51 protein-coding genes and 1 riboswitch are annotated in these 57,671 nt (G+C 45.9%); of the genes, 28 read left to right on the top strand and 23 right to left on the bottom strand.

All coding sequences use genetic code 11. The features are described 5' to 3' along the window. The first annotated feature begins 115 nt into the window (after positions 1-115). Together QUB14_RS15320 and QUB14_RS15315 are read left to right on the top strand one after the other, a co-directional pair. The gene (locus tag QUB14_RS15320) at positions 116-760 is read left to right on the top strand and encodes a hypothetical protein (protein WP_190661578.1); all 645 of its coding nucleotides are present in this window, start codon (positions 116-118) and stop codon (positions 758-760) included. Positions 761-780: 20 nt separating this feature from the next. Beyond that, positions 781-1,527, top strand: coding sequence for a pentapeptide repeat-containing protein (locus QUB14_RS15315; RefSeq protein WP_333217732.1), 747 nt, complete (start codon positions 781-783; stop codon positions 1,525-1,527). Positions 1,528-1,705: 178 nt separating this feature from the next. Here QUB14_RS15315 and QUB14_RS15310 read toward each other — a convergent pair whose 3' ends face one another. Then, entirely contained in the window at positions 1,706-2,233 is a 528-nt protein-coding gene (locus tag QUB14_RS15310; protein WP_333217731.1) for a hypothetical protein, read from the bottom strand. A 509-nt stretch (positions 2,234-2,742) separates the two neighbouring features. Here QUB14_RS15310 and pyrE point away from each other — a divergent pair. The 3 genes from pyrE to QUB14_RS15295 all read left to right on the top strand — a co-directional run bounded on the left by pyrE (position 2,743) and on the right by QUB14_RS15295 (position 4,635). Further along, on the top strand, positions 2,743-3,330 hold the full coding sequence (pyrE, locus tag QUB14_RS15305; RefSeq protein ID WP_333217730.1) for an orotate phosphoribosyltransferase: 588 nt from the start codon (positions 2,743-2,745) through the stop codon (positions 3,328-3,330). Positions 3,331-3,694: 364 nt separating this feature from the next. Beyond that, entirely contained in the window at positions 3,695-4,312 is a 618-nt protein-coding gene (locus QUB14_RS15300) for a hypothetical protein (protein WP_190735951.1), read from the top strand. 185 nt (positions 4,313-4,497) lie between these two features. Continuing rightward, positions 4,498-4,635 carry a DNA cytosine methyltransferase gene (locus tag QUB14_RS15295; protein ID WP_445251844.1) on the top strand — a complete coding sequence of 46 codons (138 nt, stop codon included), beginning with the start codon at positions 4,498-4,500 and terminating at the stop codon, positions 4,633-4,635. A gap of 411 nt (positions 4,636-5,046) precedes the next feature. Here QUB14_RS15295 and thiC read toward each other — a convergent pair whose 3' ends face one another. From thiC to QUB14_RS15265, 6 genes are all read right to left on the bottom strand, one after another. Further along, positions 5,047-6,420, bottom strand: coding sequence for a phosphomethylpyrimidine synthase ThiC (gene thiC, locus QUB14_RS15290; protein ID WP_333217728.1), 1,374 nt, complete (start codon positions 6,418-6,420; stop codon positions 5,047-5,049). Between the two features lie 7 nt (positions 6,421-6,427). Further along, positions 6,428-6,524, bottom strand: a riboswitch (TPP riboswitch). A gap of 266 nt (positions 6,525-6,790) precedes the next feature. Beyond that, positions 6,791-7,474 carry a hypothetical protein gene (locus QUB14_RS15285; RefSeq protein ID WP_333217727.1) on the bottom strand — a complete coding sequence of 228 codons (684 nt, stop codon included), beginning with the start codon at positions 7,472-7,474 and terminating at the stop codon, positions 6,791-6,793. Between the two features lie 12 nt (positions 7,475-7,486). Then, a complete protein-coding gene (locus tag QUB14_RS15280; RefSeq protein WP_333217726.1) occupies positions 7,487-7,732 on the bottom strand; it encodes an HNH endonuclease in 246 nt (81 codons plus the stop codon). A gap of 88 nt (positions 7,733-7,820) precedes the next feature. Beyond that, on the bottom strand, positions 7,821-10,751 hold the full coding sequence (locus QUB14_RS15275) for a dynamin family protein (protein ID WP_333217725.1): 2,931 nt from the start codon (positions 10,749-10,751) through the stop codon (positions 7,821-7,823). Between the two features lie 306 nt (positions 10,752-11,057). Then, positions 11,058-11,618: a Uma2 family endonuclease gene (locus QUB14_RS15270; protein WP_333217724.1), complete on the bottom strand. Its 561-nt coding sequence runs from the start codon at positions 11,616-11,618 to the stop codon at positions 11,058-11,060. A gap of 325 nt (positions 11,619-11,943) precedes the next feature. Next, entirely contained in the window at positions 11,944-14,130 is a 2,187-nt protein-coding gene (locus tag QUB14_RS15265) for a tetratricopeptide repeat protein (protein WP_333217723.1), read from the bottom strand. A 31-nt stretch (positions 14,131-14,161) separates the two neighbouring features. Between QUB14_RS15265 and QUB14_RS15260 the strand changes: the two genes are divergently transcribed. Beyond that, a complete protein-coding gene (locus tag QUB14_RS15260; RefSeq protein WP_333217722.1) occupies positions 14,162-14,287 on the top strand; it encodes a hypothetical protein in 126 nt (41 codons plus the stop codon). A gap of 149 nt (positions 14,288-14,436) precedes the next feature. On the opposite strand, the gene QUB14_RS15255 is transcribed toward QUB14_RS15260, so the two are convergent. Next, entirely contained in the window at positions 14,437-15,309 is an 873-nt protein-coding gene (locus QUB14_RS15255; protein WP_333217721.1) for a 6-carboxytetrahydropterin synthase, read from the bottom strand. Positions 15,310-15,411: 102 nt separating this feature from the next. Here QUB14_RS15255 and QUB14_RS15250 point away from each other — a divergent pair, with 102 nt between their 5' ends. Next, complete coding sequence (locus tag QUB14_RS15250) at positions 15,412-15,543, top strand: hypothetical protein (protein WP_333217720.1); 132 nt, start codon at positions 15,412-15,414, stop codon at positions 15,541-15,543. Positions 15,544-15,761: 218 nt separating this feature from the next. Further along, the gene (locus QUB14_RS15245) at positions 15,762-17,261 is read left to right on the top strand and encodes a cyclic nucleotide-binding domain-containing protein (RefSeq protein WP_333217719.1); all 1,500 of its coding nucleotides are present in this window, start codon (positions 15,762-15,764) and stop codon (positions 17,259-17,261) included. A gap of 156 nt (positions 17,262-17,417) precedes the next feature. On the opposite strand, the gene QUB14_RS15240 is transcribed toward QUB14_RS15245, so the two are convergent. The 6 genes from QUB14_RS15240 to QUB14_RS15215 form a co-directional block, all read right to left on the bottom strand. Beyond that, complete coding sequence (locus QUB14_RS15240; RefSeq protein ID WP_333217718.1) at positions 17,418-18,098, bottom strand: J domain-containing protein; 681 nt, start codon at positions 18,096-18,098, stop codon at positions 17,418-17,420. A gap of 544 nt (positions 18,099-18,642) precedes the next feature. Then, entirely contained in the window at positions 18,643-19,605 is a 963-nt protein-coding gene (cysK, locus tag QUB14_RS15235) for a cysteine synthase A (RefSeq protein WP_333217717.1), read from the bottom strand. A gap of 58 nt (positions 19,606-19,663) precedes the next feature. Then, entirely contained in the window at positions 19,664-20,104 is a 441-nt protein-coding gene (locus QUB14_RS15230) for an Rrf2 family transcriptional regulator (RefSeq protein WP_242716025.1), read from the bottom strand. A gap of 393 nt (positions 20,105-20,497) precedes the next feature. Further along, positions 20,498-22,699, bottom strand: coding sequence for an iron uptake porin (locus QUB14_RS15225; protein ID WP_333217716.1), 2,202 nt, complete (start codon positions 22,697-22,699; stop codon positions 20,498-20,500). Positions 22,700-22,991: 292 nt separating this feature from the next. Further along, the gene (locus QUB14_RS15220; RefSeq protein WP_333217715.1) at positions 22,992-24,641 is read right to left on the bottom strand and encodes an HD domain-containing phosphohydrolase; all 1,650 of its coding nucleotides are present in this window, start codon (positions 24,639-24,641) and stop codon (positions 22,992-22,994) included. A 159-nt stretch (positions 24,642-24,800) separates the two neighbouring features. Beyond that, positions 24,801-25,082 (bottom strand): 4a-hydroxytetrahydrobiopterin dehydratase, encoded by a 282-nt coding sequence (locus tag QUB14_RS15215; RefSeq protein ID WP_190736199.1) that lies wholly within the window; start codon positions 25,080-25,082, stop codon positions 24,801-24,803. 517 nt (positions 25,083-25,599) lie between these two features. Here QUB14_RS15215 and QUB14_RS15210 point away from each other — a divergent pair. Beyond that, on the top strand, positions 25,600-25,788 hold the full coding sequence (locus QUB14_RS15210; RefSeq protein WP_333217714.1) for a hypothetical protein: 189 nt from the start codon (positions 25,600-25,602) through the stop codon (positions 25,786-25,788). Between the two features lie 196 nt (positions 25,789-25,984). On the opposite strand, the gene psbD is transcribed toward QUB14_RS15210, so the two are convergent. Next, positions 25,985-27,043 carry a photosystem II D2 protein (photosystem q(a) protein) gene (gene psbD / locus QUB14_RS15205; RefSeq protein WP_006633757.1) on the bottom strand — a complete coding sequence of 353 codons (1,059 nt, stop codon included), beginning with the start codon at positions 27,041-27,043 and terminating at the stop codon, positions 25,985-25,987. A 417-nt stretch (positions 27,044-27,460) separates the two neighbouring features. Here psbD and QUB14_RS15200 point away from each other — a divergent pair, with 417 nt between their 5' ends. Both QUB14_RS15200 and QUB14_RS15195 read left to right on the top strand, forming a co-directional pair. Beyond that, positions 27,461-27,730: a hypothetical protein gene (locus QUB14_RS15200; protein WP_190663726.1), complete on the top strand. Its 270-nt coding sequence runs from the start codon at positions 27,461-27,463 to the stop codon at positions 27,728-27,730. A 23-nt stretch (positions 27,731-27,753) separates the two neighbouring features. After that, positions 27,754-28,425 (top strand): energy-coupling factor ABC transporter ATP-binding protein, encoded by a 672-nt coding sequence (locus QUB14_RS15195; protein WP_281363590.1) that lies wholly within the window; start codon positions 27,754-27,756, stop codon positions 28,423-28,425. A gap of 122 nt (positions 28,426-28,547) precedes the next feature. On the opposite strand, the gene QUB14_RS15190 is transcribed toward QUB14_RS15195, so the two are convergent. Together QUB14_RS15190 and QUB14_RS15185 are read right to left on the bottom strand one after the other, a co-directional pair. Beyond that, positions 28,548-29,339, bottom strand: coding sequence for a DUF4058 family protein (locus tag QUB14_RS15190; RefSeq protein ID WP_333217713.1), 792 nt, complete (start codon positions 29,337-29,339; stop codon positions 28,548-28,550). A 129-nt stretch (positions 29,340-29,468) separates the two neighbouring features. After that, positions 29,469-29,711 carry a hypothetical protein gene (locus QUB14_RS15185; RefSeq protein WP_333217712.1) on the bottom strand — a complete coding sequence of 81 codons (243 nt, stop codon included), beginning with the start codon at positions 29,709-29,711 and terminating at the stop codon, positions 29,469-29,471. Positions 29,712-29,838: 127 nt separating this feature from the next. Here QUB14_RS15185 and QUB14_RS15180 point away from each other — a divergent pair, with 127 nt between their 5' ends. From QUB14_RS15180 to QUB14_RS15160, 5 genes are all read left to right on the top strand, one after another. Then, a complete protein-coding gene (locus QUB14_RS15180) occupies positions 29,839-30,051 on the top strand; it encodes a helix-turn-helix domain-containing protein (protein WP_333093481.1) in 213 nt (70 codons plus the stop codon). 20 nt (positions 30,052-30,071) lie between these two features. Then, positions 30,072-30,284: a helix-turn-helix domain-containing protein gene (locus QUB14_RS15175; RefSeq protein ID WP_333102249.1), complete on the top strand. Its 213-nt coding sequence runs from the start codon at positions 30,072-30,074 to the stop codon at positions 30,282-30,284. Between the two features lie 20 nt (positions 30,285-30,304). Beyond that, a complete protein-coding gene (locus tag QUB14_RS15170) occupies positions 30,305-30,517 on the top strand; it encodes a helix-turn-helix transcriptional regulator (protein ID WP_333217711.1) in 213 nt (70 codons plus the stop codon). A gap of 85 nt (positions 30,518-30,602) precedes the next feature. Further along, on the top strand, positions 30,603-31,664 hold the full coding sequence (locus tag QUB14_RS15165; RefSeq protein ID WP_333217710.1) for an AAA family ATPase: 1,062 nt from the start codon (positions 30,603-30,605) through the stop codon (positions 31,662-31,664). Positions 31,665-31,666: 2 nt separating this feature from the next. Further along, positions 31,667-32,548: a DUF4435 domain-containing protein gene (locus QUB14_RS15160; protein ID WP_333217709.1), complete on the top strand. Its 882-nt coding sequence runs from the start codon at positions 31,667-31,669 to the stop codon at positions 32,546-32,548. A gap of 109 nt (positions 32,549-32,657) precedes the next feature. Here QUB14_RS15160 and QUB14_RS15155 read toward each other — a convergent pair whose 3' ends face one another. Then, positions 32,658-34,166, bottom strand: a complete 1,509-nt coding sequence (locus QUB14_RS15155) for a UbiD family decarboxylase (protein WP_333217708.1) — start codon at positions 34,164-34,166, stop codon at positions 32,658-32,660. A gap of 184 nt (positions 34,167-34,350) precedes the next feature. Between QUB14_RS15155 and QUB14_RS15145 the strand changes: the two genes are divergently transcribed. From QUB14_RS15145 to hppD, 9 genes are all read left to right on the top strand, one after another. Beyond that, complete coding sequence (locus tag QUB14_RS15145) at positions 34,351-35,784, top strand: IS1/IS1595 family N-terminal zinc-binding domain-containing protein (protein WP_445251843.1); 1,434 nt, start codon at positions 34,351-34,353, stop codon at positions 35,782-35,784. Between the two features lie 356 nt (positions 35,785-36,140). After that, a complete protein-coding gene (gene pstS, locus QUB14_RS15140) occupies positions 36,141-37,169 on the top strand; it encodes a phosphate ABC transporter substrate-binding protein PstS (protein ID WP_333217707.1) in 1,029 nt (342 codons plus the stop codon). A 202-nt stretch (positions 37,170-37,371) separates the two neighbouring features. Next, positions 37,372-38,373 carry a phosphate ABC transporter permease subunit PstC gene (gene pstC, locus QUB14_RS15135; RefSeq protein WP_333217706.1) on the top strand — a complete coding sequence of 334 codons (1,002 nt, stop codon included), beginning with the start codon at positions 37,372-37,374 and terminating at the stop codon, positions 38,371-38,373. Between the two features lie 2 nt (positions 38,374-38,375). Beyond that, positions 38,376-39,356: a phosphate ABC transporter permease PstA gene (gene pstA, locus QUB14_RS15130; protein WP_333217705.1), complete on the top strand. Its 981-nt coding sequence runs from the start codon at positions 38,376-38,378 to the stop codon at positions 39,354-39,356. Between the two features lie 55 nt (positions 39,357-39,411). Continuing rightward, positions 39,412-40,263: a phosphate ABC transporter ATP-binding protein PstB gene (pstB, locus tag QUB14_RS15125; RefSeq protein WP_333217704.1), complete on the top strand. Its 852-nt coding sequence runs from the start codon at positions 39,412-39,414 to the stop codon at positions 40,261-40,263. 276 nt (positions 40,264-40,539) lie between these two features. Further along, positions 40,540-41,811: an APC family permease gene (locus QUB14_RS15120; RefSeq protein ID WP_333217703.1), complete on the top strand. Its 1,272-nt coding sequence runs from the start codon at positions 40,540-40,542 to the stop codon at positions 41,809-41,811. Between the two features lie 42 nt (positions 41,812-41,853). Next, positions 41,854-43,263 carry an NYN domain-containing protein gene (locus tag QUB14_RS15115; RefSeq protein WP_333217702.1) on the top strand — a complete coding sequence of 470 codons (1,410 nt, stop codon included), beginning with the start codon at positions 41,854-41,856 and terminating at the stop codon, positions 43,261-43,263. Positions 43,264-43,346: 83 nt separating this feature from the next. Then, a complete protein-coding gene (locus QUB14_RS15110; RefSeq protein ID WP_190663739.1) occupies positions 43,347-44,054 on the top strand; it encodes an SDR family oxidoreductase in 708 nt (235 codons plus the stop codon). 401 nt (positions 44,055-44,455) lie between these two features. Continuing rightward, positions 44,456-45,517, top strand: coding sequence for a 4-hydroxyphenylpyruvate dioxygenase (hppD, locus tag QUB14_RS15105; RefSeq protein ID WP_333217701.1), 1,062 nt, complete (start codon positions 44,456-44,458; stop codon positions 45,515-45,517). A 20-nt stretch (positions 45,518-45,537) separates the two neighbouring features. Here hppD and QUB14_RS15100 read toward each other — a convergent pair whose 3' ends face one another. Together QUB14_RS15100 and QUB14_RS15095 are read right to left on the bottom strand one after the other, a co-directional pair. Continuing rightward, on the bottom strand, positions 45,538-46,071 hold the full coding sequence (locus tag QUB14_RS15100) for a GNAT family N-acetyltransferase (RefSeq protein WP_333217700.1): 534 nt from the start codon (positions 46,069-46,071) through the stop codon (positions 45,538-45,540). Next, positions 46,052-48,199, bottom strand: coding sequence for a diguanylate cyclase domain-containing protein (locus tag QUB14_RS15095; RefSeq protein WP_333297230.1), 2,148 nt, complete (start codon positions 48,197-48,199; stop codon positions 46,052-46,054). Before QUB14_RS15095 ends, QUB14_RS15100 begins: the two co-directional genes overlap by 20 nt. A gap of 478 nt (positions 48,200-48,677) precedes the next feature. Here QUB14_RS15095 and QUB14_RS15090 point away from each other — a divergent pair, with 478 nt between their 5' ends. After that, a complete protein-coding gene (locus QUB14_RS15090; RefSeq protein ID WP_333217698.1) occupies positions 48,678-49,361 on the top strand; it encodes an HAD family hydrolase in 684 nt (227 codons plus the stop codon). Between the two features lie 269 nt (positions 49,362-49,630). Here QUB14_RS15090 and QUB14_RS15085 read toward each other — a convergent pair whose 3' ends face one another. After that, on the bottom strand, positions 49,631-50,242 hold the full coding sequence (locus tag QUB14_RS15085; protein ID WP_190663744.1) for a CPP1-like family protein: 612 nt from the start codon (positions 50,240-50,242) through the stop codon (positions 49,631-49,633). Between the two features lie 243 nt (positions 50,243-50,485). Continuing rightward, positions 50,486-51,364 (bottom strand): peptidoglycan editing factor PgeF, encoded by an 879-nt coding sequence (gene pgeF / locus QUB14_RS15080; protein ID WP_333217697.1) that lies wholly within the window; start codon positions 51,362-51,364, stop codon positions 50,486-50,488. Positions 51,365-51,795: 431 nt separating this feature from the next. On the opposite strand from pgeF, the gene QUB14_RS15075 reads away from it, so the two are divergent. Continuing rightward, the gene (locus QUB14_RS15075) at positions 51,796-53,625 is read left to right on the top strand and encodes a peptidoglycan DD-metalloendopeptidase family protein (protein WP_333217696.1); all 1,830 of its coding nucleotides are present in this window, start codon (positions 51,796-51,798) and stop codon (positions 53,623-53,625) included. Positions 53,626-53,812: 187 nt separating this feature from the next. After that, positions 53,813-56,116, top strand: a complete 2,304-nt coding sequence (locus QUB14_RS15070) for a hypothetical protein (RefSeq protein ID WP_333217695.1) — start codon at positions 53,813-53,815, stop codon at positions 56,114-56,116. A 63-nt stretch (positions 56,117-56,179) separates the two neighbouring features. Here the strand turns inward: QUB14_RS15070 and QUB14_RS15065 are convergent, their stop codons facing one another. After that, positions 56,180-57,373 carry a glycosyltransferase family 2 protein gene (locus QUB14_RS15065; protein ID WP_333217694.1) on the bottom strand — a complete coding sequence of 398 codons (1,194 nt, stop codon included), beginning with the start codon at positions 57,371-57,373 and terminating at the stop codon, positions 56,180-56,182. Positions 57,374-57,671: the final 298 nt, after the last annotated feature.

Raw genomic sequence — 57,671 nt, 5'->3', positions numbered from 1 at the left:
GGTTGTGAGGCAGTGCGGCAGTGCCGACAATAGACAAGGTGTGGTGGACAAAAAAAGGTAAACTCAGATATTGCACAGACAAGTGCTGGAAATCGATCGACGGAGATCAAAACTTTTGGGAATAGAGTTACGCAGCTACGTATTTCTAGACAACTTGCAGCCACAGCACGCAGCATACATCGGCACAGTCGCTGCCGGATTCTTGCCGCTGCCAGGGGATGCGTCGCTGTGGATAGAAATCTCGCCCGGTATCGAAATTAACCGAATTACCGATGTCGCCCTCAAATCTGCCTCCGTGCGCCCGGGAGTGCAGATAGTCGAACGCTTGTACGGACTTCTGGAAGTACACTCGAGTCAGCAGGGGGAAACGCGGGCCGCAGGCAAAGCAATTCTAGAATTCATCGGACTCCGCAGAGAAGAAGGTATCAAACCGCGCGTGATTTCCAGTCAAATTATTCGCAACATTGACCCCCACCAAACACAATTAATCAACCGCACCCGCCGCGGACAGTTGCTGCTGGCGGGACAAACGCTTTACGTCTTAGAAGTAGAGCCGGCTGCTTATGCAGCGCTGGCGGCCAATGAAGCAGAAAAAGGCGCATCTATTAACATCTTAGAGGTTCAGGCTGTAGGCAGTTTCGGACGGCTTTACCTCGGCGGCGCAGAACGAGATATTATAGCAGGTTCCCAGGCAGCAATTGCGGCAGTGGAAAACGTGACGGGTCGAGAAAATCCAGCAATTGTTGGTCGCAAGGAATAGCCGTTAAAGGAGATGCAATTATGGCAAACACACAGCATTTAGCGCTGTTAAAAAAAGGTGCAGTTAATTGGATTGAATGGAGAAGTCTCAACCCCAATATAGAACCGGATCTCAGCGAAGCTAACCTCGCCGAAGCAAATCTCAGAGGCGCGCATCTTTGGGGCTCGAACCTTTTTAAAACAGATTTGTTTAAGGCTAAATTAATTGCGGCAAACCTTGCCGAATCTAATTTTAGTTTAGCAAATCTTGCCGGAGCGCAACTGCTCGAAACTAATTTAATTAAAGCTAATTTAACTGGAACCAACCTCCGAGCGGCCGACCTCAGGGGAGCTGATTTGAGCAGTGCTAATTTAATTGGGGCTGACCTCACCGCTGCTAATCTCCAACAAACCGATTTCGGTGATGCGAATTTAATCGGTGCGGTGATGTTTCGAGCTAATGCGATGGGGGCGAACCTCAATTCTGCTAATCTCAGTCAAGCCAATCTCACTCAAGCCGAATTGATTGAAGCACATTGCTATGCAGCCAATTTCTCTAAAGCTCACCTCGGGGAAGCTCACTTCACTGGAGCATATCTTTTCAGAGCCAATCTCAGTTTTGCGGAGTTGAGCGGTGCCGATTTACGGTGGGCCAACCTCGGCAAAGCTGATTTGAGAGGGGCTAATTTGACCGGGGCAAATCTCAGGGGAGCGAAATTGGCGGGAGCTAATCTGGGCGAAGCTATTTTGAAAGGAACAATCATGCCTGACGGCAGCATGGTTTCATAAATATTGGATAATATTTAGTCCAATAAAATAACCGCGATAGTTAAAAAAAGTCAGTTGCGCGTTTACCGAAAGGATTGCCAAAACATGAGTTTTTGGGGCGGGTTGAGGCTTTCTCTCTCATACAAATCCGACATGAGAGTAAACCCGCCGCGGCTCAAAACTCGCAACTGTCGATCGACTAATTCTTGCGAGCGGGCGATACTTGATAAAGTCCTCTAACTGGCCCTGGATCGGTCTGTGAACCTTCCTGCTGTGTTGGAAGTGTAAACTGATCTTGGAGTCCGGCGGGAGTGGCGAAACAGCCACTTGGCTGAGGTCCTAGCTGACAAGCTGGAGGCAGTGCCATGACTGAGGCATCGAAGGGATTAACTGCATCTGGGACGCGGAGAATCGGGTCGCTGGAAACTTGGCGCTGCATTACTCGTCGGTAGAAGCCGTTGACGCGACTGGCATCCCTCTCGATTTCTTTTTCGGGAAAGGCAACGACGCCGCTGGGGGAACCGATGCCTAAATAGTCGCCAAAGTAACCTTGCAAGCTAACGTTGTGGTAAAAGTCTCCTGAAGCTTGAAAAAATTGTCGGTTGAAGTCGTCGGCAATTGGATGAAATCGCTCTGTTTGTGCTTGAGCTGGTTTGACGGATGCCATTGCGACAGAGGCGACAGCGAGAATCAACGCGCCGCTCAGGCTTTTTAACTTTTGACTCATATATTTGGGCCTCCTTAATTAATTCCGATTCCAATTTGACACTCCCCGGGGTGAACCCACGGGGATTCTTAATTCATCGACTGACCTTTAAGCGCTGTGTCCTTGCGGCAATCCTTAAACTTTTCAACCGTGCAATTGCACCAATTGACGAGCTTAACTCACAACCACCCCAGAGGGTCTATCTCCAAAAGCATACTAGGATACGAACCTAGAGTTCGGGTGTGCCCCACCCTACTTGAGTGAAACAAATTAGTGATTTTCTGGTGCGTGAGAATGCGTTGATTCCCGAGCTCTGTTTTACAAGGTTTTCGCTACCCTTCTTTTTGCTTTAAAAAAGCTTTCAGGTTCGAGGGTGCCGACTAAAAGCCGCTTCACAACCGCCCACCTTGGGAATTACAACCAGGTCTATTCTATCAAAAAGCCGCCAAGCGAAGGACGGGATTTTCAACCCAATTTTTTGATAAACTGATTATCGGCGGATTATTTGTGTTTTTTATAGGGTGTGAGTTATGGATGCTGCGGATTTAAAGGTGTTGCGCGATCGACTTCTCGATTTGTTGTGCGAGTTTGCCTATCGCGAAGGCGATTTTGTGCTGTCTTCGGGGCAGAAAAGTTCTTATTACATTAACTGTAAACCCGTGACGCTGCACGCTGAAGGTGCTTTGGCAACGGGACGTTTGCTGTTGTCTATGCTGTCGTCGGATGTGCAAGCTGTGGGCGGTTTGACTTTGGGTGCTGACCCGATTGTAACTGCGGTGAGTGTGGTTTCGGCTCTGGAAGGTCGATCGATTCCGGCGCTAATTGTCAGAAAGGAGACAAAGGGACACGGGACAATGGCGTATATTGAGGGGCCGCTGTTGCCAGAGGGCGCGAATGTTGCGGTTTTGGAGGATGTGGTGACGACGGGTAAGTCGGCGATGCAGGCGGTGGAAAGGTTGCGGGGTGCGGGTTATAAAGTCGATCGCGTGTTGTCGCTGATTGACAGGGAGCAAGGTGGTGCGGAGTTTTATCGCTCTGTTGGATTGGACTTTGAAACAGTTTTTACGATTAAGGATCTTAAGGAATGGCGATCGCGCATCGCTGAATCACAAGAATAGCCCTAGCTTCTGCCTCCCAAAATAGGACAAAGGCGCAACTTTAGTCGCTACTTCTCAATAGTAGTGATTAAAGTCCCTGCTACGAAGAGCTGGGGAAATATTTACGGGTAATGGGTAAGTCCTAGTGCCGTGTGCCGAGAGTTAAAAAGGCAGGGACTAACAAAAAAAAAATACGCTCCTGGGCCGTCAAGCTGCGACGCCCTGCGGGTACAAAAATTAAGAGTATAATACTGCGAAAAAGTGAATAATACAGAGCCATAAAACTTGGTAGTGCTAGAGGAAAGCGGTGTTTTATGGGGTGGTATTAATTAGAAACTATGCCGGCTCTAATTTTATCAAAATCAGCTCAGGTACTTGGATAACAATGGAAAATAAAGTTTTCCGTGCTAAACAAGCGCAAGCTTTCAGGTTCACAATCTATACCAATCGGCTGATTTTAGCAGAGGGAAATTATAACCTGCGTGAGATATTAACTAGAGAAGACAGTTTTAATATGTTATATGACGCGGCGCAAGGAGAAGCAGCAATGATTTTACCTGCATCTATTAAAATGAAATGGAAACTACTGGCAACAGCCTTTATTTGTCCTCTGACACTAATTGGTGTTGGGATTGGGCAACAACCGATTGAAGCACAACAAAATCCATCTAAGACTAATGTTGCTGCTTTGCCCGATGGTATTTACCTGTACGGAGATTCGCCACAGCCCAACCAAGTTCTTCAAAACTACATTGTGTTTCAACGCCAGAACGATCGGGTGGTTGGTGCAATCTACGCGCCGCGATCGGACTTTGCGTGCTTCACTGGTAAAATTCAGGGAAACACACTCTCCGGGAAGGCAATCTCACCCGGCGGAAAACTTCAAACAATTGAAATCAATACTCAGCTAACAAATCTGCATTCTATTCGCACAATTAGCTCAAACGATCGGCGGATTCTTTCAACGTGCCAACAGACAGCGCAAGCTAACATATCCAGGTAAATCTTTTACTTAGCTCAAATGCTGCATTAGGCGGGCGGTGCGTTACACTGCGTTAACGCACCCTAGGAATTGAAAATTTCTGGTTACTAGGATCTGCTTGGTAATAAATATCTAGAGGCTATGCCTCGACTGACAAATAGTACAAAATATGAGTTTTTACCGCCGGATTAATAGCCTAGAAAAAAATCCGTTTTATTGACTTATTCTCAGAAATAGGCGGCATGAGATTAGCGTTTGAATCCGCCGCTCGTTCCTTGAATCTGGAAACGGAATGCCTCTTAAGCAGCGAAATCAATCTCGACGCTCAGTTAGTTTACCAGTAAAGGGTAGGCGGCTAATTGACTATCACGGTGGCAATTCTCTTCATTCTTGGTAACTGGGTTTGCGAAGCGAGTTCAGTTTAGACGAAATTGAGTTGATGAAGAGTTTTATATTGAAAAGGCGAAATAAAGAATTTGGGCATGACCCAGATGGCAAGCTATTAACTAAAGAGCAAATAGCTACTTTTTTTGCTCATCCCAATCTCGATAAAATTCTGGATTCCTTGGTAAGAAAAAAGTACCTGCAAGGGAACATCGCAATTCTCCTTTTCGGAAACTCCTTTTAATATAACCTTAAGTAAGGTGCGCCATCAGCACCCTAGTTTTGGGCGAGCAGGATGCCCGCCCCACAAGAAACGAAACAGCTTGACGATTAAGTAAGGTGGGCAATGCCCACCCTAGGAAATAATCCAATTAGCTTTGGGCTACAGGTTCCTTAGCCAAAAACTTCTCTAATTCCGTCAAAGCATCGGCATCAACCTTAGTCTGCATCGGACAGAACTTAGGCCCGCACATTGAACAGAATTCAGCAGTTTTGTAGATATCCGCCGGCAAAGTTTCGTCGTGATATTCCTTTGCCCGTTCTGGATCTAATGACAGCTCAAATTGACGGTTCCAATCGAAATTGTAACGCGCTTTCGAGAGTTCATCATCGCGATCGCGCGCACCCGGACGGCCCCGTGCAATATCTGCAGCGTGAGCCGCGATTTTGTAAGCAATCAGCCCGTTTCGGACATCCTCAGCATTCGGCAATCCTAAGTGTTCCTTCGGCGTCACGTAACACAGCATTGCAGTACCGTACCAACCCGCCATCGCGGCCCCAATTGCTGAGGTAATGTGGTCGTATCCAGGCGCAATATCTGTCACCAACGGCCCCAAAACATAGAAGGGTGCTTCGGAACATTCCTCCATTTGTTTCTTGACATTAAACTCAATTTGATCCATCGGCACGTGCCCGGGGCCTTCCACCATTACCTGCACGTCATGTTCCCAAGCTTTGCGAGTTAATTGTCCCAAAGTTTTGAGTTCAGCTAATTGAGCATCATCCGAGGCATCGTGAGTGCAACCGGGGCGCAGAGAATCTCCCAAACTAAACGAAACATCATATTTTTTGAAGATTTCAATGATGTCGTTAAAGTGAGTGTAGAGGGGATTTTGTTTGTGGTGATGCAGCATCCACCGCGCCAAAATGCCGCCGCCGCGAGAGACAATCCCCGTAATCCGATTTCTCACCAAAGGCAAATGCTCAATCAAAATTCCGGCGTGAATTGTTTGGTAATCAACACCTTGTTGAGCGTGTTTCTCAATGATGTGAAGAAAGTCATTCGCCGTCAGACTTTCCATATTACCGTGAACACTTTCTAGTGCTTGGTAAATTGGTACAGTACCGATCGGCACCGGTGAAGCTTTGATAATCGTAGTGCGAATTTCATCCAAATTGCCGCCGCCGGTGGACAAGTCCATCACGGTATCAGCGCCGTATTTCACTGCTAGTTTAAGCTTGTCAACTTCTTCTTCCATATTGGAAGAGTTGGGAGATGCACCGATATTAGCATTGACTTTGCATTTAGAGGCAATGCCGATCGCCATCGGTTCTAAATTCGTGTGATTGATATTAGCCGGAATAATCATCCGTCCCCGCGCTACTTCGGCGCGGATAAGTTCTGGCGGGAGATTTTCTCGCTTAGCAACAAAGTGCATTTCCTCAGTAATTACACCTTGGCGGGCGTAGTGCATCTGAGATACATTGGTGTGCCCGCTACGCTTAGCGATCCATTCGGTACGCATATTTAATTTCCTTGATAAACAGCTTCCCTCCGCTGGTATTACCCAGACTCAGGTTCTAAGGGTGTTTTCTCAGCCCGGATATTCGGGCACCCCTAGCTAAGCTGTTGATTGTATCACCGATTTCTGTGCGCGAAGCCAGCAACTAAGGAAATCTTAATATTGAGATATAGATGAGGGGAGCGATCGCCCTTTTGGGGCTTCTGATATTTCTACTGTTTAAAAAGTGCGATTGTACCCCATTTAACAATCTAAAAACAATCACACCTCATCAGGATTAATCCCCATTTCGCGCAATTTGGCTGCTAGGTGAATCGTGTTATATTTTGCGCGAATCTCTGCTGTTTTTCTCTTGCTGTCGTCGCTAATTAGTCTAAAAGCTACTTAAAACCTTTATAATTTTCAATATTTTTTCTCTGATTTCCAAAATTTGAGGTAGTAATTGTTGGGAGTCTTCTGAAGAGTTAGCAAGTTTTTTATCTAGTTGCTCGTTGTATTTTCTAATTCTAGAGTTGAGACGTTTTAGAGGCTTAATATAACTTTTTATATTTAAATGTAGTGTTACCAATTTAATTGAATTAACTTCTTGCGTTTCAGCAATAACATTAACTATAGATTCTACTTTGGTGAGTTTTAATGGTAATAAGGGAGAATCGACTTTCTCTTGAATTCTTGTTTTATTTCTGTTCAATCTCTCAAGGTTGTCAAAGGATTCTACCAACAGAGAGTTTGCTAAAATCTTATCTCTTTTTCTTGAGTCGGATTTTTCTTTTCCCCTGGCAATCACTACACCTAGAACAAAAGTAAATATTGATAAAAATTGTTTAAACGCTCCGGTTAGTTCATACTCAGGCAGGGCAAGACGAGTCAATATAAACGGAGATATTAACACTATTAATGAAGGTAATATTATCGGTTTTTTATTAAAAAAATCGCTCAATTTTGATAAATAATTATTATATTCTTTGCTACTGGATAATCCTGTATGAATAAACCATAAAACAGCTATGCTTGTACCCAAAATAGCAGGCGAATAATTAGGAGTTGTTTCAGGCATACTTTTTCCTTTTCATTTGCTGAATCTACGCTTGAACCGGGGGTCAATACGGTCTTTTTTTCGTCTATTGCAATCGAAGCAAAGCGTTTGCAGATTGCTGATGTCATTTGAGCCTCCAAGAGCTAAGGGAATGATGTGATCGATCGTAAGATTAGTCTCTTGGTCTGTTCGGCGGCAGCTTTTGCAGCAATTTTCATCGCGCTCAAAAACAAGTTTCCTCACCTTTGGTGGAATTAAAATTCGCGGAGTTTTTCTCATCAAATACATTTCTGGTAGAGATTCTTAAATCAGATACTTCTAGGATCTTTATGTAGGGGCATATTTCCATACACTCCTACATAAATGTTTATGGCTTAAACAGTTTTTTACGGGCTTGAGAAACACGAGCCTCTGCATCAGCCATCACCTGCTCCATATTTTCCAGAATCTCCCCCTCATAATTTTCCAAAACCTTAGTAGACAGAGACATTCTACCCTTCCCATCGTCCGGGTTATCAATCAGCGCCTTGATCGACTGACCAATTTCAAACAGATCCTCAAGAGATTCTTCAATACGGAGTTGGCTCACATTCCTGATATGGAGCAAGCCTTTAGTACCTTCTACATCAACAAATACACCATAGGGCTGGAAGCCAGTTATTTGGGCTTTCACAAGTTGCCCTCTCTCTAATTTTTTGGAACTTTCGGATTGAGCAGCCTGGTAATTAGGTCGCGCTAGCGGATTGGCACTCGCTCCAGGTTCGGGGCTGTCATCTGACTCTACAGGATTTGTCTCACTATAATTTTGTGTTGCACTCGAATCATTTGCTGAGTCGAAACTGGAAGTAGATTCTGGTGGCATATTATTTGACTCTACCAAATTTACGTCAGTGAAAAATGGCGTGCCACTCGAACTATCTTCAGGTATTGTAGGCAGCTTGTAGTCCTCTAATTTCATAGCCTCTAAGCAGCTATTAATACCTGCAACTGCTTGGTTATAGTCGCCAATCTTTTCCTCAACTTCTCGCAATTTCCGGCTACGCTTGTCTATTTTCGCTTGAGCGTCTTTTTCTATGGCTTGCCGTTTGTTGGCGCGAGCGCGAGCGGACTGCTGCCAAATCAATTGCCGTTTATTTTCAGCCATCGACAACAGATATTTATTCAGCATTTTGATAATTTTTGAACCAAAATTTACTTCTATTGTTTGTGTAAATTTAGCTTGAAAATCAATCTCTAGCAGTTGACGTATAGGTTCTTCTGCTTCCACCATGCGTTTGACATCTCGACTGTTAGATGCTTCTTGCAAAGTTTCCCGGAATTGATAGAGCCAAACGCTATCTTCGTAATCATAAAGATCTGGGCTTTCGATGATATAAAAGACACATTCTGCACTCGCCAATACCTTGACTCCCTCGATAATTTTTATTTGTATATCCTGTATATCTTGAACAATTCCACAATCATCACCTAACAATAAATTACCAAGCTGACGGTGGTATTTTTGCTTGCGGACTCGCTTAATCAAGCGTTGGAAAAAGCTAACAATCAAAATTTCTGATTCCTTAACCAGAACATCCTCTAATCCATTGGCAATGTCATAAAAGGCTTGTCCCAAAATGGCTACCAATGGTGCTGTGACATGACGATGATTGCGGCAGGTATTGGCGAAGGCATCTAATATAGAAAAGTTTTTTATCAACTCGGTGAGATTTTCCTGCATATTCTGGCGCAGGTTGTTAAAATCATGCTGAAAATCTTCGCAACTATCCATCACCAATAGTTTAATTTCTTCTTCTATTTGTCGGTAAAATGCTTCGCCAACCTCCCATACTTCTTTCTCGATCTGTACCAAATCTCGTTCTGTCATTTCTGCAATATTTGCAGGTTTCTTTTTCCACTGACGGCGCTCTTCTAAGTAAAATTCACGCAAGTCGTTACAGAGTTCACTAATATCACTAGCTAGGTTAGCAAATAGTTCTGGTCGCTTTTCCTCGGTCAGATAGCGAGTGATAGCATTACTAAATTCTTGAATACCGCTATCCTGAAGCAATTGTTCAAATATATTATTCTTATATGAATTTAGAATATCTATATATTGTTCATTCTTGCTTTTAGCGTTATCCCTTAAAATCCGAAACTTGCTACGAGGGAGCTTGTCGGAATCACAGTAGTCAAGAAATTCCCTCACAAATAGAGGAATTCCCTCAGCCTCATCTGAGCCTTTTACAGTCTCAGCAGTGAATATAGAATTTAGTCCCCAACGATCGCTTTCACTTGTATTTTCGAGTTGACTAGCCCAGAAACCTAGCAGAGCGCTAGTTTCATAAATCCCCCTTCGCGTATTACTGAAGTCTTCGCTAATCAGATTGTCCAGTGCTTGTTTCAGCTTGGGGTCACGCCAAGTTTTGTCTATGCGGTTAAAGACGTAGAAGACGCGATCACCAATTCCTGAGTTTTCCCGTATTGCTTCTGTTAGTTTCTTTTCTGCTGGCTCTATCTCCCCTTCTTGATCAGCCTTCATCACACAGATGACAGCAGAGGTGTTAGGATCTTCAACTTTGCGATAGGTTAATTTTGCATCTCTTAACACTGGGGCATCGATCCCTGGCAAGTCAACTAGGACGTTACCATCCTCTAACAGTGGATAATGGCAGTAGTATTTAATGCCCTTGAGAACAGCACTGTTTATTCCACGACGAGCATACTCATGTGCCTTCTTGTTGGAAAAATTTAAATCCTCCATCCCCTTAGTATTATTTTTCGATTGGTCGATGTGTGGGCGGTTAGCCCCAAATCCCTTAAGTAATGCCAGCAGTCCCTCTGCTTCGTCTTCCTTCTCGGTTTTTCCAGAACCCTTATGATCTTCAGTAATTTTTTTACATTCCTCCCTTAATTTTTGAATTTCCACCTCTTGAGTAATGTCAACTGACGGTAGTTTCAGAGTCTTACACCTGTCATTTACCTCTTCCTGCACTTCTGAGATGCTAAGAAAAGTAAGATCAACTCGTTCTTCCTCTAACGACTTGGCATACTCTATGTAGCATTCGATGCCAGTAGCATGACCTGTACTGCTGTAAAGCAAATCTTGCCCTAGCAAAGCATTGATCAGCATCGACTTACCAGCACTGTATGTCCCCGCAAAGACAATCTCGAACCTGGGAGCAATTGCCTTATCACGGGAAGTTTTGATTGCGGCGGTGTTGTGCTGCCCTCTCAAAGACGGCTCCTTATCCAACAGCCCCAACAGACGATTTACATGGGCTTCTAAATTTTCACATTGATGTGGTTTTTGGGTCATGTGGAAAAAGCACTCTAATTTTCAGACAATTATTCAGAAGAGCCGGACTCCCTTAGCAACTCAAGCCCCCCTAGCCTACCTACCCACCAGTTAGTCTCGCCAGAGTCACCCGTGCCGATCGCGATCGCGCTCACCTTATTTGCCCCTAAGTCAGTATAGCTGAATTTAAGTCTCTTTTTCACCCGATTAAATTTTGTCTGTATCCTGTTTTAATTCTGATACAACTGCGCCGCGATCGCGCCAAGCTTCCGCATTCTCAGGCTTAATGGCGCTCGCTCGATCGTAAGCTGCCATTACTTATTCATACTAACCCAATATAAAATCAACGCTCACTTCTAAATCGGAAAAAGCCAGCGGCGCAACTTGTTGACCGCGCCAAAACTTGAGCATTAAACTATAACCGTTTGGGCCTGGCTGACGGTAGACTTCCAAACAATTTTCAACTAAATCTACCAGCCAAACTTCCTGAATTAGCGATCGAGCGTAAATGGATACTTTCACATCTCTGTCATAATCAACCGTACTATCTGAAACTTCAACTAACAGCAAAACTTCAGACGGTACTGGATGGGCTGTGGCGTAGTAGTCAGAGCGAGGTTGCAGCAATACAACATCCGGTTGAGGTTCAGTGCGCTCAGTCAACTCGATAGGGTCTTGGACGCCCAGAGTGGCCCGATCTTCTGGAATGAGGCTGAAGCGCCTGGTGAGACGCTTAACAGAACTTGCGTGACGAGTACCAATTGCAGCCATTTTAACAATCTCTCCTTCTATGAGTTCTACCCGATCGCCCTCGGAGAGAATACCAGCCTCAGTCATCAAATGATATTCTTTTACTGTAAATAACCGTTTTTGAAGCTGAACAGACATATAACTATTCTCCTCGTTTGCAGCTTACCTAAATTTACCATAAAAAAAACCGCCCCAAACGGAGCGGAAAAAAAAGGAAAAACTTAGATAACAAACCGTAGACAAAAAGCATTTAAATGTCCCCTATCAAGTCTGTTTAAATACTCTCAATAACTGTAGGGATGGTTCATCGCCAACTATTAATACAGTTGAATTTGAGTGTGGTTGCAAAAGTTTAGCTCGATATACAGGCCACATAGTCTCATCCATTGCCAACTTAAAACTAGAGCTTGCCTCCCGATTCCCTGACACTTAGGAATTTTGAAGAACCGGATTTTGACTGAGTTTAAGTCTCTTTTTCGGCGGAGTCCATTTTGTCTGTATCGTGCTTTAATTCTGATACAATTGCGCCTCGATCGCGCCAAGCTTCCGCATTTTCGGGTTTGATGGCAATAGCTCGATCGTAAGCTGCCATTGCTTCCTCATAGCGCTTTAATTCTGACAAAGCTATTCCCACATGACGCCAAGCATCGTAGGAGTCTGGTTTAATAGCAATCGCTTTCTCATAAGCTGCGATCGATTCTTCATGGCGCTGCAATTTGGCCAAAGATTCGCCTTTACCAAACCAAGCTTCGTAACACTCGGAATTAAGGGTAATTGCTGATTCGTAAGAGGCAATTGCTGCTTCGTGTTGCGACAGTTTGTCGAAAGCTGCGCCTCGGTTGTGCCACACTTCAAAATCCTGCGGTTTAAGGGCTATTGCTTTGTCGTAGGATTCGATCGATTCTTGATATCGCTGCATTTTTCCGAACACAGCGGCTCTATTGTACCAAACTTCGTATTTATCCGGCCGGATGCCGATCGCCCGATCGTAAGAATCAATAGCATCACTGTAGCGGAGCAGTCTCCACAGCACATTGCCTCGATTGTACCAAGTTTCATATCTCTTGGGATTGAGTTCAAGAGCGCGATCGTAAGAATCAACTGCTGCTGCGTACTGCTGTACTCTGGCCAGCATCGCACCTCGGTTGTGCCAAATTTCGCTGTCGGTTGCTTTGATAGCGAGGGCGCGATCGTAACTGGCGATCGCTTCTTCGTAATGCTGCAATTGACCCAACAAAGCCGCTATACTGTGCCAACAACCGTATTTTCTAGCTTCGCTCAAACTTGCTCGCTCGTAACAGGCGATCGCCTCTTCGTACCTGTGCATTTTTCCCAGCAAGTACGCTTTATTATACCACACTTCGTAGTTATCTGGTTTAATCGATAGTGCTTGATCGTAACAGGCGAGTGCTTCTTCCGGGCGCTGCAATCTTATTAACACATTTCCGCGCCAATACCAAGCCTCATCCAAATTTTTATTCGCTAAAAGAGCTTTTTCCAAGCAGCCTAATGCCTCATCATAATTTCCTTGAAAATAAAGCCCTTCGGCTTGCTTGATATAATCGTCAGCAATCAACTTTTCGTCGCTAGCAGGTGCCGTTTGCGAATTTTGGGAAGTGTTTAAAGGCGGTTGAGGTGCGACTTTGAGAGCTTCTTTGGCAACAACTGCGGGAACTTGGGAAATTTCTTGAACAATTTGAGATTTTTTCTCGTCAACTTCTGTACGCAAAACTTGCAGGTGCATGATAAATTGAGATTTGAGAGTCTCAATTTGCTCGACGGAAGATTTGGAAAGTTCAGTTTCTCTAGTTAAAAAATCAATAGATTGTTTAGCGGCACTCATTTGCGCTTCTAATTCATTCCTCAACTTTTGAGTCAGTTGGCTAGAATTTATAAGTTCTGATTCCAATACACCAATGCCTTGCAATCGTTTATTGGCATCAGCTACCAAGTGTTTGATTATCAGCCGTCGCATCATCCAAAAAAAGGCGATTGTCACTGGTGGAAATACAGTACCAAGAATTAGTAAAATATTGAGCAGAGTTATGGTACTATTAAAACCATATCCAGATTCAGAACTGCCACTAGACGGGGAGATAAAAGCGACAACCTCGCGAACTTGAGGATTGCTCTCAACCCCAGTTTCGATTAATTTAGCCAGCCAGGTTTCTTGTAAAGATTTTGTTAGTTCATCGCCCGATGCAGCAGGAGTATTCGCCTTGGTTTTTGCACTAGCAGATAAATCGGGTTGAGCGGCCGCTACCAGCAAACCAGTCGGCGATTTTACAGCAATTCGCGGGGAAAATTGTTCGTGGGCGATCGTCTCAGGCTCGCTAATTGACTCAGCCCGACGGGATAGGGTAGTATTTAGGAAAAATTGTTCGTGAGCGATCGTCTCAGGCTCGCTAATTGACTCAGCCCGACGGGATAGGGTAGTATTTGGGGAAAATTGTTCGTGGGCGATCGTCTCGGGCTCACTAATTGACTCAGCCCGACGCGATTCAGTATTATTTACCGCATCAACAAAGTTGCTAGCCTGCGGTGTCTCAGGAGAAATAGGATGTGCAGCAGGATTGGCGCTAGTATTAGCAGTTAAATTGTGGGATGCGAGGGCAGCCAGAGTCAAGAGAGCTAGATTAGAGACGCGCATAAACGTCAACTCATTTAGGAGAAATTAGTGCTTGGTTGTCAGCGATCGGGCGATCGACCTCATACTCTCAGCAGTTAGAATAGCTGACATGAGGAATGCTGACTTACTATCTCCAAAATACGCGCGCAGCCTGACTTTTCAGGAAAAGTGCCAATAATTTTGGCTGTGGAACTTTGGTGAAAGAATATGTTCTGGCGCCTAATCCGGTTGAATAACTCTCGGAATCATCATTAGGCTGGTAGGGCCGGGTTCACCAATCTGCACAATTAGCCAAAGATCCGGGTGAACCAGACCCGATTTTTAGCTCTAAACCTTAGCTAAAATCGCTTCCGGCTGCTGACGTTCAGCCGCCACTTCCTCTAAATCAGCGCCGTAAATTTCACAGCTATTATTCGGACTTTCAATCAGCTTAATCTTGTGCAACTCTGCGCCCAATTCCCGAACGGGCGATCGCAATAATTGCCCGATCCGAACTGCAATATTCTCCGCAGTCGGCACAACGTTCTCAAAATAAGCAATATCCTTATTTAAAAAAGTGTGATCGAAGGGTTCAACAACATAATCGTCAACGGCTTTTTGCAAAGCTCCCAAATCAGCAATCATGCCAGTCCGCGCATCAATTTCCCCTTTAACAGTCACCTCTAAATGATAATTGTGACCGTGACCGTTGGGACGAGCACATTTGCCATAAATTTCCGAGTTTTCTTCAAAACTCAAATCGGGACGAGCCAACCGATGGGCCGCACTAAAATGAGTGGACAAAGTTAGATAAGCTTCCATTCCGTTTCCTAAATATTCAGCCCAAAGTTCGGGATGTTCAAACAATTGAATTTTGCTCACAGGCAAATGAGGGGCTAGCCGCAGCCAAATTTGCCGTGCTATGTTTTCGGTAGTTGGCAGAGTCTGCTCAAATTCCGGCCACGCTTCGTTAAGGTAGGAAAAATCGAGATGCTGGATAACTTCCCGCTTGATGACGTGCTTGACATCAGACAGGTTGAGCACCATGCCGTACTCGTCGAGTTCGCCTATCATGGAAACGTAAAGGACGTAATTGTGTCCGTGTCCCGGTGCCCGGGCAGTTGGGCCAAACCGCTCAAAGTTCTCGGCTTCGCTTAACTCCGGCAGCCAGTACCGGTGACTCGCCGAAAACTGTGCCCGACGATTGATGATGCACTGCATAAAAGTCAAGTAGGGTAAGCTTGTTAAGTTCTGTAAAGGACTCGCTTCTTAAGGATAAACTAATTTTTGCTGGAATTTTTCGATTATTTGAGGGTGCTGTAAATGAATTTCTACCAATTTTCCAAATATTGGCAACAAGTCGCTCGATCGCGCCGCAGGGCCCTTTTTACGCCACAACACAGATATCCGGCAGAAAATACCGCTACAAAACCGTTTTTCGCCACCAGTTACTAACCCATCAGTTACCAGCCTTTGAGAAAGTACGCGCGTGCGGATCTATCCCGTTCGCGAAGCGTTCCCGAAGGGTAGGGAATCGACCTTTTTTGCAACACAGGGCACTCCACCGTTCTAGTTTTTCGCCTAAGCTCTGCAATAGTTAGCAGTTTGCGGTTCAATTGCGCTCACAACTAATCACCCATTATCAATCACCAATTACCCATTACCAAATATTAATGAATTGGATTACTGTACGAGCCGATCGCTTTTTTGAACATTTCTGGGGTGCGATGACAACCCCGCTATTCTATATCGGGGACACTCATCTGTCCATCAGTGCGATCGTCAAACTGATAATCTTAGCTATATTTGCCTTGATTATAGCTAAGATTATCAGTGAAGGAATCAAGCGCAGCTTGCTAGTTCGGATGGGATTGGATCGCGGCAGTCGAGAAGCAATTTCTACGATCATTAGCTATATTTTAGCCACTATTGGCTGTATATTCGTCCTGCAAGGTTCCGGCATCAACCTCACTTCTCTCACCGTCTTAGCTGGGGTTGTCGGCATTGGTTTCGGCTTCGGATTGCAAAATCTCGCCAGCAACTTTATCAGCGGTCTCACCCTGCTCTTCGAGCACCAAATTAGAGTCGGAGACTTTATTGAAATAGACAAGTTATTAGGAACAGTAGAAACAATTTCGATCCGCTCTACAATTATTAAAACAATTGACGGTCTATTTGTAATCATACCAAATATTAAGTTTGTCGAAACTAACATTATTAACTGGAGTTACAGAGACCCCAGATGCCGCCTCCACATCCCCGTTGGTGTTGCTTACGGATCTGACCCAGTAATAGTTACGGAAGCGCTGTTAATTGCGGCGCGGATGGAACCGAATGTCTTGTCCCATCCTTCTCCTAAAGTATGGTTTCACGGTTTTGGAGATAACGCTTTAAATTTTGAACTTTTAGTTTGGATTGACCAGCCGCAGGAAAGCGATGCTATTAAAAGCGCGGTAAATTTTTTAATAGATTACGAATTGCGCCACCGAAATATCGAAATTCCCTTTCCGCAGCGGGATTTGTGGCTGCGAAACCCGCAAGAGTTAACTCAACTTTTTCACAATAACAAAGAGGATAATTCCAACGTAAAAAAATTTCCGCAGACGGCAAAACATTCAGCAGAGTTTAAATCTAATTCCACCGTTTCTGAACCTAAAAATTCTGCGCCTAAATCCCCCAATAATTGGACGCTGCGAGATTTGTTGCGGCGAGTAACTTATTTTGAACAGTGTACGGATTTAGAACTGCGGCAGTTAATTGAATACGGCTACCGACAACTGTTTCCAGCGGGACAGGTGGTATGTAAGGAAACTGACCCTGGCGATTCTTTTTATATTATTCTGTCAGGTACTGTAGAAGTTCTTTCTCAAAAAGCCGATCAGTATATTGCTACACTTCACGAGGGCGAGTTTTTTGGGGAAATATCTTTGCTGTTGGGTACTCCGAGAACGGCGACTGTTAAAACTAGCGAAGATGCAATTTTGTTTGTGGTGGAACGTCACGATTTGCAAAAACTTTTAAGAGAACAACCCAATTTAGCCGATCAGATTGCTCAAAAATTGTCGGAACGCCAGCAAGCTTTGAGAGATTTGGGATTGTTAGATGACGACTCTTTGGAACAAACTCCTTTTATTAAAATTCGCAAGCGAATTCAAGTTCTTTTTGGAATTTGAAAGAAGGAAGTTCGGCAACGGATTCGCTTTCTGAGGATGTAACGGATGTAACAGATGTCAGGAAGAAGGAAGTTCGGCAACGGATTATGTAACGGATGTAACGGATGTAACGGATGTCAGGAAGAAGGAAGAAGGAAGAGGGAACCATCTGCTTTTTTAACTTTTAATTTTTAATTCATCCTGCGCTTCCCGCCGCAGTCTAGCGGCAATTCTAAACAGTTCTTGACCGGTGTGCAAGTGGCGATCGTCATAATTGAGGGTAAATAGCTGCAATTCTTCTATTCCGTCTCCGACTTGATTGATGCTGTAGTAGAGATAGGCCGCAACTCCGGCTACATTAGATGGATTGGGCATCGATGTAAAAAAGTTATGAGCTTTTTTGAGATACTCGCGGCTGGTTTCGATATAAAGTTGAAACTTTTCTATCAGTTCGTCATCAAACGGATCTGCGGACAACTCGTCTATTTCCTTTTTAAGCGGCTTCAAGATGCTGTTGAGCATTTTATTGACGGGTTTGTATACTTTAATCAGCCACTGTTCCATTTGTTCGTCAGCGTCCCGTGCTGTTTGTGTTTGCTGGCGGCTGACGTTTGGTGCGACTGGTGATTGCTGTTCGGTTTGCTCGGAAAATTGGCGATCGTAAGATTGTCTGTGCTGGGCGTCTCCTAATATTTCATAGGCTGCATTGAGGCGGACAATCTCTTCGTGATCGGCTTTGGAGCTGTGGCTGTCTGGATGAAATATTTTGACTAAACGGCGGTATGCTTGTTTAATCTCGGCTTGTGTTGCGGTTGGGCTAATCTTTAAGGTTTTGTAGTGATTGGTAACGGAAGACACGCTGTTATTTCCTTGAAATCTGGATAATCGGCGAAAAAGTGCTTGACAAAAATATCATTATTTGCTAATTTATTAGGTATTTATCTGATATAAATGCCAAAAAGTGTAAGTTGAAAACGTCAGTTTTCAACTTATCATAAATCTATTTTAGAAAAAGATTGAGGCTTTTGAAGTGGCAAGCCGATCGATATTGGGGACTCTTATATAGCAATCCTAAATCATTTGTGAATTTCTTACTCCCTCCCCTTACCAAGGGGAGGGTTGGGGTAGGGTAAAAAATTTACGACTCATTTGGGACTCCTCTAGCGCTCCTCCCACCCATTGTTACCTCCTTCTCTTGTCTTGCCCGACAAGAGCGCTTACCCGCCGTTTCCCTAACGCGCTGAAAGCAGTTCGTTCAAAAAAAAGCCCCTTCAGAAATTCGGCCTCGCTGGCGATCGAGGAAGCTACAATATATCGCCATTCTTTAATCTACTAAAAAGCCAAGCAGGGCGTACACTGTACGCCCTGCTCTCAGTTTCTGCTACTTGGGCCGGAGGCTAGCCTAGTTGAGGGCCATCGCCAGATTGAGTTCTGGATCTTGGAACAAGGGAGTGCTGAGATAGCGTTCGCCGAAGCTAGGCTGAATCATCACAATCAATTTCCCTGCATTTTCCGGACGCTTGGCGACTTTCACTGCCGCACATAGTGCTGCACCGCTGGAAATACCGGACAAAATTCCTTCTTCTCTAGCCAAGCGCCGGCTGTAGGCGATCGACTCGTCATCGGTAACAACTATAATTTCGTCGATCGATTTCACATTCAGCACCGGCGGCACAAAACCAGCACCGATACCTTGAATTTTGTGAGGCCCTGGCTTTCCGCCCGACAGTACCTGACTGTTAGCCGGCTCAACGGCGATCGCCTTAAACTCGGGTTTCCGCGACTTAATCACCTCTGCGACACCCGTAATCGTACCGCCCGTGCCGACTCCCGAAATCAGGAAATCCACCTCGCCGTCTGTATCTTCCCAAATTTCCTCAGCCGTTGTCGAACGGTGAACCTGCGGGTTCGCTGGATTCCGAAACTGCTGCAACATATACGCATTGGGAGTTGTGTCCACAATCTCTTGAGCGCGGCGGATGCAGCCGCTCATGCCCTCTATTCCGGGAGTCAGTTCTAGTTGGGCCCCGTAAGCTCGCAGCATCGATCGGCGTTCCGTGCTCATCGTATCAGGCATGGTCAAAATCAACTGGTAGCCCTTAGCCGCCGCCACCATTGCCAGAGCAATTCCGGTATTGCCAGAAGTCGGTTCCACTAAAACCGTTTTGCCTGGACTAATCAGCCCTTCTGCCTCGGCTTGATTGACCATACTGACACCGATGCGGTCTTTCACCGATGATGCCGGATTCATGCCTTCGAGTTTTACCACAATCCGAGCCAAGCAGCCTTCGGCTTGGGGAATGCGGTTGAGTTGCACCAGAGGGGTCCGCCCTACCAATTCTGTAATGTCGCCAGCAATACGCATAATCTTTGTCAGTTTGTGGTTGAAAGTAAATGTTAATTCCTAGTTGGCAATATTTTAACTAGATGTAATACATGATATCGAGCTGCCGTCTGCCATTGCGCTTTTCGCACAGATCCTGTAGCGTGTATTTTTGCAAAACTGAGTTGGCAATCGATCGAGCTTCTTGCCAAACTTCCCAAATCACCGCACTTTCTACAGTTTGAGCAGGCGAGTCTTTTTCAGATCGATCGAACTCTGAGCCTTCGAGACAGTTAATAATTTCTAGGAGTGTAATTTTCCACGGTTCCCTCGCCAAGATATAACCTCCCTTGGCTCCTCGCTGGCTGCGAATCAGCCCGCAGCGTCTCATAGTAGCCAACAACTGCTCTAAATATCGATCGGGAATATTTTGCTGAGCTGCTATCTGGCGAATTTGCAGAGGCTCGCCTTCTTCGTAGCAATCGGCAAGCTCCAGCAAAGCTAAGATTGCGTATTCGCTTTTACAGGAGAGTTCTACCATACTTGCTTCCAATACCAGAATTATCAACTCCGAAGTCAGATGTTAAAACTCTCCTCAATGTTGAGTTCCCAATTCTAACTCCTCACTTTACCTTTTATTATACCCCGGTTTTCCACTGAACTTAATCGACTTTCGTCACTTCATCCTTGGGACGATCGGCAATCTGAACCAAACAAACCCAGTTTCTCGTTTCAACTCCCTCCGCTTCCAGCACGGTCTTATTTCAAGAAGCGGGTTGTCTGCCTCTAGGACTGATAATTTTTTATTTTTAATATATTCTTTGCGCCCCCTTCGTGCGGCAAACAAGAAAGCCCTGCAGCAGGCAGGGCTAAACTTGGCCTCTAGAGTTGCCAGGAGACAGGGTATGACCCCCCTGCCTCCTCTAACCCGCTCTTAGAACGTGAAAGTAGTTCTCAGAGTACCAATGATGATGTCATCATTACGGTCATCTTGATTAGGATTAGTCACCCAAATCACGCCCGGAGTAACAGAAATGTTGTCCGAGAGTTGAAACTTGTAGAACCCTTCAACGTGATAGGAATCATCGTTGCGGAAGCTCCGCAAACTCCTGGAAGCTTCAAGTTTATCCAAGTAAGGCTCACGACCTACCACGAGTCCTAGCAAGTTGCCTTCTTTCCCTAAATCAGGCAAAGCCAAGGTGACAGCGTAGTTCCAGATTTTGGCATCGCCGATGCCGAGAATGCGGGCATTGGTTAAACCTGCCCAGCCACCAAGGATAAATCTCGGGCTCAGTCGCAACGAAGCCTGAGCGCCGTAGGAGTTGCTGACAACTTTGCGAGCATTGAAGCCCTCAAAGCCTTCGCTCAAACCGTTGAGAGAATTAGCCACGCCAGTACCTGTGAAACCGCCGAGACTGCCTGGTCCATTCGATAAACCATTGTCGAACCCAAAGTTACCTCTGCTAAAGTAACCGTGGTTGTAGTTGAAAGCAACTTGCAAGTTGCGTCCGGGGGTAAAAGTCAACTGACCCATCGCCGTGTAGTCGCCGTTCGTCAAGCCTGCACCCCTAGCCGGACTGGCTGCATTTGACGCCAAATAGCCAAAGGACAAAGAAGTTGGGCCGAACACTCCGCCCAGCAAGCCCCTGCCGCCGAAGGCATAGTCAAACCCAATACCTGCGCCACCACCCAAGCGATAAATCGGGTTCCGCTGTCCAAAGGTACTCAATGACCCGTTGCCGCCGTCAAAGTCTTCAAAGTAAGGGTTGACAGTCGGCAGAATGTCGTCCCAAACGCCAGCGTTGGCTACAAGGCTAACGTTCAGTCGCTGACCGACGGGGAACTTGTACAGCAATGTGTCGAGGGAAACAACGTTGTCGGTTCTGCCGACAAAATTCCAAGTTTGAGTGCCTTCGTTGGTAGCACCAAGGTTGAAGTTGCGACCGTTGCCGACTTGAAGCCTGGTCAGCAGCAAGTCTCTGCCGGTGAAGCTCGTATTTAAATTCAGGCGCACCCGATGTTGGAAGACAGCTTCGTTGTTGTCGCTGCCTAATCTTCTTTCGTCTCTGCCCAATAAGCCAACGTTGCCACCAAAGTCATCGCTGAGAGCGAAAATCGCTTCCCCAGTCAGCTTGGTAGTAGTTGAGAATTGGTTGGCTTCGAGTTCAGATGTCCGAGCTTCCAAAGCATCGACGCGACCGCGCAGGGTTGCCAGTTCCGCTGCAAATTCTTCTTGGAGCCGTTGGAGGGCTGCCAAGTCATCTCTCGTAGCGAAGTTGCCCGTGCCGCCTCTAATTAGCTCGCTCACCTTGTCTAAGCAAGCATTTAAACCGGCTGCGAATTCGTAGCGAGTCATTGCGCGGTTGCCGCGGAAGGTGCCGTCGGGATAACCAGCAATACAGCCGTAGCGCTCGACTAGGGATTGCAGTGCTTGGAAGGCCCAGTCTGTGGGCCGCACGTCGGAAAGTTGAGATACTGAGGTAACTTGACCTTCAGTTTCGCCGCCGGCAGCACCTTCGCTGCTGTACTGGTTGAGCTGTTCTAATGTGGCGGCTGGGTTTTGCTCTTGCGGTGCGGCAGTTTGGGCTAAAGATTCAGCCGGTTTTGGCAAACTTTGTTCTGTCGCCTCTGCCACTGCCGGGGCTGGAGTTTCTAATTGAACTGCACCGATTTGCTCTGGGAGAGCGGTAGCTGCCGGGGCTGGAATTTCTAGTTGGGCTGCCGGGGCCGAATTTTCTACTGGTTGAGCGACTGTTGGCTCAACTGCGGCTAAAGATTCACTTGTAGGTTGTGATGCCGCTTGGGGATTTGCCTCAGCAGGGGCTGTGTTGGCTCCGACGATCGCATTTTCAGTTGCAGCCGTGGTCCAATCTGCAGTCGCTGCCTGAGTTTCGCTGCCTGCGGCGGCTTCGGAAATTTCTTCTACTGGCTCGGAGGCTGCAGTTGTTTCGGAAACAGCCGCTAAAGCATTTAGTTTCGCTTCGGAGGTTTCAGCGGTTTCAGCTTTTGCGACAGCGGGATTGAGCGCATCAGCAGCCTGCTGAGCGTCTGCTGCCATCGCGCTCGAAGAAACTACTAGGGTAGCTCCTAAGACTGCTGGGCTGATTAGTAAGTAACTCCACAAAAATTTCGACATATTCACTCTCATCCTCACACCGATTACAGAGAAACTTTTCTAGTCTTCTATGTGGTCAGTCGTTGCTCAACTAGCATACTCTAAAAAGAGACCTAAAATTCACTTTTTCTTTTGATTCTTTCGGGCTGACCGAGTAGATAGATGTTACTGACGGCTCCAGAGAGCCTGTTTTTTAACCTGTAGTCAACGGCGTCAAAACCAGACCCGGCTTGGGCTGTCGATTGATTTTACTGATGACACTTGATAGCGCCCGATCGCCTATTTACTTTTTAGCACAGCACACCCGACTCGTCTAGGCTGATTCGACTTTAACACTCAAGCTGTGTCCGAGGACGCTAAAGACTTGGCGGTGATCGAACAGTTCTAACAAATCGGCGTTAATTTTGTTGTGAGATGCTTCTTGCCGCAAAATTTTCATCGCTGCCTCTGTACGCAGGGCTCGCTTGTAGGGTCTATCGCCTGCTGTCAGGGCGTCGTAAATATCGGCGATCGTCATTAATTGCGCTTGAATAGGAATTTCTGACTTGTTTAGGCCTCGCGGATAGCCTGTGCCGTCGAGTTTTTCGTGATGTCCGTAGGCAATGTCTGGAACATTTTTTAAATCCTTTGTCCAAGGAATTTGTTTCAGAAACTCGTAAGTGTGAGTTACGTGAAATTCTATTGCCGATCGTTCTTCCGGTGTCAGGTTGCCCCTCGACACCATCAATTGCAATATCTCGTCTGGGTTCAGCAGGGGTTTCTTTGCCCCATCTATATCTCTATAAGTTTGTCGAGCAATCTCTCGCAGTTGAGCTAGGGGTTCTGCTGCCAAAATGTGAGGCTCGTTTGCCTCTAGCAGCACTTCCCAGTACTCTGCTAATCTGGTTTTCGCCTCTGCTAGCTTAGTGTCTAGCTGTTCGATTTCCTGGCATTGAGCGCACTCTGGCTCCTGGCTCGGGTGTTTTCGGTAGGCTGAATGCTCCAGCAAGTATTTATATTTAGACTGGACGCATTCCATTTCCATCGTCCGTTGAGCTAAGCCAAAGCGGTGGCGAATGATTTCTAGCTGTGCGGGGTAGAGCTTTTTCTGTTTGGTCAAAACTGCTTCGGGCACTCCTATTTTGCCAAAATCGTGCAGCAGGGCGGCGTAGCGAAGTTCTTGAATTTGGCGGTTGTTAAAGTAAATAGAGCGCAGTCCTCCGCTGGTGACGGTGTTTACTTCTTCTGAAAGGCGTACTGTCAGGGCTGCTACTCGTTCTGAATGGCCGTAGGTACAGGGGTCTCTGGCTTCTATGACTTGCACCGAGGCTTTGACGAAGCCCTCGAACAAATTTTCTATGCTGTCTTGGAGTTGATTGCGCTCGATCGAGATTGCTGCTTGAGAAGCGAGCGATCGAACTATCCTTTCTTCCCACTCCGAATACTGCTGCGTCGATTCCCAGGCATTGTCTGCTGTCAGCACCGTCTCTGCCTTTGTTTTGCGGTTGATCAATTGCAGTACACCTATTGTCTCCCCCTGTCGGTTTTGCATCGGCAGTACCATTACCGAGCAGGTTCGGTAATTAATATCCCTGTCAAAACTGGTATCTAGCCGGTAGGGTACGCCCGAGGGTAAGTCGTAGGCATCAGACAGGTTTAAACTTTGACCTGTAATTGCCACGTATCCTGCCAAGCTTTTGTCTGTCAGGGGCAGAGCAAACTCTTTAAACGACAGGCTCGGTTTAGAAGCGTTTTGGGCTACCTTGAACAGCAGCTTAGGTGTTTCGTCGCTGTGATCTACTAAGTAAACGCTGCCAGCATCGCTGTAGGTAATTTCCCTACTTTTGGATAAAATTAAGTTTAACAACTCGCCCAAATCTTGGGCGCTCGACAGAGCCGCGCCAATATCTAAAAGCTTTTCTATCAGATCGGTTTTTTCTGCTGCAGACTCGTTCTTGAACTCTGGCTTTTCAAATACGATCATGGTCGGATGATGGGGAATAGCCTTTTATACATTGAACGTTGGGCCTCTCGACTTTTTCACACCCGATTTTAACCCCAAGTCGATTTTTTATTTGCGAGCTTTCCGCGATCGGGGACTGTGGCTATATCCAGGACTCTTGTCGGGTCAACTGGCACTCTTTTAATCGAGCGCAGAAATCTCTTGGGCTAGCGCAAAGTCTTTCTCAGTTAAGCCTCCGGCATCGTGGGTTGTCAAGTTAACTGTAACTTTGTTGTAGGAGATTTCTATGTCGGGGTGATGTCCTGCGGCTTCTGAGGGGGCGACCAACTTATTTACAAAGGCGATCGCTTCGATAAAATCTTTAAATAAACGGGTAGAGCGCAGTTGTTTACCTTCAATTGTCCAACCTGACAATTGACTGGCGCGCTCTTGAATTTCAGTATGGTTAATTAGCTCAGCCATAATTTTTTTTCTTTGGGATTAGCAATGGCAGATTAACTGCCCACCTGTAGAAACCCTGCCCAAAAACTATCCGCTCTCACCAATAGCGTTTAGCCTCAAGTTTTAATACTTAAGATTTAACACTATTTGAGGTGAGAGCGGTCTAGCGGGTCTTCAGATTAGAACCTGACTGCCGGGAGAATCCCTAGCTCAGCCTGGTTCCCCGTGGAAGTCGTTTCCCGTTGGAGACGACGGCTGACTGCTAGTGAGCGGCCCCGGCGCACAGCCGGTAGTTTCCAATCTGATGACCCATGCGTTTACTACTTTCTATCATGGGCATCACCTCCAGGTTTAGCTAAATGGCTTAATATTGGAACGCACATCACCTAAATACAAGATTTAAGGTGATGATTTGTGCGCTAGCCATTGCCAGCGTTACCAGAAGAACTTGCGTTCTGAGTATCATTCTAGTATTCACAATTATTAGAATAACACAAGGAATTAGAAGTGGGGGGATAAAAATTGAGATTTTTGTAAAATGATGGCAAATTACTGCTGCTGCAAGGTCTTCGATCGATCTCTACAGCAAGCGGGCGATCGCAGTTTCAGCCATTTGCCTATATTTGCTTCAGAATCCGGGCTGTGCGGTTATCAGGTGCCTTGCAACTCTGGCGGCGGGGAAAGGCCGCTCGATTTCTTGCCAGATAGGAGAGTTCACCAGATATAAAGACGCAAGTTGTTCTAGCTACAGGCAGAGTTGGTTTTTGTACAAAATCAACTTTTTTTCGGGCGCTAATTCGATCGAATCCTGGAAACAAAAAGCTCCCGCCTGGTGGCGGGAGCTTTTTAAGCATTAAGGGTAAAGCCTAAACTGCTTTATCTTACCCTTTTAAAATGTTGGAATTTTTGATATTTCGCGCTGATTACAGAGCGTTACCGCGAGGTAGAACTTCTTCAGGGAAGATGTAGTTTTCGTGAGGTTGGTCCGTAGGAGCCATCCAAGCACGAATGCCTTCGTTAAGCAGAATGTTCTTAGTGTAGAACGTTTCAAACTCAGGATCTTCAGCAGCGCGCAATTCTTGCGATACGAAGTCATAGGCGCGCAGGTTTAATGCTAAACCGACGATGCCAATGGAGCTCATCCACAAGCCTGTGACAGGTACGAACAACATGAAGAAGTGCAACCAGCGCTTGTTGGAGAAGGCAATTCCGAAGATTTGCGACCAAAAGCGGTTAGCTGTAACCATTGAGTAGGTTTCTTCTGACTGAGTTGGGTTGAAGGCGCGGAAGGTGTTTGCGCCTTCGCCGTCTTCAAACAAGGTGTTTTCTACGGTTGCACCGTGGATAGCGCACAACAGCGCGCCGCCCAAGATGCCTGCAACGCCCATCATGTGGAAGGGGTTGAGCGTCCAGTTGTGGAAGCCTTGCAGGAATAGCAGGAACCGGAAAATTGCTGCGACGCCGAAACTGGGGGCGAAGAACCAGCCTGATTGACCCAAGGGGTAAAGCAGGAACACCGAAACAAACACGGCGATGGGGCCGGTGAATGCTAGGGCGTTGTAGGGACGGATGCCTACCAAACGGGCGATTTCAATCTGACGCAGGCAAAAGCCGATCAGTGCGAAAGCGCCGTGGAGGGCGACGAATGTCCACAGCCCACCGAGTTGGAACCAGCGGGTGAAGTCCCACTGTGCTTCGGGGCCCCACAGGAACAGCAGGGAGTGTCCGAGACTGTTGGCTGGGGTGGAGACTGCTACGGTGAGGAAGTTGGCTCCTTCTAGGTAGGAGCTTGCCAAACCGTGGGTGTACCAGGATGTGACGAAGGTGGTGCCTGTTAACCAGCCACCGATGGCTAGGTAGGCGCAGGGGAATAGCAGGATGCCAGACCAGCCTACGAAGACGAAGCGATCGCGTTTGAGCCAGTCGTCGAGTACATCAAAGATGCCTCTTTCGGTCTGGGCGCGTCCGACTGCGATTGTCATTTACGCAAATCTCCAAATGGATATAATTACAACGGATCTGCCTCTAGTCATTAGTCTCTAACCGTTGCCTCTGCTTAGCAGAAAACAAGTTGGATTATGAACAGAGTTTACTTTTCTTTACCGTATTAACGATTATAGAGGTAATTCTTTACAAGAGCAAGTTTTTATTAAAAAACTTCCGGAGCTTGACTTGTCGGAAGTCCCCGAAGTCCCCGAAGCCCTCGAAGCCCCCGAAGTCCTTGCCCTGCATTTGGGAACTTCTACTATATAGGAGTCTTTGCGCTTTGCGTCAGAAGCCCGGTCGCTTCGTAGATATATCGGCCTCAACCTCTTATTTTTCTAAGAAACTGGGTTTCCGTGGGTAAGTCCTATATATATACTGAGGATAGAGCTCCAAACTTAGGTTTTTAAGACTATATGTTCAGCATTGACATCATTGTGAAAAATACGCCCGTCTCGCTGTCGGTGCAGCGGAAGTTGGAGGAGGACGCTGAGACTGTTTACCAGCAGGTGCTGGCGGCGATTCGCAACTCCCAACCGCAAATTTTGGAACTCACCTGCGAGAAAAATCCTGAGAAAAAGGTGGCTGTACTCAGCAGCGAAATTTCTGGGGTGGTGGTTTCTCAGAAATCGGGGGCGTCATCTACAGGCAGATCCCCTGGTTTTGTCTCGATGACAGCAGAATGAGGGCTGGGGGTGTTGGTGCCGATATGAGCCAGTCAGCGGTTGCTGTGCGGGATTTGGGTTTTTGCTGGCCGTCTGGCGATCGAGTGTTGCAAGGTTGCTCTCTGGATGTACCTAAGGGCGAGTTTTGGATGCTTTTGGGCACTAACGGCAGCGGCAAGTCTACGCTGTTGAGGCTGATGGCTGGGCTGCTGCACCCCCAGTCGGGAGAAATTGACCTGGGGGGGCGAGTGGGTTTTGTGTTCCAAAACCCGGATCACCAATTGGTTATGCCGACAGTGGGTGCGGATGTGGCTTTTGGTTTGGTGGAGGAAAAGCTTTCTAACGTTCAGGTGCGGGAGAGGGTGGCGGAGGCTTTGGAGGCTGTGAATTTGCTGGATTTGCAGCGGCGGCCGATTTATGCTTTGAGTGGGGGCCAGAAGCAGCGAATTGCCCTGGCTGGGGCGATCGCCCGTCACTGCGAAATTCTGCTGTTAGATGAACCGACGGCTTTGTTAGATCCTGATTCTCAGTTGGATTTGGTGGCTGCGGTGCAGCGGTTGGTAAAAAATCGCGGGATTACGGCTTTGTGGGTGACTCACCGTTTGGATGAGTTGAATTATTGTGATGGGGCTTTTTTGTTGGAAAAGGGCCAAGTGGTCGATCGGGGAGATCCGGCGCGTTTGAAGCAGCGGTTGATGCAAAGTCAAGATGTTTAGCTGTCAAGCAATTGGAGAATTAAGTCATTCTGCGAGGGAAATCGCTACTACATAAACGAAGTCTGCCTTCGCAGACTAAGAAATAAATAGGATATTTAACCAGATGTTGGCTGCACGCCAAATTAATCTCGCAATCCTCGATCGCGCAACCAAGCATCTGCCCAAATTGTATCGGCTTCTGACAGCGGTGGTATGACTTCCCAGTTGCGATAATCTATCTTCAGGTCGTAACTTGCTATGTCGTAAATTTGAGTGAATAATTCCTGCAAGTTTATGACAGGTTCGGTATCGCCCGATCGCAGTGGCAAAGGAAAGGCTGGCAGCGGGTTCTGCACGTTAAAAGCGTACAAATCTGCTCTGGGACGGCGATTTCCCCGACACACCAAAACGCTATAGTGGCTTTCAATGTCATTGCCAATAACTGGCATTTTTAGACCGCGCCGCAATAAATCTATTTCAATTAAATGAGTGCGGCTACCTAAAATTTCTTCTCGCTTTTCTTGGTACATTTGTCGCCCTTTGCCAGTTCGCTTATTAGTAGGCGAGAGGATTTTAATAACTGTTATCACTTCTTTGGTTTCTCTTTCTCTAATTTCTAAATAGCCTTCCCGAACCTGGTAGGGCATGGGAATAATTGCTGTTAATGGTTGTGTAGGCGGTGCTGCAACTGCTACGTTTAATGCTGTTGTTTCTGTTGCCGTTTGCGGCTGTATTACGTTTACGTCAGGAATGCCAATAACGGACAAATCCTCGTCAGCGGTTTCATACATTCTCACTTCCAATGACACGAAATACTTAGGACGCAGTTGGGGAGATAAAAACCTGAAAATTTCACTAATCAGCAAGTGGTGTATCCCAGGCCAAAAGTCGGGATGTTCTAAATACGGGTCCATGCCGGGAAAGGGAGATGGCATTGATGTGACTCCTTGACTCAAATCTATTTTCAGTTTAGCAACATTTTTTTTGGCAAATTATGGTCGATCGCACTTCCTGTCAAATAGAATAATTCCTATTTGTGGAAGGGCGATCGCACTTTTCAACTATTAAACTTCGATCGCCAATTGTGTTTGAATTGGAACGCTGTTTTCATCCAACACAGACACCGCATTTACGAAAACAATTGTATGCGGGACTGCGGGCATTAAGCGGCGCAGTGCATTTAGGTAAGATTCGGCATCGGGGCGGCGGGCGAAACGGCCGACTGTTAACCGCTGACAGTTAGGGAGGTGGCGAATTAGATGCCAAGGTTGAAGTCGATCGCGATATGTCGATTGTTTTGGTATCATAGATGTGTTCTGCCCACTTTTGTGGGTGGTAAAGGAAAGGCGATCGCTCTAGATTTCTCAGGTCACGGGGCGATCGCTGTTAACTATCTTTATTAAAAGATATGAGCATAGCTGCTGTCAAGCATAAATGGGATTAATTCGATTGCGAGTTCGAGAACTCGCTGAGGAGAAGGGTTGGACGCTCAAAGAAGTCTCGGACAGAACGGGAATTCCTTACAGCACGGTTAAAAAATACGCCCAAGCTCCTAAACTGGCAACAGTGGACTACACGGCTTTGCAGAAACTTGCTGCTGTCTTCGATTTGATGATCGAAGATTTGGTTGAGGTTTTGGAAAATTAAACTGATTTGTCAGCGGGAAGATGGGGTTAATTCGGTTGCGGGTTCGAGAACTAGCCCAAGAGAAGGGTTGGACGTTGAAAGAAGTTTCTGAGCGATCGGGCATTCCTTACAGTACGGTTAGAAGCTATGCCCATTCTCCCAAACTGGCAACTGTAGATTATACGGCTTTGAACAAAATGGCTCGCGTGTTTGATATTGCGATCGAAGATTTAGTTGAGATTTTGGAAGAGTAGGCTGATTTATCGTTGGGAATATGGGACGAATTAGGCTGCGAGTTCGAGAATTTGCTCAAGAGAAGGGTTGGACTCTCAGGGAAGTCTCCAACAGAACAGGTGTTCCATACACCACGATCGCCACCTATGCTAATTCTGCAGGTATGGCAACTGTAGACTACACAGCTTTGGACAAGATGGCTCGTGCGTTTGATATTGCGATCGAAGATTTAGTGGAAATTTTGGAAGAATAGGCTGATTTCCTAAGAATGCAATTGGACGAACTAGGCTGAGAGTACGTTTTTGACAAGCAGACTTTACCTTTATTAAATTCAAATTATGAAAGTTCAATCTATCAAGTTAAAGTATTTTAAGAAATTCAGAGAGCGAGAATTAGATTTCACCGATCCAGAAACTGGACTGGCACGAGACCTTATAGTTTTAATAGGGATGAATGGGACTGGCAAAACAAGTATTTTACAGGCAATAGCAGCAACATTGGGAGAGGCAACAGGTCGATTGCAGAGGCTTTCTGAATTGGAATGGCCGGGATTTAATTATGAATTGCTAGGGAGTAACTGGGGAAAGTTTGAACCAGACGTTACTCTAAAAATGCAATTTTCGTCTCCAGAGATCCACGCGGTTCGGGAGTTCCACCAAAAATTGCAAAATATCGGTCGCAATTTACCAGTTCCTCCTGCTGATAAACATATTGTGTCCCTTAAATGGCAAGGTGAGCGCGTTCAGGCAAACACTTCAAGTGAATTGTTTCAATTCAAAGGACGGGAATATGCTAAGCAACTCCTTAGAGCTGAAGGCTTTCAGGTGTTTGAGCGAGTTGGGACAATTCTTTGGTACACAGAGCAGAGAACTTCTACCAGCCTAACTACTGAAAACCAGGATGAAAAAATTGAAATTACAGAAGATAATCTACGAGATCGCTTTTCAAAGTGGCGACAATTTCATCAGGATGTTGAAAGGGGAAGAATTAAGCAATTCCGACCCGGACAAAAGGACATATATGCTGAAATTGAGCAAGCTTATAAAGTTGTTTTCCCCGAACGTAGCTTTGATGGACCTGTTCCACGAGAAGGGATTGATGACATTCTGAGCGAACCCTGGTTTTATCTATATGATGGCAGAAACCAATATGAGATTTCTGAGATGTCTGGGGGCGAACGTGCTATATTTCCGATGATGATGGACTTTGCTAATTGGAATATTCATAATTCTGTGATCTTGATTGATGAAATTGAGTTGCACTTACATCCACCACTGCAACAAGCATTATTGAGAGCTTTGCCCAAGTTAGGGAAAAATAATCAATTCATTATTACAACTCACTCTGATTATATAGAGCAGCTAGTACCTGAAGCATACATTGTTCGTTTAGAGGAGTAACTATGAGTGTTGTTAGTAGTGGAAAAATACTTTTTTGTGAAGGAGCGCCCACCAGTTTAGACTATAAATTACTTAATACATTAGTTGACAGGATAACAGCTAATACCTGCACAATTGTTACTGTTGGGAGTAAGTTTACATTTTCAAAATTTGCCGAAGGATACTTTTCAGCGAGTAAAGCACTAGACCCGAAATACATTGTTTTTCTAGATCGGGATTTCGATGTTAAGCCAACTGATAACTGCCAGCTACTCCAAAGAGCAAATAAATCTGGCAATAAATCTATTTTTTTAAGTTATCGAACTTGTGTTGAAAATTATCTCTTAGATGCTAATTTAATTCACAATTATTGGGAAGAAAAGTACAATGAAAAGCAGGACAATCCAACTTCTACCTGGGGGCATAAAAATTCACCAGGAGTCGCTCGGATTTCAAAACTGATTGAAACTAGCGCCAGAAACTTGCAAGCTTACCAAGCTGTAAGATGGGCTTTGGGTGACTTGGTGAACCTGAGTGTAGCACGGGAACAACTCAAAACTACATGGACGAATAAAGGTAAACTACCTAAATCATTAATTTTGCAAGACTGCAAAATTAAAGCGTTAGAATTAGTCAATCAATTTAGACAGGCTGTTGAATTAGTTAGACCAGAAAAATTTGAAGATAACCTTGTTGTCTATGAACAACTATTTGCACGAGAAGAATTTTGGACACAGAAGCAATACTTAATTTGGTTTAATGGCAAGGATATTCAAAAGGAAATGCAGAGACAAGATTCTACATTTATTTCTCTAAGTTCATTTTTTGATTGGGCAATTACTTACCTAGACATTAATCAGCATGACGACCTTATAGAACTAAAAACAAAAATCGAGGAGCTATAGTTTAATTAAGTATAGTCACTTACAATTTTAGATTTCCAATTTGAGACTTGCGATTTTCAAATCTAAAATTGGAAATCTAAAATTACCTTCGATCGCCCTTTTTTCCTCCCTACTTCATCTCATATCCAAACAAATTAGGATCGACTTCTCCCAAATTCAAATCGACTAAACCATACTCAGCCCAACGCCTTTCTACCATCGCCGCCACATCCGGATCGGACTCCAAAACTTCCCCCCATTCGTGATCGGTTTCCGGCGGCATCTTCGTAGTAGCATCAATCCCCATTCTGCCTCCCAAACCAATCTTTTCACTGGCAAAATCTAACGTATCAAAGGGCGTATTCGGCAGAATAAATACATCCCGAACCGGATCGACTTTAGAACTAATTGCCCACACAACTTGACGCGGGTCGCGAATGTTGATACTTTTATCGACAACAATCACAAACTTAGTGTAAGTAAACTGCGGTAATGCACTCCAAAATGCTAAAGCAGCCCTGCGCGCTTGACCGGGATATGCTTTATCAATCGAGATAATTGCCGCTTTATAACTCAGCGCTTCCATCGGTAAGAAGAAATCAACAATTTCCGATACTTGCTGCCGCAAAATAGGCGTATAAATACGGTTAAGCGCGATCGCCATCATTGCTTCTTCTTTCGGCGGCCGCCCGCTAAATGTGGTCAGATAAATCGGGTCTTTGCGGTGCGTCATGCAGTGGAACCGCACCAGCGGCGAATCTTCCACGCCGCCGTAATAACCCATGTGATCGCCGAAGGGCCCGTCGGGCAGAACTTCACCGGGGGTAATCGTTCCTTCTAACACAATTTCCGAGTCCGCCGGTACTTCCAAATCTACGGTTTTGCACTTCGCCAACTGCACGCCGGAACCGCCGTAAAGTCCGGCAAATAACCATTCCGATAAATCTACAGGAATTGGCGTTGCAGCGGCGAGAATAATCAGGGGATCGACTCCAAGGGCGATCGCAACTTCCAACTTTTTACCAGCCTGCGCCGCTTTCCGCAAGTGTCGCGCGCCGCCCCGCACCGATAACCAGTGTACAGTCATCGTGTTTTTTGACTGCAACTGCAACCGATAAACCCCCACATTCGGCGTGCCCGTTTCGCAATCTTTGGTAATTACCAAACCCAGGGTGATAATTTTACCCGCATCTCCCGAATAAGGGCGAATCATCGGGATTTTGTTCAAATCCACCCCTTCTCCCTCAAATACCACTTGCTGACAAGCTGGGAAAAAGTCGCGGCCCGGTTTAGCTTTCACTACGTCGAACAGCACTTTGCCGAATTCTATCGCTTGGGAAATCTTTTTCGGCGGTTTTGGCTGTTGCAGCATTCCCAGTTTTTTGCCGAGCTCTTCTAGTTCGATGGGCTTTTCCATGTTCATCGCCCAGCAAACGCGCTGTTCCGTGCCCAACAGGTTAATCGCAACGGGGAAATCTGCGCCTTTGACGTTTTCAAACAGCAATCCGGGGCCGCCTTTTTGCAGCATTTGGTTGGAAATTTCGGCAATTTCGAGGTCGGAATCGACTAAAGCGCTAATCCGGCGCAGTTGTCCCCGTTCTTCTAGTAGTTTTAGGAATCCCCGCAAGTCTCTAGCCATTTTTTTTAAGAATTGTTAACGTTCTTTTGTTATTATGAGCCGATCGACTGTCACAAGTTACTCCTGAACCGCTCAAAAGATACGTATTTAACGAACCGCGAAGACGCCAAGGGCGCGAAGGAAGAGAAAGAAGAAGATAGGTAATGCCTTGTTCGGTTCGGGAGTAGGCTGCATAATGGGTTACATGAAATGTCCAAGATGCGAATCTGACCAAGTTCGTAAAAACGGCCGTCCCAACGGGCACCAGCGGTATCTTTGCAAAGCTTGCCGCAAACAATTTTTTGAGCGGTTGAGTCCGCAGTCTTTCAGTCGCAAATGCACCGAAACACGGTTAAGCGAAGCTATCCCGAAGGAAATCGCCCCTGCAACCACCACAGAGTCCGGCGGGATTGCGATTTTGCTGTTGGATGCCGAAAATCTGAAACTTAAGGTTAATACAGAACAATTCTTAGCCGGTTTGTGCGACTATCCCCTGCAAGTTAAAATTGCTTTTGCTAGCTGGAAAAACCCGAGTATCGGCAAGTTGGATGCTGAACTTTACGATCGCGGTTATGAACTGATTCACGTTCCGGGCGGTGCTAATAGTGCTGATGGTAAAATGATTGCTTTTGGCGCTGCTATTTTATACCGATACCGGGATGTGCGACAAGTTTTTGTCTGTTCTTCGGATGGTTTGTTAAATCATCTTTGCAATCAGTTGCAAAATCAGGGATTGACTGTGTTTCGGGTGCGTCGGCAAAATTCGGTTTTGTCTGTAGAAAATCCTCTGACTGGTGATACTCATCATTATTCTTGTGAGAGGGAAATGGAAATCCCTAGTTTTGAAGAATTGGCTAATCAAGTTGCAGAGTTGTTGAAGGCTGAACACAAATCTATTGAGGAGCGAATCGCTCGTTTTTCTAGTGTGGCGGAGCTTTTTCAAGAGCGCCGAACTATTGTTTTCCCTTCTACAACTTCCCCCGTAGCAGCACTGTCGGAGCCAGCACAAAACGAAGTTAACCCGGTGCTTGAAGCATCTTTGGCAACCGTTGCTGTTCCTCCAAATATTGCGGAGCAAAATTTGCCAGAAATAATACCGGATCTCAATTCAAATGCTATTGAGTCGCTGGATGTTTTAAAAAATATACTTGTAGAAATAATTGAAGCTGCCAAACTTGACTTGAAAGAGGATGCTATTCCTCTGGTAAGAATTAAAAAAGATTTTTTGGCTAAGTATCAATCTCATGCTGATTTAGTTGTGAAAAATTTTTTTGGTGAAAAATTTAGTTTAATCAAATATTTGCAGTCGGAATCTGAGGTGTTTCAAGTAAAATTAATCGACCAGAAACATCAAGTGGCGCTCGCAAAAAAAACCTCCCCTTCAAAAACTCATTCCTCTGCTGCCCTGGAAGCATCTCTAGTCAAAATTATCAGAGGATTAACTGCTCAATCTCCCGGGAGCTATATTCCGATTAGCCAGGTTGCCAGCGAATTTAATAAGTCATACAATCAACCAATTACTAAAAAACTGCAATCGCTGAATTTGGGCAGCAAGGTGATTAATTTTTTGCAGTCATGCAAAACATTTAAAATTAAGAAAAACGGTAAAATTTATGAAGTGGCGATCGCACTTCCCTAGCTTTTTTATAAATACGGCCCTACCTGGGCTGTAAATCGCCCGCCGAAGTATGAAATTAGCCGAGTGCGATCGGACAAATCATTTTTTACGGCGGTCGCCAATTTCGAGCGTCAATCCTACGCGCAATAACTCCAATAAAACTCGCAGCAGTTAACCGTCAAAAACTTAATCTAATGTTAACCTTAATTTAAAACAAGCTTATTGTTATTACACCCACTTCTTAATAGTTAAAAGTTTAATCTAAAATTAACCATAATTTAAAACAAGCTTATTGTTTCCTATGTCTTTAATTAGGGATTTTAGTCTATCCTATGTAGGATTCCCAAAGCCTGCTATCAATATTGAGGACGAAAATTATGACTTTCTTCACAGCACGTTGGCGGCGTGCTTTTATAGTTACGCTAGCGGTAGCAGCATTTTCGCTCTCGTTGATTACTTCTGCTGTAGCTGCTGTCACACTAAACGGTTCGGGAGCAACTTTCCCTAAACCTCTTTACGATCGCTACTTCTCTCAGATGAGAAGTGCCAATCAAATTACTGTAAACTACGAAGGAACTGGCAGCGGTGCTGGTATCAAAGCATTAATTGCAGGCACTGTTGATTTCGCAGGCAGCGACGCGCTGATGACTGCGGCGCAAATAGCCGAAGTAAAGCGCGGCGTCATGGCGGTTCCGACTGCTGGCGGTGCTGTTGCAGTTGTTTACAACTTGCCCGGAGTGACGAATCTGAGGCTAAATAAGGATGCCATGAACGGCATCTTTGAAGGCAAGATTACTCGCTGGAATGATGCGAAAATAGCCGGAATTTCTGGACAAGCTAAAGGCTTGCCAAATACTCCAATTCGAGTAGCTGTACGGGCAGACAGCAGCGGTACAACGTTTATTTTTGCTAACCACTTGCAGGCAACTGGTAGCAGCATCAAAGCTGCCGCTCAGCCGAAGTGGCCAGACACCGCTGTCAGCGGTCAAGGAAACCCCGGCGTAGCTGCTTTGGTGAAGAATACAGCGGGTGCGATCGGCTACGTTCAAGATACTTATGCTCGGCAAAACAATCTCCAAACAGCATTTATTCAAAATAAAGCTGGCCGGTTTGTAGATCCTAGCTTGGCTGAAGCAGAGAAAGCTTTAGCAGGGGAAACATTCCCCGCAGACTTCCGCTTAGTAGAAGGCAATCCTAACGACGGTTATCCGATTGTTGGCTTGACTTGGCTGTTAATCTACAAACAGTATCCTGCTGCGAAAGCAGAGGCTATTAAAAAGATGGTTAATTGGGTGATGACTACAGGTCAAGGTATCAACAAACAGCTAGAGTTTACTCAGATTCCTTCAGCTACAGCTCAAAAGGTGGTTCAAACAGTTAATCAGACTGTGGTTGCCAGAGGTTAATTGGGGCGAGCGCACGGGGTTAGGAGTGGACGAGTTAAATGTATGACTCAAAACTCATAAATTATCAGCTTAATGTGCGCTAAATTTACTATGTAAGGTGCGCGCTGCACCCCCTACAAACCAGGTTTGCAGCGCGCACCAACCCCCTTAGAATAACTCGTCTTTCAAGCAAACATTTCGCTTCTTACGCAATAATTCCGGCATGACAAATCCTTCCAAAAAACGTAAAAAAGTGACTCGGGAATCGCCCGAAATAAACACAGCATTAGACTTGACAGATACTTCTGGTGAAGGTTTATTGATCGAGTCAGGATTTACAATGTTTGTATGGGCTTTTGCCTTAGCGACAGCGGGTACGCTGTTCTGGATAAGCGCGATAATTTTTAAAGATGCTTGGCCAGCTATTAGCAATTTTGGGCTCTCCTTCTTGTGGAATCCCAAGTGGGATATCGGCGAGTTGCAGTTTGGGGCCTTGCCGTTTATTTACGGCACTGTGATTAGTTCTGCGATCGCCATAATCATCGCACTTCCTTTAGGGCTGTCAGTAGCTATAGTTACTAGCGAGAACTTCTTACCCCCTTGGGTGCGATCGCCCTTGGGATTCATGGTTGAATTAATCTCGGCTATTCCCAGCGTAATAGTTGGCCTTTGGGGAATTTTTGTTTTGATTCCCTTTTTGTTGCCATTGCAGCAGTCATTGTTTAATAATTTCAGTTGGTTTCCCCTGTTCAGCAGCGAACCTTTAGGCCCCGGAATGCTGCCGGCAGGAATACTGTTATCAATTATGATTTTGCCAACAGTAGCCGCCATCAGCCGCGATGTATTGCTATCTGTCCCAGTAGATTTGCGAAGTGCTTCGATGTCCCTCGGTGCCACCCGCTGGGAAACAATATTTAAGCTGTTATTACCAGCAGCTAGTTCAGGAATTATAGGCGCTACAATCTTGGCATTGGGGCGCGCTTTAGGCGAAACAATGGCCGTCACAATGGTGATTGGCAACTCGATTCAAATAAACCAATCCCTGCTAGCTCCCAGCTACTCAATTCCTGCGGTTTTGGCAAGTCAATTTCGGGAAGCTCTCGAACCGCTGCACATTGGCGCTTTGATGTATTTAGCCTTGATTCTATTTGTCATCACTCTGTTGGTGAATGCAGTGGCAGTATTGCTGGTTAAGCTAATGGGCGTTAAGGGAGCTAAAAATTAAAAATGACTCAAGCACAAAAATCAAACAGTATTCTGGATGCAGAAATCTACAACCCCCTGTCAGTGAGCAGAACTTTGTTCAGCCGGGGAATGACACTTATTGCCTGCTTTCTCACAGCTCTTGCCGTGCTACCTTTGTTCGCTATTTTGTACAAAATCCTGGGGGAAGGACTTACACATTTGAGCTGGGAAGTGCTAGTATCTTTGCCCGCACCCGTCGGAGTTGAAGACCAGCCCAACGGCTTTGCCAATGCCATTCTAGGCACTGCTTTAATGGTGGGAATTGCGACATTGATCAGCGTCCCTATCGGCGTAATGACGGGAATATTTTTGTCTGAGTTTGGTAGAGAAAACAAAGCGATGGCCAATAGTATTCGCTTTATCACCGTCATTCTCAGCAGCGTTCCGTCGATCGTAGTTGGCGTCTTTTCCTACGCCCTAATTGTCGTTACTACCAAAGCATTTTCATCATTAGCAGGCGGTTTTGCCCTCGGCATCATCATGCTTCCAGTTGTTGCTCTGACAACAGAACAAGCATTAAAATTAGTGCCTACTTCTTACCGCCTCGCTTCTGCTGGGTTGGGAGGCGGACGCTTTCAAACTATGTTTCGCATTATCATACCCTCAGCGCTTCCAACTATTACCACAGGTATTTTACTCGCTGCTTCCCGGGCCGCCGGCGAAACCGCACCGCTGATTGTAACGGCGTTGTCGAGTCAATTTTGGCCTCCTTTAGTTGATAAATTGGGCGAGATAATGCAGTCTCCCATAGGTGCAGAAACTATCTCAAAACTCAAAGAAATTCCCGAGACACTGCTGACTCCGACTCCTTCTATGTCGGTATTAATATATAGCTACGCCAGCTCTCCTTACAAGGAGCAGAACGAATTGGCGTGGACTGCTGCCTCTGTCCTTTTGGGTATGGTTTTAATTGCTAGCGTCGCATCCCGTACAGTAACTCGGAAACGCTTGCAAAACCGATAAATCAATAACTAAAGTGCATTGTTCAGTCAAATACTAACAATATAACCCGCAAATAATGAAACCTAAAGCTAACTTGAAAGCAGAAAACTATACAGATCAATTCCTAGACGATGTTACCCCGGAAATTGACCCCAATGCAATGCCAGCACTGCGGGTTCAGGACTTGAGTTTTTATTACGGAACTCACAAAGTCTTAGAAAATTTATCGATGAATATCCCTCACCCGCAAATTACGGCGATTATTGGCCCTTCAGGTTGCGGCAAATCTACCTTTCTCAAAGCTCTCAACCGGATTGGTGAATTGGAGGGAAAGGTTCAAATTAAAGGAAGAGTAGAGTTTTTTGGACAGGATATTTACAGCCCGAAAGTAAACATTAATAGTTTGCGCCGCCAAATTGGGATGGTGTTTCAAAGGCCGAATCCTTTTCCGCTGAGCATCTACGATAATATTGCTTACGGGGTGAGAATTTTTGGTCGCAAAAGCAAAGCAGAATTAGATGAAATTGTGGAATCTGCACTTAAAAGTGCGGCGCTTTGGAATGAAGTAAAAGACGATTTGAATAAATCAGCTCAGGGGATTTCGGGCGGACAGCAGCAGCGGCTTTGTATTGCTCGCGCTTTGGCGGTAAAGCCGAAAATTTTGCTGATGGATGAACCTTGTTCTGCTCTCGATCCGATTTCAACGATGAAGATTGAGGAGTTGTTTCAGACTCTGCGGCAGCAGTTAACTGTTGTGATTGTGACGCACAATATGCAGCAGGCGGCTCGTGTTTCTGATTACACGGCATTTTTTAATACTGATGAAAGTCGCATCGGCCGGCTGGTTGAATTTGGGCCGACAAGTAAGATTTTTACTTCTGCGGGTAATTCGAGTACGAGAGATTACATTCAAGGCCGTTTCGGTTAATACCAGGGTGTTTTGCTTTCTCTCACTCGCTATATTATGACAGGGGCTTAAGTCCCTGTCTCACAGTTAAAGTTCTCTTAGGAAAACTCTGAAATAGTAATAGTATTTGACTTACTATTAACTCAGATTTGGCAACATTCTCAATAAGTATTTCAGTCCTCCTAGCTGGGGACTTGATTTTTGAGGCGGGGGTGTAGACCCCTGCCGGAATTATTGCAAATATTACTAGATGTAACCTAATATCAGTATGGCACTGAACAGAAAACCGCTATATTTATGTCTTCACCACTTCTGAAGCGAGAGTTAGGTGTTTTCGGCGCAACTCTCATGGGCCTGGGATCGATTCTTGGCACGGGAGTATTTGTGAGTATCGGGATTGCAGCGGAAGTTGCTGGGCCGGGAGTGATTTTGGCTGTGGGTATTGCGGCTTTAGTTGCTGTTTGCAATGGCCTTAGCAGCGCTCAATTAGCGGCCAATCATCCGGTTAGCGGCGGTACTTATGAATATGGCTACAAATATCTCAATCCTTGGCTGGGTTTCACTGCGGGCTGGATGTTTCTGTTGGCGAAAACGGCTTCTGCGGCTACTGCGGCTTTGGGTTTTGCGGGGTATTTTTTAAATGCAGTTGGTGTAGCCGATCGCACTTACCTGATCCTAACAGCTTTAGTCGCCCTCGCCGCCCTCACTTTAATTGTATTGACGGGAATTAGGCGATCGAATATTGCCAATACTGCCATAGTCTCAGTTACACTTCTATCCTTAGCGGTGTTTGTTGCTGTGGGTTTGCCAGAGGTAAGGTGGCAAATGCCCGCGCTACAGAATGATAGCTCGATCGGCTCCATCTTCCAGGCCACCGCCCTGATGTTTGTCGCTTATAGCGGTTACGCCCGCATTACCACAATGAGCGAGGAAGTGCGGGAACCGAGGGAAACCATTCCCAAAGCCATAATTTTTACTTTGGTGCTGACAATGCTGCTTTACGTGGGGGTAGCAGTAGTTGTCGCAGGCGCGGGGGGAGGCGATAAATTGTCTTTACAACCAGGCGGCACGGTTGCACCCCTGGAAGTCATCGCCCGCAGTTTCCCAATTCGAGGAGTTTCTCAACTGCTAGCCGTCGGCGCAATTACCGCCATGTTGGGAGTCTTGCTGAACTTAATTTTAGGGCTCTCGCGCATCTGGCTGGCGATGGGGCGGCGCTTGGATATGCCGAGAGTCTTGGCGCGACTGAATCCTGCGGGGACAACTCCCTACGTGGCTGTGGTGGTTGTCGAAGTTACGATCGCACTTTTAATCCTCGTCGGCGATGTCAAAACCACTTGGTCATTTAGCGCTTTTAGCGTTTTGATATATTACGCTATCACCAACCTCGCCGCGCTGCAACTTTCCCCCGCCGAAAGGCTTTATCCGCAGTGGTTGGCTTGGGCGGGTTTGGGAAATTGTCTGTTTCTGGCTTTCTGGGTGGAGAGGGAAATTTGGCTGACAGGATTGGCATTAATTGCCGCCGGTTTAATTTGGCGGGCGATCGTCCGACTCCCGGCCAGAAACTAGAATTGTGATAAATTGAAACAGCATCCCGCATTGTAGAGGGCCATGCCCGATCGAACCCCCTTGCTGGCGACTCAAGAATCTCTCGCATTCAGCGCCATCAGTCGCTATATAGCTCAAACCCTAATTACCATTCAGGAACAGCATCCCGAATGGATAGCTGAAAAATACAGGAAAACCCCCTGGGCCAAACCTGAGTTTCAGTCTGTTTTGATTGGAAAATTGACAAAAAGTTTCACAGTAGCCAGCGATACAGATTCCCTGCTGCTGACTGCGAAAAAATACCTACAAATTCTGCTGGTTCCAGAATTCGTTAATTCACCTCAATTCAGCAAATTATCGGTCAAAATTCAGCAGCTAGCCCAATCTCAAACAGCACCAGCTAAATCAGAAAACTCAGTTTCCTCAGAACCTCCCACTCCAACAACCAATCAACCAGCCCCGCTTCCTCTCGGCATTGCTATCTTGCTGCTAGATGTCGAAAACTTGCAACTCACCATCGAAACCGAAAAATTCCTAGAGGGAATTTGCCACTATCCCATCCAAATCAAAGTTGCCTTTGCCAACTGGCGCAGCATGGGCAAGAAAGATGCCGAATTTCACCAGCGGGGCTATCAACTAATTCACGTCCCCCCCGGCAAAGACAGCGCCGACTTAAAAATGGCTACAGTCGGCGCCTCGATTTTCGTACATTATCCCACAGCCAAAGAGATTTTTGTCTGTTCGTCCGATCGCGCCCTCACTCACCTCAGCAATACACTGCAAGCCCACGGATTAACCGTATTTCAAGTCCGCAAACAAATAGATAAAATCATAGTTTTAAACAGCAAAACCGGACAAATGGAAACCCATTCCCTTGTAACCATACCGGAAATTACACCCCTAGAACAATTAGTTGTTCAACTAAAAGAATTAATCAAAAAAGAGCAAAAACGCACCTCAACTCAGTGGATAAAAGTTTCTACTGTTTCAGCTTTATTTAGGGAAAATTACGGCTTAGTGCTCAATCAAGTTGTTGCCCATCATTTGCTAGGTACTAAAACCCGGGATATCTTTCTTAAATATCCCACCGATTTTGTCCTCCACAAACCCTCAGAAGTTTCTCAAACTTATGTCACTCTTTTTGAAGTAAAATTATCGCCCCCACCGCCAATACTTAGCCAAGAAATTCTGAATAACCACCAGGCAGCACCTGCAACTTTAACTGATATTAATTCTCTGGAAGACTTGGAAAGAGCTCTTGTCAAAATCGTTGGCGACTTAACCGGCAACTCTCGTGAAAATTCTGTATTTCTCTCCAATGTAGGCAGCGAATTTCACAGACAATACGGCAAACAAATTACCCAAATAATTAAAGATTTTAATCTCGGTAGGAAATTTACTAAGTTTTTGCAATCCTGCACTTCTCTCCAGCTAAAAAAAGCCGAAAAAGGCTGGCAAGTTTCCCTCAATTAATTAAAAATTAAAATATATCAACCTCCCCATTACTAGCAACTTGAGCTATCATACAATCGGGACGTAAAGAAATGTAAAGGGATATGCAGGACAAAGTTGTGGTTGTGGTGGGTGCAACTGGCGGCATCGGTTCAGCGGTGGCCCGCAAACTCGCTGATGCGGGTGCGAGGCTAGTGCTCGCCGCCAGAGACAGCAGTAAATTAGACGCTTTAGCTAGCGAACTTTCGGCAACAGAGGTACTGTGCGTACCCACAGATATCACCGATTTGCCCCAAGTCGAGACGCTGATGCACAAAGCTGGGGGGCATTTCGGACAAATTGATGCCCTCGTAAACGCCGCCGGTGCCGGAATTCTCAAGCAGTGGAACAAGTTAGAACCCGCTGATTTAGATGCAATGCTTGACTTGAACTTGAAAGGCAGTTTTTACACGTCTCAAGCAGCGGCGAATGTGATGAAAGAGCGCAAATCCGGCCATATTTGCAATGTCATCGGGATTTTGGGCAAGCATTCGATGGCGATGGGAACGGCTTATTGCGCTTCAAAGTTTGGGGTAGTTGGTTTCAGCAAGTGCATGGCAGATGAACTGCGACGCTACGGTATTAAGTTTACGCTATTCTATTTTGGCGGGGTGGATTCTCCATTTTGGGATAATGTGAGTTTGAAGGTAGACAGGTCAAAAATGCTGACTACCGACACTGCCGCCAATGCGATTATGTTTGCTCTTTCGGCTGACCCGCAAGCTGTGCCGATGGAGATTAATATTCAGCCGGAAAGTCATTTGTTTTTTTAGCTATTGAGGAGTGATTTGAAGGCAGAACGCAGCGGAAGCTGAAGGCAAGAAAAATTATGATATTTTTAGGTTTGAGAACTTGTACAGCAGTTAATTATCTAGGGTGCATGGGCTCGCGCATCTTACTCCTATAAATAGCACGTCAAACCATTTTTTTGCCTTAGTCCTATTGGTGAAGGCCTAGCGGTCAAACCTAAGTTATCGCACACACCGGGTTTCTTTTAAGGGCCGACTTATTTCTACCTTCAGAGGGAGCTAGGATATTCAATCTTTAGGTTATTATTAACTGGGCGCGCAATAAAAAATATGAAAAATCTCCATTACTCAATTCCTCCCTTGCAATTTCGCCTTGAAAATCAGCAGATTTTCCATTTTTCAGTTTCCATTTTCAATTATTGATTATGGAGTTCGATCGCATTCAATTTTACGTTGAAAACGCTAAAGTATCCCGCGAGTGGTTTGTCAGCCAGTTAGGCTTTCAATCAATAGCAGGTTATGCCAACAGCCACACTCACACTGAAGTTGTCAGCAGTGGCAATGTATGTTTTGTTTTATCTTCGCCCCTGACACCCGCTAGTCCCGCTGCTAGTTGGTTGAAGTTTCATCCTCCTGGGATTGCCGATGTGGGTTTTCGGGTAAAAGATATTGAATTAGCGGTAGCTAGAGCGGCTGCTGAAGGCGCTAAAATCCTGGAACCGATTCAAGAAGACCTAAACGCAGGAGGCTACTTTAAGCGGGCAAAAATTTCGGGCTGGGGAGATTTAAGCCATACGCTCGTGGAGCGAATTGGCAGCCATTCACTGCTATCGGCTTCGGATAAGCGGCCGTTGTTTACCCGGATTGACCACGTAGTGTTAAATGTTGAATCAGGCGATTTGTCAAGTGCTGTTAGTTGGTATCAAAAAATATTAGGTTTTCAACCGCAGCAAAATTTTGACATTCAGACTGAGAAATCGGCTTTGCGGAGCCAAGTTATGGTGCACGCTGAAGGTGGGGTGCAATTCCCGATTAATGAACCGGCATCAGCTAATTCTCAAATTCAAGAGTTTTTGAGCGCAAATCGGGGGCCGGGAATTCAGCACATGGCTTTGCAAACTAATAATATTGTGGGTGTTGTTGCCGATTTGCGATCGTGCGGTTTGCCTTTTCTGCCGGTTCCTCCAACATACTACTCCGAATTGCAGCAGCGGCAAAACTATTTGCCCGCAGATTGGCAAGCAATTGCAGCTTGTCAAGTTTTGGCAGATTGGCAAGAAGATACTCCCGCAGCGATGCTGCTGCAAATCTTTACCCAGCCAATTTTTGCAGAACCGACTTTCTTTTTCGAGATTATTGAGCGCCGAGTTAGTTTAGTTAACGGCAAACAGGTGCAAGCTGGAGGTTTTGGGGCGGGGAATTTTCGAGCTTTGTTTGAGGCAATTGAACGGGAACAAATGAAGAGGGGAAGTTTGATAGATGATTGAAAAAATTTCCACTTTTTAGGTCATACAGGCCTGTTAATCAGCACTGCGATATCTTTCCAACCGTAGGCAATTTCTTTGAGTGCAACTCCTGCTCTACTTGTTTGCTGTTCGTCTACTTTTTCACCTCCTAAGAATTCATAAAACCTATAGGCTGAATTGTCTCCTAGTACCCAAACTAGCATCGAGTTCAAACCTAACTCTGCCAATTTTGTGGCAACTGTTCTCACGAGTTGCCGTCCGATTCCTTGACGCTGATATTCCTCCAAAATATAGATGGCAAATAATTCTCCTTTATATACATATTTGCCGGTGCGTTCGGAACCACCTGCCGCAAAACCCACAATTTGTCCCGAGTCATTCTCAGCAACGCAGACAAAAACCCCAGTATTTTTGACGTTTGCCAGGATTTCTTGCCAACGGCTTTCTCCTTTTTCATAGGACAGTTGCGCGAGGTAATCTGTGGGTACAATTTTTCGGTAAGCTGTCCGCCAAGTATCTAGATTAACCCGTGCGATTGCAGGTGCGTCCGCGATTTTAGCTTCTCTCACAATCATCAGAAAATACTCCCTTCCCGGCCTGAAATTCTCTTTTCAAGTCTAGGTCAACTATACGATCGCGCCCTTCTAGTTTAGCTCGATACAGGGCTCGATCGGCCTGTCCAATTAACTCCTCAATCGATAAACCAGCAGCAGGTACAGTAGTAGCGATACCCATACTAAGAGTTATAAAATTACTTACCTTGGAAGCAGCATGAAAAATTGCCGCTGCTTTCAAATCGCTGCGAATTGCTTCAGCTATCTGCTTTGCTCCTTGCACATCAGTGCGCGACAAAATTACCGCAAATTCTTCCCCACCGTAGCGGGCCGCTAAATCTCCTGCGCGCTGAGCCTTGCTAGCTAAAATCTCGGCTACTTGTTTTAAACATTCGTCGCCTCCTTGATGCCCGTAATGATCGTTGTAAAGTTTGAAAAAATCGATATCGCACAAAATTAAAGACAGCGACTCTTTTTCTCGCTCCATCAACTGCCATTCTAACTCCAATTTTTTGTCAAAACAGCGGCGGTTGGGAATTTGAGTCAATCCATCCACCGAAGCGAGGCGCTGCAATTCCATGTTAGCTGCTTGTAATTCTAATTTGGCTTGTTCTAAAGCTAAATTTTGCCGAGCTAATTCTTCACTTTGGCGTTTTTCTTGTTCGTACAAAAATCGGATTGAAGCTTCAGCTTCTTGCAATTCTTTCTCTGCATATTTGCGCTTGACAAATTCCCCTAATTGAGAACTTACCACAGCTATTATCTGAAGTAAATCTTGATCCGGTGGCAGTTCTTCCCGGCAAAAAAAAGTCATTACTCCTACAACTTGGCTCCTAGCGTGAATGGGGAAACCGAATCCCGAGCGCAGTCCCGCTTCCTCGGCCAAGCGCGATCGCACGAAATTGCGATCGCCCACAAGATCGGTAATCCACTGCGTAGAACCGCTTCGGGAAACCGCTCCCGGCAAACCCTCACCCGCAGCGAAAGTAATCTGCTCATCGTTTTCGGCAAACTCCCTAACTTCCTCCGCTGCCTGCCAAACTGCCACCCGCCGCCAACAAGGAGTTTCCTCGATCGGACAGCAAAGCGGCAGGCACCAAAGCGGATCTGTTTCAGATTTTATTTCCTCACCCCATCTAGTTTCTTTCTCAACCTCTGCAGGCGTCCAAAGTTCGCCAAAATCCCACCCAAAACTTTGGCAAATAGCTTGCAAAATTTTCGGAGTTGCGCTATCTAGAGAAGTTGATTCTGACAGGATATGAGTAACAGCATACTGTGCTTCTTGACACTTTTTTATGCGTTGTTGCTTGGTAATGTCTTTGCCGATATAAACAAAATCTTGTATAACCTTGCTATCTGCATCCGGGCTTCCTGTGCTTGTCTCGAAAGTAGAGCATGAAAACGCAACAATCAGCTTTAAACCTATTTTCGTTTGGCAAGCTACTTTTACTTGAGGCCAATATTGGCTTTTAAGTGCAGGAGGTAGCTGGCTGACTTTGCGTAACAATTCCTCCTCAGCCGTAATCATGGATATGGATTGGCCGATTAATTCCAATTCGGTATATCCAAATAATTGCTGTGCAGCTTGATTCACTTTTTTGATTTGGCCCGATGTTCCTGTTACGAACAAAACATCCCCTAGGGAATTAATAATTTTGTCAATATAATCGCCAGCCGCAGCTAAGTTATCACCTTTAATAGTTGTTTTGTTGGCAGCCTGAACCATGGTTGGCTGAGAGCCAATGCTATCTGTTACATCTTCACATAAAATAATCAATCTGTCAGCATTGGCTTGTCCCTTATAACCAAAAATATACAAGTTTAGATACAAATAAGAGCCATCTTTGAGAACTCGGCTAATTGATTTTAACTGACAATCTTGCTGTCGTTCTTCAATAATATCTTCAAGAATTCCTTCAATTCCGATAAGTTCGGGAAAACTATCGCGCACGTCTTTTCCTTCGCCTACTTCCTCATGAATGTAGGCAAAATCTTGCACTTTCAAAGATATTTCTTTAATCTTAAGTTCCCGATCGACTGTGAGGTATTCAATCCTGCGTAAGGATAACAGCTTATAAAGAAGAATATTAATACTTCTGGGGCTGCTCTCTACAGTTAATGTGGGAAGCATCTCGTTATTGTAGAGCATCTCTCTCAAAGGTTAGCCGGTAAAGTTAGTTGTTGTTTGGCTGCGATTTATCATGGGAATTTTTATACTGGCAGATGTCATCACCTGTTACCGGTGGCAAATTTATGCAAACAGTACACTTTGGATTCTCCAAGCAGTTTTTTGCTTATTTTAAAAATGGGGTCAAATATTAATTTGACCTACTTTTTGTGAGAAAACGCAGTCAAAATCATCCTCTGTTGAGGTTGAGATTTATGAAGAATATGTAGCGGTTTACACTATTTGTGCGGCACATTTTAATTTTAAATTCCCCGATATGGCTTACAACCGCTAAAGTTGAGGAACAGCACAGTTTAATTCAAATGTTTGCTTTAATTAGCACCATTCCTATAGACCTTACCTCCCCTGGGTATTTGTGTCAATTTTTGTAAAGAAAGTGTTACCTTTAAGTGATATAGTATCGAAGGATTTGTATAAAAGCTTAAAAATACTCTGCTAAATGCTGAGACTTATTACCGACTTTGACGGCCCGATCATGGACGTGTCCGATCGCTACTACCGAGTTTACCAGTATTGTCTCGCCGAGACTAAGCGTTCGGACCAACCAGTGCGCGAACTCCCCAAAGCCGAGTTTTGGGACATGAAGCGCGCGCGGGTTCCCGAAACCGAAATTGGCATCCTCTCAGGATTAGATGCAGATCAAGCCCGCGATTTTGCTCAGAAACGCCGTCAAACCGTACACACCCTACCCTACATGGTTTACGATCGACCAGTCGCCAGCGCCGTGGAAACCCTCGAAAAGGTGCAGCGCGCTGGAGTAGACTTAGCGGTGATGACCATGCGCCGCGTTAGGGAACTAGATGAAGCCTTCAACCGCTGCAATTTAGGGCAATTTTTCCCAGAAAACCGCCGCTATTGCCTCCCCAACGATTACGTTAAAACCGGGGATGTCAAAGATAAGCCGCTGTTGATGGCCAAAGCTCTCGCCGAACTGCCGCCGGCTTCTGACACTTGGATGGTTGGCGATACGGAGGCGGACATTATAGCAGCAAAAACGCACGGTGTCAAGGTAATTGGTGTTTTGTGCGGAATTCGCGATCGCACCCAACTAGAAATGCACCAACCGGATTTAATTGCCAACAATTTGAGCGAAGCAGTTGAGATTATTTTAGATAGTCAGTAGTCAGTTGACAGTTGACTGTTGACAGTGGGCAGTGGTTAATTATTGTTATTGGTTAATTGTTATTGGTTGGTTCGTAGGTTTTAGGTGTTAGTAGTTAGTTGATTGTTACCAATTACTAATTACCCATTTACAATTACCAATAACTAATGACTGTTGATGGTTGACTAATGATTGAGGACTGTTGACAACTGTCAACTGACAACTGACAACTGACAACTGACAACTGACAACTGACAACTGTCAACTGTCAACTGTCAACTGACAACTGACTATCGCAGAAAACCGCTGACCAGCCACAGAATTAAAAACGTAAACAAAGCGATAAATTTCTCTGTTGTTATAAATGCCGGACTGACCAAAGAACCCAAAAAGCCTCCCAGCAACAAGCCTATAACCAAGCCAGCCACAGTCAGCAGCACAGCCCGACCAAATTTTTGTTCCTTGCGATTAACAAAATAAAGACAAGAGCCGACCCCAAGAGCCAGAGTCAACTGTAGTAAACCATCATTAGCTGCCGGATAAATACTCAGTCCGCCTAACCCCACATACACCCCAGCCGGCCACAAAATGTCCGATCGACTAGGAGTATCAATTAGCCGCTGCAACCAAGCTGGGCTGCCACTAGGAGGAGAGGGAGTAAAGCTTGGGGGTGGCGGAGTCAGCCGCTCGGGAAAGCGGATGCGTTCGGGTACTTTAATTTTACCTTCCTGTCGCTGCCGCAGGCGATCCATGAGGATCGCATCGTAAGCGGCTTCGAGCAATTCCAAACGTTTCTTGTCACCGCTGTACTGCTCAGCTAGGCGCGTGCGGGCCTCTTGCACTTCATCAAAGGAAGCATCTTCATCGACTTCAAGCAGTTGATAGGGAGTTGGCTCACTCATGGTAATAACCCGCTGAAGACTCTCGTTATAGAGTAATCTTAACAAGAGAGGAAAGCGGGGCGGGGGCTCTGCCGCTTTCCCAAAAGTTTTGCTGCTAGTTTTTGGTGCTTTAAAACAGGAACCAGCAAACCTTACGAAAATAGAAACTAGAAGGCATTTGGCATTCGTAAATAAAAAATAATGAATCCAAAGATTTTTATTTTTATCTTGGCCGTCTAAAATTTTACCTTCTGCCAAATGCCCTCAGAAGGGACTTGTCCCGCAGGCACTCACAATTCCCGACCACTGGACTTTTTTAAGTCGATCGCGGCGGTAGGAAAAAAAGCGAGCCGAGTCAGAATAAGTACAGAAAGGAGCCATCGCCACTTGAGAAACATCGATTCCCAACTGCTGCAATTGCAGAGCATTGCAGAGGCGAACATCCAAGCGTACTTTTCCCGGTTCTGGATCGGCTAAGACAGGCGTTTCCGGCAGTTGGTGCAAAAACTCTAGAATGCCGTCGGCTGTCGCACTAACGCCACTCTTAGGAGCAATGGTGGCTCCCAGTTCCGCTGCTACCTCCACAGATACCTGGTAAACCTCTCCAGCGATCGCCGGCCCCATAGCAATCTTCAGATTTTCTAGTTGACTGCCTTGTGCCACAAGTTGAGCGATCGCCTCTGGTAATATCTTAGCAGCAGTCCCGCGCCAACCCGCGTGAACTGCAGCAACGAGTCCCGTGCGCTCGTCAGCAATCAGCACCGGCACACAGTCAGCCGAGCAAACCCACAGCGCCTCCAATTCTCGCTCGGCTACCAAGCCATCAGCCTCAGCATAGCTTGGGGCAGCGGTTTCCGGGCCCGGAGCCACAACCGGGGACAACTCACTCGTTTTGAGTACCGCATTGCCGTGTACCTGTTGGAGTCGGTAAACCTTAGCTCCAGGTTCGAGAACTTCCGTCAGCTCGATCGGCCCCCGGGGCGAGAACTCGCGAGTAAAAAAGCCGTGAGACCAGCGAGAAAGCAAGCTGCAAGTCAGATACGGCAAGCCTTCAGAACTCTGCCAGTCCCAACTGATACCCTCAGGCTCTCCGGCGCACTCAGAGTCAGGAAAATTTGTCAAGCGATCGCCAGCTACAGTCATGAAACCTATCCATCCCCAAGCGAATCATTTAGCTTGTATTCTAAACAATCAACAATTTTCTCCGCGAAGTTTAAAGGCAGCGCCAGCTTTAAGGAAAAAATCGCGATGAAGCAGGCGGTTTTAGGACAACCGACTGCGCCGAAATTTTGCATAACCCGAGAAATATAGGCAACTAATTAACATAGAGGAACGCCAAAGCGCTATCATCAGTGTGGCCGTCAGACACTTCTAGGCAAGTGCCATCGGGATCAAAAAAACCGGATATCGATCGCGACTGAATGTGCAAGGTATTCGAGCTTGTTCTATGTGCAAAAAAAATTGCCTCAAGCCCGGTAAAATCAGTTAGGTCTGTATATAAAGACAAGGATTGCCATACATTCGATCCTGACTTCGAGATCCTTGTGCCCCCTGTTGAGTTGGGAAAAAAAATCGTGAAACCAGTTCCAGACAAGCAAATAACAGCCCCTTTGAACACCAAACAGCAAAAAAAGAACCCTACAGGCACCCGGACTCGATCGCGCCTTTTGTCCGATCGCTCACTGCTGGTGGGACTGGGTTGCCTTGCCAGTCTGGGACTGCTCAGCAAAGGCCTAGTTTGGGCCCAAGCCGAAACTCCGCCAGCAGAACAAGCCGTCCCCGGCGCAGCAGACCTCCAGCCATTATTTGAAGCTCCTCTCCCGCCCCCGGAACCCGAATACAGCCAAGTGGAGCCAGAACCATACCCTGAACCTGAACCGCAGGCAGAAGTTCCGCCGTCCGAGGCTTTCGATGCCGCACCGCCGTCCGAGCCGGAGTACGCCAGCGAACCACCTCCCACGCAATATTATCTGCCAGAACCCGCGCTGATTCCCCTGCCAGAAGCGACGGCCCAGGAGCCGCCTTTTGAAGCGCCAGTTAACCCAGCCCACGCTGAAATCGACCAAACAGACTACAGCATTGGCGCTACCAGCGAGTACCAAGAGTACGAAGCGCCAACAAGTATAGAGTTTGCAGAACGATCGACAGGCTGCGAAGGAGGTGGCGATTTGTGCGCGCCTCCTCCTGTTTCCGAGCCGGTGACGGCCGATGCCGGAGAACCCAACTACAGCCCAGAACCTCCGATCGCAGACGACGGCTATATTGCAGCCCCTCCTCCTCGAAATCTGCCAGAAAGCATTCCAGACAATGTTGGGGAAACTGTAGCGGGAAATAGTAGCGGAAATCCTGTCAGTAAGATCGGTCAAGCCGTTCAACAAATAGGCAGCCAGGTTTGGGGGGGTTCAAATCCGCCGGAACCAGCCTACGCACCCCCGCGCTACCCAGCAAACATCGGCTACTCGGCAGACGCAGGATACTCGGCAGACACTGGATACTCGGCAAACATCGGCTACTCGGCAGACGCAGGATACTCGGCAGACGCAGGATACTCGGCAGACGCAGGATACTCGGCAGACGCAGGGTATTATGCCGGATCTGCATCTTACGGTGGCGGCGCTCCAGCGCCCAGCATGGGACTCGGGCCGGTTCAAGTCGGTGCCATTAGTGTCAGCAGCGGCAGCAATACCGGTTTTGCTTACTACAATCTCACGCCGCGTCCCGCAGGCCTGCCCGGAAATGGCAACACCAGCTTGCTGTTTCCGCTATCTATTGCTTCGGCAATTACTTCGCCGTTTGGTTGGCGGACTCATCCGGTTATGGGCTACGGCAGGTTTCACACCGGAACGGACTTGGGGGCCCCGATGGGAACGCCCGTACTGGCAGCCTATGCGGGTCAAGTGGCGATCGCCGATTGGTTGGGCGGCTACGGTTTGACAGTGGTTCTCAACCACAACAAAAAGTCTCAGGAAACTCTCTACGCCCACCTTTCGGAACTGTTTGTGAAACCGGGAGAGTGGGTGAAACAGGGAGAGACGATCGGCCGCGTCGGGAGTACGGGAATGTCTACAGGGCCTCACCTTCACTTCGAGGTTCGGCAAATGACTGACCAGGGTTGGGTGGCGATCGACCCGGGCTCTCAGCTAGAATTCGCTCTGGCAAAAATGATCGGCAGTTTGGAAACCGCCAAAGTACCGCAAATGCCGAAAATGGTGGAAATACAAACCGCTAGCGGACTCAAGGATTTGGAAAACGATCTGCCCCAGCTTCCACCTCTGCCGCTGGGAATGGACATCGAAGTTCACAACATCCAGCCGCCATTCCCGGAACTGTTAAAAGCTGACATTTCCGGGCCCAAAGACAAGCAAGCCCCCAAACCCAAAACTCAGAAGCAAGCTAGCAGGTAAAAATGGCGGCTTGGATAGATTAATTTTTTTAGGGGCGGGCTATTCGCCCACCCCGCAAGAAAATTGATGTTTTGTAGAATCGGCCCTCCTAGCCTGTTGCTGAGCATGGTGTAAAATGTGTTGATATCAGCTCCGATGGATTTCTATTTACCAGAAAAAGCCTGGGAACGACGAAAAACCAATAAAAATGGGTAACTGGCAGCTTATGCTAATAGCGCAGCATTTGTGGGAATTAATTTTATTTCTGATTATTGTATTCGGCCCGATTCCCTTAAGCTTGTCTCTGGCATTCGAAAATCAGAACGAAAACAAGAACTCTTCATTTCCCCATTTTCTCCTCGTACTCCTGACGGGATGGAGCAGTGCACAAGTTTGTATCGGCTTGATTTTAGGAAGTGCCGAGCGACTAAATATTTCTGCGGTCATTATAGTAGAAATTCTGATTGGTGCGATCGGCTTAATCGTCATTTATGCCAAAAACCACAGAGCTTTTACCTTCTCGCAGTGGCAGATTCCCCAAATCAAGCAACCTCTGGGCCAATCCGAATATCTAATTATTGGTGCCGCCGCTTTTGCAGGATTTGTGATGTGGGAAACTCTAGCAACCAAACCCACAACCAATTATGACTCATTGTGGTTTCACCTGCCTGCGATCGCCCGATGGTATCAAACCCATTCATTTACATTATTAGATGCCGCCGGAAATTGGATTTTCGATCACGAGCAAGCACGAGTATATCCCTACAATTGGCACGTTTTGTCTGCTTTGTGTTTGCTCCCCTTCCGAGAAGATTTTCTCACAGCTTTTCCCCTGCTAATTGCGTGGGTACTTGAGGGAATTGCAGTTTATCTATTGAGCGTAAAATTTGGAGCCACTCGAATTCACGGTATGGCAGCAGCATCTTTAGTATTGACAGTACCGATGGTGATTAACCAAGTTAACACCATTCACCCCGACTTACCGCTAGCTGCAATATTTACAGTGGGTTTGTATCTAGGTTTATCTTATCATAGCAGCCGCTCGCAATCCGAACTCTCTCTCTTTCTGGCAGCCACAGGAATCCTAGCCGGAATAAAAATTACTGGGATAGTCTACGCAGCCTCACTTTTAGCAGGATTAGCAATATTAGAAATTAAAAGATTAGCCCTTAATAAAAATTCCCCACCAGCTAATTTTAGAATTCGCCACTCTCTCAAACCAGTCTTGCTGTGCGGCATAGCTTGTTGCTTGTTTTTAGGAGGTTTTTGGTATGCGAGAAACTTGCTGCACGTCAATTATCCTGTCGGCGAGGCTGGTAATATTAAAGTTCCCTTACAGTCTTTTCCCTTACCATCTCCCGTAACGCAAGCAACACCTACCCTGCCTGCGCCGTCATCTTCGCCGTCTTTCAATATTTGGAAAAGCAATTTAGCAGCTCAATTTAATCCCAGCAATATTTCCCACTGGCAAACTGTCGGCTTACAAATTATCATTAGATTGCAACTGCCCTTTCTGGCGATCGCACTTCAGGTATTGGCAGCACCTCTGGCTTTGATCGAAGGTAAAATCAGAATTAATCAAAATAATATCATTTTAATGATACTTCTCACCAGCACCGGAATTCTGTATTTAATCACACCTTACACGTCGGGTACTGCGGGAGAGTCGAGCGGTAAAATAAGTCCTATACTCGGTTTTAACCTCAGATACGGATTTCCCTTTTTAAGCTTGCTAGGCATTGCAGCCGCAGCTACAGCAACTAAGTTAAAAACTAGAAATCGCGTTGTTGTGGCAGTTGTTTTAATTAGCAGTATTTGGGGCATTATTAGCAGCACAATTTTTGACATTATTAGAAATGCTTCTTTTACCGGAAACAGTATTGTTTGGGGGAGCGGCTTGATTGACACGTTTAAATCTAATCTCGAAGAAGCCATCACTCTTGTGATAAAAATCTTAACTCCCAGTTTACGAAATTTAGGAATATACCCGTTACTTTATATTGGATTACTGCTGCTGGGTTGGATTCTATTTAAGCACAATCCTAGTTGGATATGGTTTAAAAATCTACTCACCAGCCTAAAAAAATCGAGTTACATAATGATAATTTGTGTCTGTATAGCATTGATGGTAAGTGCTAGTTTGGTGGCGAGGGAAAAGCGAGATGTTGCTCGCACCGAACTGTATCGCGGAATTTACGAGTATATTGATAAAAATACAGTACCAGATGAAAGAATAGGCTTCTTTTTAAGTTCGCGCAGCTACCTGTTTTACGGGATAAATTTGGACAGACAAGTTTTATATGTGCCGTTTAGAGCCGATCGACTTTCGGCATGGATTGACAACCTGCGGCAAAATAAAATTAGGACTGTGGGATTCGGGCCCCTGACTGAGACAAACGCAGCTACTAGGAAAGCTCTATCTTGGCTGACAAGTGCCCAGGGCCCGCTGCAACCAGCTTTCGGAAAAGATTTTAATACTGAGCCAGTGTTGTATCGCTTGAAAAAGTGGTAACTGCTCACCGCCACTGCGTTGCGGTGAGTAGTTACGTTTTAATAGCCTTAATTTCTTTTTTCATTAAGACAACTCTGCTTTTGTCGGTGGCGTGGCGCTAATGTTCACTTGAGGGAGCGTGTCAATATTTGTTTGATTTCGCTTGACAAGGAGGGAAATTGAGCGGTGAAAAATGTTGCCTATCGTTATCATTAATTCGATATTTTGGCGCCGGATCTCTACCAACACCTCCCGGCTGATCAGTTGCTTATCAGAGGATGGCGTATCTTCTACTCTCACAGGTGCATCTAGAGCCTCCTGATGTTTCCTAGACTGCTGGGATAATAGGTTTAAAAGGCTCTTTCCCAATACTCTGTAAAAGCCAGAACGGCATAAGGGTGAGATGCATTCAGTTTTTAAAGCTTGGAATAGCCAAAATAGCGCGGTGCGATCGCTGCCGTTGCGGCTGCTTTGGTGCGCTAAGTACAGCAAAAAATTACTGGTAGATAATCGGTGCAGGAAATCGGGAATTTCGGGATGCCGTTGCTTGGCAGCTTGCAGCATCAAAGATTGAGAATTCGCCATTGTCGTATAGTTGGTAGACATAGTGTTATACATCCTGCGATAGCCAATTGAAAATTCCGGCACGGCTCGAAATTGATAAATCTCTGCTATCCGCAGGTACAAGTCCCAGTCTTCACAGCCTTGAGCATTCCTTTCCTTCAATGTCTTGTCATAAACCCCCACCTTTTCCAAACAACTGCGACGGATCAGAGAAGCACTCGCGTTTCCTATAAAGTTGTGACAGATGAGGGTTCCGTACACGTCACCTTCAATTCTATAAGACCGGAATCCTCCTGTTAGCAATCCTTTTTCATCCAAGTCCACTGTCCACGAATAGACGACCCCTACTTCTTCCCCTCCCTCCAACATACATTGAACTTGTTTTTCTATGTTTTCAGGATACCAAATATCATCGGCATCAATGGGGGCAATATATTCTCCTCTCGACTTCTGAATTCCTAAGTCTCGAGCAGCAGCGACTCCAGCATTTGGCTGTTTCAAAAGCTGGACGCGAGAATCTTTTTTGGTGATTTTTTCTACAATTTCAGCGGTTCGATCCTGGGAACCGTCATCGACTACTAAAACTTCAATTGCGGGATAAGTTTGAGCGAGAACAGATTTCAGAGTTTCTTCAATAAATGGCTCAGCGTTGTATGCAGGGATAATGACTGAGACGAGAGGCAAAGAGAGGGATTTTTGAGAATCAGGCTGCATTGGCTTTCAAGAAGATTTTTCAATATTTTTGTTGCTTTCTCGATTGGCTGCTCTACCTTACCCTCCTCGCAGTCAGGACTTAGACATTTGGTGAAAGAGACAGCCAATAGCTGCTAATAATAAACAATTCTACCGCATTATTAGTTAAACGTCAATGGGAGATAGCACGTCTAAATGAGTTGTGCAAATCAAGAGAATGATGATAGACTCAAACAAAAAATGTAAGGATTCAGGTCTAAACCAGGGGTATTAAAGATGGGGTCTGCACAGCAGGATTAACCCTCGCTTTAATAGCTTG

Source organism: Microcoleus sp. B3-D2, assembly GCF_036705345.1.
Classification (GTDB): Bacteria; Cyanobacteriota; Cyanobacteriia; order Cyanobacteriales; family Microcoleaceae; genus Microcoleus.
This window is presented reverse-complemented; position numbering and strand designations above follow the sequence as displayed.

Bases quoted from the DNA above. Each gene is read 5' to 3' on its own strand.
- QUB14_RS15315 (WP_333217732.1), top strand. From the start codon at position 781: ATGGCAAACACACAGCATTTAGCGCTGTTAAAAAAAGGTGCAGTTAAT.
- QUB14_RS15310 (WP_333217731.1), bottom strand. From the start codon at position 2,233: ATGAGTCAAAAGTTAAAAAGCCTGAGCGGCGCGTTGATTCTCGCTGTC.
- pyrE (WP_333217730.1), top strand. From the start codon at position 2,743: ATGGATGCTGCGGATTTAAAGGTGTTGCGCGATCGACTTCTCGATTTG.
- QUB14_RS15300 (WP_190735951.1), top strand. From the start codon at position 3,695: ATGGAAAATAAAGTTTTCCGTGCTAAACAAGCGCAAGCTTTCAGGTTC.
- thiC (WP_333217728.1), bottom strand. From the start codon at position 6,420: ATGCGTACCGAATGGATCGCTAAGCGTAGCGGGCACACCAATGTATCT.
- QUB14_RS15285 (WP_333217727.1), bottom strand. From the start codon at position 7,474: ATGCCTGAAACAACTCCTAATTATTCGCCTGCTATTTTGGGTACAAGC.
- QUB14_RS15280 (WP_333217726.1), bottom strand. From the start codon at position 7,732: ATGAGAAAAACTCCGCGAATTTTAATTCCACCAAAGGTGAGGAAACTT.
- QUB14_RS15275 (WP_333217725.1), bottom strand. From the start codon at position 10,751: ATGACCCAAAAACCACATCAATGTGAAAATTTAGAAGCCCATGTAAAT.
- QUB14_RS15270 (WP_333217724.1), bottom strand. From the start codon at position 11,618: ATGTCTGTTCAGCTTCAAAAACGGTTATTTACAGTAAAAGAATATCAT.
- QUB14_RS15265 (WP_333217723.1), bottom strand. From the start codon at position 14,130: ATGCGCGTCTCTAATCTAGCTCTCTTGACTCTGGCTGCCCTCGCATCC.
- QUB14_RS15255 (WP_333217721.1), bottom strand. From the start codon at position 15,309: ATGCAGTGCATCATCAATCGTCGGGCACAGTTTTCGGCGAGTCACCGG.
- QUB14_RS15250 (WP_333217720.1), top strand. From the start codon at position 15,412: ATGAATTTCTACCAATTTTCCAAATATTGGCAACAAGTCGCTCGATCG.
- QUB14_RS15245 (WP_333217719.1), top strand. From the start codon at position 15,762: ATGAATTGGATTACTGTACGAGCCGATCGCTTTTTTGAACATTTCTGG.
- cysK (WP_333217717.1), bottom strand. From the start codon at position 19,605: ATGCGTATTGCTGGCGACATTACAGAATTGGTAGGGCGGACCCCTCTG.
- QUB14_RS15230 (WP_242716025.1), bottom strand. From the start codon at position 20,104: ATGGTAGAACTCTCCTGTAAAAGCGAATACGCAATCTTAGCTTTGCTG.
- QUB14_RS15225 (WP_333217716.1), bottom strand. From the start codon at position 22,699: ATGTCGAAATTTTTGTGGAGTTACTTACTAATCAGCCCAGCAGTCTTA.
- QUB14_RS15220 (WP_333217715.1), bottom strand. From the start codon at position 24,641: ATGATCGTATTTGAAAAGCCAGAGTTCAAGAACGAGTCTGCAGCAGAA.
- QUB14_RS15215 (WP_190736199.1), bottom strand. From the start codon at position 25,082: ATGGCTGAGCTAATTAACCATACTGAAATTCAAGAGCGCGCCAGTCAA.
- QUB14_RS15210 (WP_333217714.1), top strand. From the start codon at position 25,600: ATGATGGCAAATTACTGCTGCTGCAAGGTCTTCGATCGATCTCTACAG.
- psbD (WP_006633757.1), bottom strand. From the start codon at position 27,043: ATGACAATCGCAGTCGGACGCGCCCAGACCGAAAGAGGCATCTTTGAT.
- QUB14_RS15200 (WP_190663726.1), top strand. From the start codon at position 27,461: ATGTTCAGCATTGACATCATTGTGAAAAATACGCCCGTCTCGCTGTCG.
- QUB14_RS15195 (WP_281363590.1), top strand. From the start codon at position 27,754: ATGAGCCAGTCAGCGGTTGCTGTGCGGGATTTGGGTTTTTGCTGGCCG.
- QUB14_RS15190 (WP_333217713.1), bottom strand. From the start codon at position 29,339: ATGCCATCTCCCTTTCCCGGCATGGACCCGTATTTAGAACATCCCGAC.
- QUB14_RS15185 (WP_333217712.1), bottom strand. From the start codon at position 29,711: ATGATACCAAAACAATCGACATATCGCGATCGACTTCAACCTTGGCAT.
- QUB14_RS15180 (WP_333093481.1), top strand. From the start codon at position 29,839: ATGGGATTAATTCGATTGCGAGTTCGAGAACTCGCTGAGGAGAAGGGT.
- QUB14_RS15175 (WP_333102249.1), top strand. From the start codon at position 30,072: ATGGGGTTAATTCGGTTGCGGGTTCGAGAACTAGCCCAAGAGAAGGGT.
- QUB14_RS15170 (WP_333217711.1), top strand. From the start codon at position 30,305: ATGGGACGAATTAGGCTGCGAGTTCGAGAATTTGCTCAAGAGAAGGGT.
- QUB14_RS15165 (WP_333217710.1), top strand. From the start codon at position 30,603: ATGAAAGTTCAATCTATCAAGTTAAAGTATTTTAAGAAATTCAGAGAG.
- QUB14_RS15160 (WP_333217709.1), top strand. From the start codon at position 31,667: ATGAGTGTTGTTAGTAGTGGAAAAATACTTTTTTGTGAAGGAGCGCCC.
- QUB14_RS15155 (WP_333217708.1), bottom strand. From the start codon at position 34,166: ATGGCTAGAGACTTGCGGGGATTCCTAAAACTACTAGAAGAACGGGGA.
- QUB14_RS15145 (WP_445251843.1), top strand. From the start codon at position 34,351: ATGAAATGTCCAAGATGCGAATCTGACCAAGTTCGTAAAAACGGCCGT.
- pstS (WP_333217707.1), top strand. From the start codon at position 36,141: ATGACTTTCTTCACAGCACGTTGGCGGCGTGCTTTTATAGTTACGCTA.
- pstC (WP_333217706.1), top strand. From the start codon at position 37,372: ATGACAAATCCTTCCAAAAAACGTAAAAAAGTGACTCGGGAATCGCCC.
- pstA (WP_333217705.1), top strand. From the start codon at position 38,376: ATGACTCAAGCACAAAAATCAAACAGTATTCTGGATGCAGAAATCTAC.
- pstB (WP_333217704.1), top strand. From the start codon at position 39,412: ATGAAACCTAAAGCTAACTTGAAAGCAGAAAACTATACAGATCAATTC.
- QUB14_RS15120 (WP_333217703.1), top strand. From the start codon at position 40,540: ATGTCTTCACCACTTCTGAAGCGAGAGTTAGGTGTTTTCGGCGCAACT.
- QUB14_RS15115 (WP_333217702.1), top strand. From the start codon at position 41,854: ATGCCCGATCGAACCCCCTTGCTGGCGACTCAAGAATCTCTCGCATTC.
- QUB14_RS15110 (WP_190663739.1), top strand. From the start codon at position 43,347: ATGCAGGACAAAGTTGTGGTTGTGGTGGGTGCAACTGGCGGCATCGGT.
- hppD (WP_333217701.1), top strand. From the start codon at position 44,456: ATGGAGTTCGATCGCATTCAATTTTACGTTGAAAACGCTAAAGTATCC.
- QUB14_RS15100 (WP_333217700.1), bottom strand. From the start codon at position 46,071: ATGATTGTGAGAGAAGCTAAAATCGCGGACGCACCTGCAATCGCACGG.
- QUB14_RS15095 (WP_333297230.1), bottom strand. From the start codon at position 48,199: ATGCTCTACAATAACGAGATGCTTCCCACATTAACTGTAGAGAGCAGC.
- QUB14_RS15090 (WP_333217698.1), top strand. From the start codon at position 48,678: ATGCTGAGACTTATTACCGACTTTGACGGCCCGATCATGGACGTGTCC.
- QUB14_RS15085 (WP_190663744.1), bottom strand. From the start codon at position 50,242: ATGAGTGAGCCAACTCCCTATCAACTGCTTGAAGTCGATGAAGATGCT.
- pgeF (WP_333217697.1), bottom strand. From the start codon at position 51,364: ATGACTGTAGCTGGCGATCGCTTGACAAATTTTCCTGACTCTGAGTGC.
- QUB14_RS15070 (WP_333217695.1), top strand. From the start codon at position 53,813: ATGGGTAACTGGCAGCTTATGCTAATAGCGCAGCATTTGTGGGAATTA.
- QUB14_RS15065 (WP_333217694.1), bottom strand. From the start codon at position 57,373: ATGCAGCCTGATTCTCAAAAATCCCTCTCTTTGCCTCTCGTCTCAGTC.